At 45.9% G+C, this 57,671-nt stretch carries 48 protein-coding genes and 1 pseudogene (1 of these 49 running past the window's edge); 31 read left to right on the top strand and 18 right to left on the bottom strand.

The genetic code is table 11. The annotated features are described in order from the left end of the window. Positions 1-1,571: the 3' portion of a DNA repair protein RecN gene (gene recN / locus BMZ72_RS20825; protein WP_089811658.1), read on the top strand. Its footprint begins 79 nt before the window's first position; only the last 1,571 of its 1,650 coding nucleotides appear in the window; its start codon lies beyond the left edge, outside the window; its stop codon occupies positions 1,569-1,571. A gap of 81 nt (positions 1,572-1,652) precedes the next feature. Then, positions 1,653-2,465: an enoyl-ACP reductase FabI gene (locus BMZ72_RS20820; RefSeq protein ID WP_089811657.1), complete on the top strand. Its 813-nt coding sequence runs from the start codon at positions 1,653-1,655 to the stop codon at positions 2,463-2,465. 555 nt (positions 2,466-3,020) lie between these two features. On the opposite strand, the gene BMZ72_RS20815 is transcribed toward BMZ72_RS20820, so the two are convergent. Beyond that, the gene (locus tag BMZ72_RS20815) at positions 3,021-3,242 is read right to left on the bottom strand and encodes a DUF2795 domain-containing protein (protein WP_012794455.1); all 222 of its coding nucleotides are present in this window, start codon (positions 3,240-3,242) and stop codon (positions 3,021-3,023) included. Positions 3,243-3,342: 100 nt separating this feature from the next. On the opposite strand from BMZ72_RS20815, the gene BMZ72_RS20810 reads away from it, so the two are divergent. Beyond that, a complete protein-coding gene (locus tag BMZ72_RS20810; RefSeq protein ID WP_089811656.1) occupies positions 3,343-4,035 on the top strand; it encodes an ABC transporter ATP-binding protein in 693 nt (230 codons plus the stop codon). Here the strand turns inward: BMZ72_RS20810 and BMZ72_RS20805 are convergent. From BMZ72_RS20805 to gatC, 3 genes are all read right to left on the bottom strand, one after another. After that, positions 4,032-4,595: a cob(I)yrinic acid a,c-diamide adenosyltransferase gene (locus BMZ72_RS20805; protein WP_089811655.1), complete on the bottom strand. Its 564-nt coding sequence runs from the start codon at positions 4,593-4,595 to the stop codon at positions 4,032-4,034. The genes BMZ72_RS20810 and BMZ72_RS20805 overlap by 4 nt on opposite strands. A gap of 131 nt (positions 4,596-4,726) precedes the next feature. Further along, a complete protein-coding gene (locus BMZ72_RS20800) occupies positions 4,727-5,449 on the bottom strand; it encodes an ABC transporter ATP-binding protein (RefSeq protein ID WP_089811654.1) in 723 nt (240 codons plus the stop codon). 25 nt (positions 5,450-5,474) lie between these two features. Next, positions 5,475-5,765 (bottom strand): Asp-tRNA(Asn)/Glu-tRNA(Gln) amidotransferase subunit GatC, encoded by a 291-nt coding sequence (gatC, locus tag BMZ72_RS20795; protein ID WP_089811653.1) that lies wholly within the window; start codon positions 5,763-5,765, stop codon positions 5,475-5,477. A gap of 108 nt (positions 5,766-5,873) precedes the next feature. Here gatC and trpS point away from each other — a divergent pair, with 108 nt between their 5' ends. The 12 genes from trpS to BMZ72_RS20740 all read left to right on the top strand — a co-directional run bounded on the left by trpS (position 5,874) and on the right by BMZ72_RS20740 (position 24,090). Further along, positions 5,874-6,878, top strand: a complete 1,005-nt coding sequence (trpS, locus tag BMZ72_RS20790; protein ID WP_089811652.1) for a tryptophan--tRNA ligase — start codon at positions 5,874-5,876, stop codon at positions 6,876-6,878. A 136-nt stretch (positions 6,879-7,014) separates the two neighbouring features. After that, positions 7,015-7,650: a deoxynucleoside kinase gene (locus BMZ72_RS20785; RefSeq protein ID WP_177222868.1), complete on the top strand. Its 636-nt coding sequence runs from the start codon at positions 7,015-7,017 to the stop codon at positions 7,648-7,650. A 150-nt stretch (positions 7,651-7,800) separates the two neighbouring features. Further along, the gene (locus tag BMZ72_RS20780) at positions 7,801-8,613 is read left to right on the top strand and encodes a hypothetical protein (RefSeq protein WP_089811650.1); all 813 of its coding nucleotides are present in this window, start codon (positions 7,801-7,803) and stop codon (positions 8,611-8,613) included. A gap of 460 nt (positions 8,614-9,073) precedes the next feature. Beyond that, positions 9,074-11,086, top strand: coding sequence for a helix-hairpin-helix domain-containing protein (locus BMZ72_RS20775; protein ID WP_089811649.1), 2,013 nt, complete (start codon positions 9,074-9,076; stop codon positions 11,084-11,086). Between the two features lie 168 nt (positions 11,087-11,254). Beyond that, positions 11,255-11,488, top strand: a complete 234-nt coding sequence (locus BMZ72_RS36375; RefSeq protein WP_143087735.1) for a hypothetical protein — start codon at positions 11,255-11,257, stop codon at positions 11,486-11,488. Positions 11,489-11,585: 97 nt separating this feature from the next. Continuing rightward, a complete protein-coding gene (locus tag BMZ72_RS20770; RefSeq protein ID WP_089811648.1) occupies positions 11,586-14,831 on the top strand; it encodes a SusC/RagA family TonB-linked outer membrane protein in 3,246 nt (1,081 codons plus the stop codon). A 19-nt stretch (positions 14,832-14,850) separates the two neighbouring features. After that, positions 14,851-16,290 (top strand): SusD/RagB family nutrient-binding outer membrane lipoprotein, encoded by a 1,440-nt coding sequence (locus BMZ72_RS20765; RefSeq protein ID WP_089811647.1) that lies wholly within the window; start codon positions 14,851-14,853, stop codon positions 16,288-16,290. A 263-nt stretch (positions 16,291-16,553) separates the two neighbouring features. Further along, positions 16,554-19,790, top strand: coding sequence for a SusC/RagA family TonB-linked outer membrane protein (locus BMZ72_RS20760; protein ID WP_089811646.1), 3,237 nt, complete (start codon positions 16,554-16,556; stop codon positions 19,788-19,790). Between the two features lie 20 nt (positions 19,791-19,810). Next, on the top strand, positions 19,811-21,151 hold the full coding sequence (locus BMZ72_RS20755; RefSeq protein ID WP_089811645.1) for a SusD/RagB family nutrient-binding outer membrane lipoprotein: 1,341 nt from the start codon (positions 19,811-19,813) through the stop codon (positions 21,149-21,151). 94 nt (positions 21,152-21,245) lie between these two features. After that, complete coding sequence (locus tag BMZ72_RS20750; protein ID WP_089811644.1) at positions 21,246-21,560, top strand: DUF3467 domain-containing protein; 315 nt, start codon at positions 21,246-21,248, stop codon at positions 21,558-21,560. Positions 21,561-21,616: 56 nt separating this feature from the next. Continuing rightward, positions 21,617-22,690 (top strand): Ldh family oxidoreductase, encoded by a 1,074-nt coding sequence (locus BMZ72_RS20745; protein WP_089811643.1) that lies wholly within the window; start codon positions 21,617-21,619, stop codon positions 22,688-22,690. Between the two features lie 77 nt (positions 22,691-22,767). Further along, entirely contained in the window at positions 22,768-24,090 is a 1,323-nt protein-coding gene (locus BMZ72_RS20740) for an aspartate kinase (protein WP_089811642.1), read from the top strand. A gap of 65 nt (positions 24,091-24,155) precedes the next feature. Here BMZ72_RS20740 and BMZ72_RS20735 read toward each other — a convergent pair whose 3' ends face one another. Both BMZ72_RS20735 and dinB read right to left on the bottom strand, forming a co-directional pair. Further along, entirely contained in the window at positions 24,156-27,104 is a 2,949-nt protein-coding gene (locus BMZ72_RS20735; RefSeq protein ID WP_089811641.1) for a DNA polymerase III subunit alpha, read from the bottom strand. Between the two features lie 10 nt (positions 27,105-27,114). Continuing rightward, positions 27,115-28,329 carry a DNA polymerase IV gene (gene dinB, locus BMZ72_RS20730; RefSeq protein WP_089811640.1) on the bottom strand — a complete coding sequence of 405 codons (1,215 nt, stop codon included), beginning with the start codon at positions 28,327-28,329 and terminating at the stop codon, positions 27,115-27,117. A 201-nt stretch (positions 28,330-28,530) separates the two neighbouring features. Here dinB and BMZ72_RS20725 point away from each other — a divergent pair, with 201 nt between their 5' ends. Beyond that, entirely contained in the window at positions 28,531-29,208 is a 678-nt protein-coding gene (locus BMZ72_RS20725; protein WP_089811639.1) for an SdpI family protein, read from the top strand. 91 nt (positions 29,209-29,299) lie between these two features. On the opposite strand, the gene BMZ72_RS20720 is transcribed toward BMZ72_RS20725, so the two are convergent. Next, positions 29,300-29,758, bottom strand: a complete 459-nt coding sequence (locus tag BMZ72_RS20720) for a hypothetical protein (protein WP_089811638.1) — start codon at positions 29,756-29,758, stop codon at positions 29,300-29,302. Between the two features lie 125 nt (positions 29,759-29,883). Between BMZ72_RS20720 and BMZ72_RS20715 the strand changes: the two genes are divergently transcribed. Then, the gene (locus BMZ72_RS20715; RefSeq protein WP_089811637.1) at positions 29,884-30,636 is read left to right on the top strand and encodes an XRE family transcriptional regulator; all 753 of its coding nucleotides are present in this window, start codon (positions 29,884-29,886) and stop codon (positions 30,634-30,636) included. Positions 30,637-30,805: 169 nt separating this feature from the next. Here the strand turns inward: BMZ72_RS20715 and BMZ72_RS20710 are convergent, their stop codons facing one another. The 3 genes from BMZ72_RS20710 to BMZ72_RS20700 are packed head-to-tail and all read right to left on the bottom strand — an operon-like array spanning position 30,806 to position 34,847. After that, complete coding sequence (locus BMZ72_RS20710) at positions 30,806-31,705, bottom strand: histone deacetylase family protein (RefSeq protein WP_089811636.1); 900 nt, start codon at positions 31,703-31,705, stop codon at positions 30,806-30,808. Further along, positions 31,705-32,352 (bottom strand): ligase-associated DNA damage response endonuclease PdeM, encoded by a 648-nt coding sequence (gene pdeM / locus BMZ72_RS20705; RefSeq protein WP_089811635.1) that lies wholly within the window; start codon positions 32,350-32,352, stop codon positions 31,705-31,707. The genes BMZ72_RS20710 and pdeM overlap by 1 nt, the downstream gene beginning before the upstream one ends. A 32-nt stretch (positions 32,353-32,384) precedes the next feature. Then, positions 32,385-34,847, bottom strand: a complete 2,463-nt coding sequence (locus BMZ72_RS20700) for a ligase-associated DNA damage response DEXH box helicase (protein ID WP_089811634.1) — start codon at positions 34,845-34,847, stop codon at positions 32,385-32,387. A gap of 291 nt (positions 34,848-35,138) precedes the next feature. Between BMZ72_RS20700 and BMZ72_RS37205 the strand changes: the two are divergent. Both BMZ72_RS37205 and BMZ72_RS20690 read left to right on the top strand, forming a co-directional pair. After that, positions 35,139-35,339, top strand: a pseudogene (locus tag BMZ72_RS37205) (type II toxin-antitoxin system HigB family toxin); the annotation flags it as partial. 22 nt (positions 35,340-35,361) lie between these two features. After that, the gene (locus BMZ72_RS20690) at positions 35,362-35,559 is read left to right on the top strand and encodes a hypothetical protein (RefSeq protein ID WP_089811633.1); all 198 of its coding nucleotides are present in this window, start codon (positions 35,362-35,364) and stop codon (positions 35,557-35,559) included. Positions 35,560-35,788: 229 nt separating this feature from the next. Here the strand turns inward: BMZ72_RS20690 and BMZ72_RS20685 are convergent, their stop codons facing one another. Both BMZ72_RS20685 and BMZ72_RS20680 read right to left on the bottom strand, forming a co-directional pair. Further along, positions 35,789-36,505 carry a hypothetical protein gene (locus BMZ72_RS20685; RefSeq protein WP_089811632.1) on the bottom strand — a complete coding sequence of 239 codons (717 nt, stop codon included), beginning with the start codon at positions 36,503-36,505 and terminating at the stop codon, positions 35,789-35,791. A gap of 130 nt (positions 36,506-36,635) precedes the next feature. Beyond that, the gene (locus BMZ72_RS20680; protein WP_089811631.1) at positions 36,636-37,682 is read right to left on the bottom strand and encodes a S66 peptidase family protein; all 1,047 of its coding nucleotides are present in this window, start codon (positions 37,680-37,682) and stop codon (positions 36,636-36,638) included. Between the two features lie 72 nt (positions 37,683-37,754). Between BMZ72_RS20680 and BMZ72_RS20675 the strand changes: the two genes are divergently transcribed. Next, positions 37,755-38,348, top strand: a complete 594-nt coding sequence (locus BMZ72_RS20675) for a hypothetical protein (protein WP_089811630.1) — start codon at positions 37,755-37,757, stop codon at positions 38,346-38,348. On the opposite strand, the gene BMZ72_RS20670 is transcribed toward BMZ72_RS20675, so the two are convergent. From BMZ72_RS20670 to guaA, 5 genes are all read right to left on the bottom strand, one after another. Beyond that, positions 38,345-38,848 carry an Lrp/AsnC family transcriptional regulator gene (locus tag BMZ72_RS20670; RefSeq protein ID WP_012794422.1) on the bottom strand — a complete coding sequence of 168 codons (504 nt, stop codon included), beginning with the start codon at positions 38,846-38,848 and terminating at the stop codon, positions 38,345-38,347. The two genes, BMZ72_RS20675 and BMZ72_RS20670, sit on opposite strands and share 4 nt — an antisense overlap. Before the next feature lie 81 nt (positions 38,849-38,929). Next, complete coding sequence (locus BMZ72_RS20665) at positions 38,930-40,522, bottom strand: ATP-dependent DNA ligase (RefSeq protein WP_089811629.1); 1,593 nt, start codon at positions 40,520-40,522, stop codon at positions 38,930-38,932. 9 nt (positions 40,523-40,531) lie between these two features. Then, positions 40,532-41,557 (bottom strand): ligase-associated DNA damage response exonuclease, encoded by a 1,026-nt coding sequence (locus BMZ72_RS20660; protein WP_089811628.1) that lies wholly within the window; start codon positions 41,555-41,557, stop codon positions 40,532-40,534. A gap of 150 nt (positions 41,558-41,707) precedes the next feature. Further along, complete coding sequence (locus BMZ72_RS20655; RefSeq protein ID WP_177222867.1) at positions 41,708-43,030, bottom strand: ABC transporter substrate-binding protein; 1,323 nt, start codon at positions 43,028-43,030, stop codon at positions 41,708-41,710. A 115-nt stretch (positions 43,031-43,145) separates the two neighbouring features. Further along, positions 43,146-44,684 (bottom strand): glutamine-hydrolyzing GMP synthase, encoded by a 1,539-nt coding sequence (gene guaA / locus BMZ72_RS20650; protein WP_089811626.1) that lies wholly within the window; start codon positions 44,682-44,684, stop codon positions 43,146-43,148. 135 nt (positions 44,685-44,819) lie between these two features. Between guaA and BMZ72_RS20645 the strand changes: the two genes are divergently transcribed. The 11 genes from BMZ72_RS20645 (at position 44,820) to BMZ72_RS20595 (ending at position 55,398) form a co-directional block, all read left to right on the top strand. After that, on the top strand, positions 44,820-45,539 hold the full coding sequence (locus tag BMZ72_RS20645; RefSeq protein WP_089811625.1) for a head GIN domain-containing protein: 720 nt from the start codon (positions 44,820-44,822) through the stop codon (positions 45,537-45,539). 120 nt (positions 45,540-45,659) lie between these two features. Beyond that, positions 45,660-46,328 carry a class I SAM-dependent methyltransferase gene (locus BMZ72_RS20640; protein WP_089811624.1) on the top strand — a complete coding sequence of 223 codons (669 nt, stop codon included), beginning with the start codon at positions 45,660-45,662 and terminating at the stop codon, positions 46,326-46,328. 309 nt (positions 46,329-46,637) lie between these two features. Continuing rightward, positions 46,638-47,558 carry a hypothetical protein gene (locus BMZ72_RS20635; protein WP_089811623.1) on the top strand — a complete coding sequence of 307 codons (921 nt, stop codon included), beginning with the start codon at positions 46,638-46,640 and terminating at the stop codon, positions 47,556-47,558. A 300-nt stretch (positions 47,559-47,858) separates the two neighbouring features. Further along, complete coding sequence (locus tag BMZ72_RS20630; RefSeq protein ID WP_089811622.1) at positions 47,859-48,995, top strand: dialkylresorcinol biosynthesis protein DarB; 1,137 nt, start codon at positions 47,859-47,861, stop codon at positions 48,993-48,995. 207 nt (positions 48,996-49,202) lie between these two features. After that, the gene (locus BMZ72_RS20625; RefSeq protein WP_089811621.1) at positions 49,203-49,601 is read left to right on the top strand and encodes a flexirubin biosynthesis protein DarG; all 399 of its coding nucleotides are present in this window, start codon (positions 49,203-49,205) and stop codon (positions 49,599-49,601) included. A 46-nt stretch (positions 49,602-49,647) separates the two neighbouring features. Then, a complete protein-coding gene (locus BMZ72_RS20620; protein WP_089811620.1) occupies positions 49,648-50,673 on the top strand; it encodes a BtrH-related acyltransferase DarH in 1,026 nt (341 codons plus the stop codon). Further along, positions 50,673-51,419 carry an ABC transporter ATP-binding protein gene (locus BMZ72_RS20615; protein ID WP_255373253.1) on the top strand — a complete coding sequence of 249 codons (747 nt, stop codon included), beginning with the start codon at positions 50,673-50,675 and terminating at the stop codon, positions 51,417-51,419. Before BMZ72_RS20620 ends, BMZ72_RS20615 begins: the two co-directional genes overlap by 1 nt. 10 nt (positions 51,420-51,429) lie before the next feature. Next, the gene (locus BMZ72_RS20610; RefSeq protein ID WP_089811619.1) at positions 51,430-52,722 is read left to right on the top strand and encodes an ABC transporter permease; all 1,293 of its coding nucleotides are present in this window, start codon (positions 51,430-51,432) and stop codon (positions 52,720-52,722) included. Positions 52,723-52,859: 137 nt separating this feature from the next. Further along, positions 52,860-53,117, top strand: coding sequence for a phosphopantetheine-binding protein (locus tag BMZ72_RS20605; protein WP_089811618.1), 258 nt, complete (start codon positions 52,860-52,862; stop codon positions 53,115-53,117). Between the two features lie 12 nt (positions 53,118-53,129). Beyond that, positions 53,130-54,344 (top strand): beta-ketoacyl-[acyl-carrier-protein] synthase family protein, encoded by a 1,215-nt coding sequence (locus BMZ72_RS20600; RefSeq protein WP_089811617.1) that lies wholly within the window; start codon positions 53,130-53,132, stop codon positions 54,342-54,344. A 16-nt stretch (positions 54,345-54,360) separates the two neighbouring features. Next, positions 54,361-55,398: a beta-ketoacyl synthase chain length factor gene (locus BMZ72_RS20595; RefSeq protein WP_177222866.1), complete on the top strand. Its 1,038-nt coding sequence runs from the start codon at positions 54,361-54,363 to the stop codon at positions 55,396-55,398. A gap of 102 nt (positions 55,399-55,500) precedes the next feature. On the opposite strand, the gene BMZ72_RS20590 is transcribed toward BMZ72_RS20595, so the two are convergent. After that, positions 55,501-57,234 carry a M14 family metallopeptidase gene (locus BMZ72_RS20590; RefSeq protein ID WP_089811615.1) on the bottom strand — a complete coding sequence of 578 codons (1,734 nt, stop codon included), beginning with the start codon at positions 57,232-57,234 and terminating at the stop codon, positions 55,501-55,503. Positions 57,235-57,671 lie beyond the last annotated feature (437 nt).

The following is a 57,671-nucleotide window of genomic DNA, read 5'->3' as shown; positions in this document are numbered from 1 at the left end:
TTACAGGGGAAACAGGCGCCGGTAAATCTATCGTACTGGGGGCATTGTCATTAATACTGGGAGAGAGGGCTGATCCGGGAATGCTACTGGATAAGGGATCAAAGTGTGTGATTGAAGGTGTTTTCAAAGTCAAGAAATCCCAGGTGGCTGCTTTTTTCCAGGAGCACGAGCTTGATATGGAAGACCAGCTGATCATCCGCAGGGAGATCAGCGCGGCCGGCAAGTCCCGTGCTTTTGTCAATGATACGCCTGTCAATCTGGGCCAACTGACGGAACTAAGCCAGTACCTGGTGGACCTGCATCAGCAGTTTGACACCCTGGAACTGGAAAAGTCCGATTTTCAGCGGGAGGTCATGGATGCCCTGGTGAATCAGCCGGCAGTCATGCAGCAATATCAGCAGCAGTACCAGCGCTATGCGCAGATACAACGCCAGCTGAAGCAGTTGCAGGACCAGCGCGACAATGCCAACAAAGAACTCGATTACAACAAATTCCTGCTGGATGAACTGAGCGACGCTTCCTTTGCACCCAATGAGATCGAAGATCTGGATGCAGAACTGAAGGTGTTGAGCCATGCAGAGGAAATCCGTAATACGCTCAGCCGGGTTTATTTCCAGCTGAATGAAGACGAACAGCCTATTTTACAACAGCTGAAGCAAATCCAGTCTTCCGTACAGGCCCTGGCATCCTATCATAAGGATGCGCCTGCGGTTGCCCAGCGATTACAGTCTGTTTATGTAGACCTCCAGGACATTTCCTCAGAAATAGGTCATATGAATGACCAGGTACAGTTTGACAACGCCCGTATAGAACAGGTGAACGAACGTGTGTCTTTAGGGTATAAGCTGTTGAAAAAACACGGTGTGCAAAACACGGCGGAATTGCTGGTCATCCAGGAAAAGCTTACCCAGAGTGTTGAAGGCGTATTGAACCTGGACGAAAAACTGGCCGGACTGGAAGCTGAATTAGCCACCCTCCAGGCCGTCCTGCAAAAACTGGCCGAAACGATTACGGCTGCACGTGTGAAAGCAGCTGAACCATTTGAAAAGAAGGTCAATGCACTGCTGGCACAGGTAGGTATGCCGAATGCCCGTCTGAAAGCAGCGATCACACAGGGAGCACTGAACCCATATGGTCAGGATACGATCGAATTCCTGTTCGACGCCAATAAGAGCGGACAGTTCGCGCCTATCAGGAAAGTGGCGTCCGGGGGTGAGTTGAGCAGGTTGATGCTGTGTATCAAGTCGCTGGTAGCACGCTCTGTCGCATTACCAACGCTGATATTCGATGAGATCGATACGGGTATTTCCGGAGAGGCGGCCAGACAGGTCAGCTTTATCATGGAAGATATGGCCCGTGGTCATCAGATCATCTGTATCACACACCAGCCACAGATCGCAGGTAAAGCCGATGCACATTATTTTGTGTTTAAAGACGCACGTGACGGTAAGATCACAACGAACGTACGCCTGCTGACAAGAGAAGAACGTATTAATAAGATCGCCCAGATGCTGAGTGGTGAGAAACCAACGGCCGCAGCACTTGAGAATGCAAGGGAGTTGGTAAAATAGCTAATCAGCTGACTGCTTTTCAATTAATCTTTTTTTTTCAACTATAACAGCTATTTTTGCCGAAATTAATTATTGAACCCAATGGCTCATAACTTATTAAAAGGAAAGAAAGGTATCATATTTGGTGCATTGGACGAGAAGTCTATGGCCTGGAGCACAGCATTACGTTGTGTGGAAGAAGGCGCCGAAGTAGTGCTTACCAATGCTCCTATAGCGTTACGCATGGGAGAGATCAACAAACTGGCTGAACAGTGTAATGCTCCTGTTATACCCGCTGATGTTACCAATATGGATGATCTGAAAAACCTTTTCACTAAATCCATGGAGCATTTTGGCGGCAAAATTGATTTCGTACTGCACTCTGTGGGTATGAGTATCAACATGCGTAAGGGCAGATCTTACACCGACCTGGATTATGACTTCTCTCATAAAACATTCGATATTTCCGCTATGTCCCTGCACCGTGTGCTGCAGACTGCATACCAGCTGGATGCATTGAATGACTGGGCTTCCGTAGTAGCATTGAGCTACATCGCTGCACAGAGAGTATTCCCTGATTACAGCGAAATGGCAGATGCTAAATCTATGCTGGAATCAGTAGCACGTAGCTTCGGTTACCACTACGGTATCAAGAAGAAAGTACGTGTAAACACCATTTCACAGTCTCCAACCAAAACTACTGCAGGTGGTGGTGTGAAAGGTTTCGATGGTTTCATGGAATATGCTGAGAAAATCAGCCCGCTGGGTAATGCAACCGCACAACAGTGCGCTGATTACTGTGTGGTAATGTTCTCTGATATGACCAGAATGGTAACTATGCAGAACCTGTTCCATGATGGTGGTTTCTCATTTACCGGTGTTTCTGCTGCGATCATCGAGCAGATGGAAAAATAATCGTCGTATAAACATATTAAGCGCCGTAAAAGAGGATGAAATAAGCCTTTTTTGCGGCGTTTTTTTATTGGTGATACTGAATCTCTATCCGAAGGATAATTCGTAAATTAGGTGATCAGCAACCTGGCCTGTTAGAAAGACAATAATTCCTTCCTGAACCATACAGATGCCGTTTAGATAATGCTTATCCTACGTTAATCCTACGTTCAGGAACGTAAGATTAACGTAGGATAAGCATTATCTAAACGGCGTCTGAAACAGTCTGAACACCATTAAAGCCAATAATAAAGCATGACCAGGCATCGGCCTGAATCAGGAAAAGATCATATATGTGGTGGGAACGGACAGGGACAAAACATCCCTTTATCAGACCAGGCTATCTTTTTTAAGTATAGGCATCTGAAATTACGCCGGTTTACCCGGCTCAGTACCCGCCGGTCAGGGTTGGTTTGCTGACCGGGGTACAAAAAAGCCGCTCCCCTTGATTAGAAGGAACGGCTAAGTTTTTTAAGCATAGGCGAATTGCTGAGGCAACAATAATGGAAAATCTTCCGTCTAATACTCATCTTCGTTGAAGAAAAAGTCGTCTTGCGACGGATAATCAGACCATATATCTTCTATGCCTTCATAAATTTCCCCTTCGTCTTCCAGTTCCTGCAAGTTCTCAATCACTTCAATCGGTGCACCGGAGCGGATGGCGTAATCTATCAATTCGTCTTTCGTAGCTGGCCATGGAGCATCCTCCAGGTATGAAGCTAATTCTAAGGTCCAGTACATGTTATCGAAATTTTTACTTTCTGAATTTTCGCAAAAGTATTATTTAATTTGAAATAAACAACTATTACTATTTTAAAGGTTATTTTACTTTTCTTTGAGTATGCTAACCGCACGCAATCTTACCAAAAATTATTCCAACTTACACGTGCTGAAAGGTGTAAGTGTTTCCGTATCGAAAGGAGAGATCGTTACGATCGTAGGATCTTCAGGCGCCGGAAAAAGTACCCTGTTGCATATACTTGGTACGCTGGATACACCGACTTCCGGAGAAGTATGGTTGAATGATACCAATCTTAGCCTTTTAAAGGGCAATGCTTTGGCTGATTTCAGGAATAGGCACATGGGCTTCATTTTCCAGTTTCATCACCTTTTACCGGAGTTTACTGCCCTGGAAAACGTATGTATACCTGGTTATATTGCCGGTACCCGGAAAGCTGCCGTGAAGGAGAGAGCCGTTTATCTGCTGGAAACACTGGGATTGTCAGGCAGACTGGAGCATAAGCCCAATCAGTTGTCAGGCGGAGAGCAGCAGCGTGTGGCCGTAGCCCGTGCACTGATCAATCAGCCGGACATTGTCATGGCGGATGAACCTACCGGTAACCTGGACTCTAAAAATGCCCGGGAACTGCACCAGCTCTTTATAGAATTAAGGGATAAATTCCAGCAGACCTTCATCATTGTGACACACAACGAAGAACTGGCGCCAATGAGCGACAGACAACTGGTCATGAAAGACGGGGGAATAGTTGGAGAGATCTCTGCAGCTGCGACCCAGAAAACAGACCTGGCCTAAACCCGGGGTTTCCAGGGGATTTCTGCCACCTGGAAGCTATGACCTACCCAACGGGCCAATACAAAGAGATAATCGCTCAGGCGGTTGATATATTGCAGCACCAGCGGTTCTATGAACTGCTGCTGTTCCTGCAACCCTACACAAAGGCGTTCCGCCCTTCTGCACACACAACGGGCCACATGACAGGTAGACACAGCTACGTGGCCACCAGGAATAATGAATGACTTCATTTCCGGTAATACTTCGTTCATTTTGTCAATGCTGTCTTCCAGCAAAGTAATATCTCCGGCATGCAGGTCAGGGATCCGCATTTTCGTATCCTTATCGGGATCGCAGGCCAGGGACGCCCCGATCGTGAACAGCCGGTCCTGTATTTCTCTTAAGAGGCTGATCGTATCAGGATAAGCCGTCAGGTAATCACTGACCAGTCCGATATATGAATTGAGCTCGTCTACGGTGCCGTAGGCATCGATGCGAAGCTCGCTTTTAGGTACTTTGGTGCCACCGATCAGGGCTGTTTTGCCCTTGTCACCCGTTTTGGTGTAGATCTTGAAAGACATGAGGAAGAGTTAGAAATTAACAGTTAAGAATTAAAAATTAAGAATTTCCCGGGTTAATTGCCCAACCATAAGCATTAATTTCTGCCTATGGGCTAACCAATTCTTAATTCTTAATTGCTAATTCTTAATTTTTATGATTTCACTGCCGCTTCTGCGAGTATTTCCGCATTCAGTCTGTCAGATTCGATCAATCCGTCACGCAGACGAACGACACGGCGGGCGTGTGCGGCGATATCTTCTTCGTGGGTGACCAGCACGACCGTATTACCGGAGGCGTGGATACTACCGAAGATATCCATGATTTCGATGGAGGTTTTGGTATCGAGGTTACCCGTAGGTTCATCGGCGAGGATCAGGGAAGGATCATTCACCAGGGCGCGGGCGATGGCCACACGCTGACACTGACCACCGGATAACTCATTGGGTCTGTGTTTGTAACGTTGTCCAAGACCGACTTTTTCCAGCATAAAGCGGGCTTTGTCTTCCCGGTCTTTTTTGTTGATACCGGCATAGATCAGCGGTACTGCCACATTTTCCAGTGCGCTGAGACGCGGCATCAGGTTAAACTGCTGGAATACAAAGCCAATTTCTTTATTACGCACCCTTGCCAGCGCATCGTCTTCCATCTGGCTCACATCGTGACCGCTCAGGACATATTTTCCACTGGTCGGACTGTCAAGACAGCCGAGCATGTTCATCAGCGTGGATTTGCCGGAACCGGAAGGTCCCATCAGCGCTACGTACTCATTTTTTAAAATGTCCAGATTGATTCCTTTCAGTACAGGCAGTTCATTTTTTCCAATGAAATAGCTCTTACGGATGTGTTCTAAATGGATGACGGAACTTGGGTGCATAGATTTATAGCGTTGAAAGTTGATTCTACTTCTTGATAACTTTCGGTACTTTGAAGTACTGATCGTTCGCAGCAGGCGCATTCTGTAAGCCTTCTTCCCGGGTTATGGAAGGAACTACCACGTCATCTCTCAGCACGTTCCTGTCTGCTGTCATGTGTAATAATGGTTTTACGTTAGTGGTATCCAGCTCGTTCAGTTTTTCTACGAAGGTGATCATACGTTGCAGATCTCCCTTAATTTCAGTCTTTTCCTGTTCGCTGAACTCAAGCCTTGCCAGGTCTGCCAGTTGTTGTACCAGCGTCTCATTCACTTCCATAAATCAAATTAAATGAAAAAATAATAATTATCGGACAGGGTCCGCGTTAAAGTTACCTTAAATAGTCGATAGTCCATAATTGGCAAATTCCTTATTTTGCACCCCATTATGGCTACATCAAAAGAAATAGTGGTAAGCGGAATTCGCTCTACCGGTTATTTACATCTAGGCAATTATTTCGGAGCTATCCGTAACTACATCAGGATGCAGGAAACTTTTAACTGTTATTTTTTTGTAGCTGACTGGCATTCTCTCACGACACATCCTGATCCTAAAGACCTGCGCTCCAACGTATTCCGGGTGCTGGCAGAAAATATTGCTTCTGGTCTTGATCCTGAAAAAGTGGCACTGTATGCACAAAGTGACATACCGGAGATCGCTGAACTGTACCTGTTGCTGAATATGCTGGCATACAAGGGAGAGCTTGAACGAGTACCGACTTTTAAAGATAAAGTACGTCAGCAACCTGAGAACGTAAACGCAGGGCTGCTGACTTATCCTGTACTCATGAGTGCAGATATCCTGATCCACCGTGCGGTAAAAGTACCGGTAGGTAAAGACCAGGAACAGCACCTGGAAATGGCTTGTCACTTCGCACAGCGTTTTAACAGCCGTTATGGCGATCTGTTTCCGGAGCCGGTAGCATTCAATTTCGGGGATAACCTCGTGAAAATACCGAGTCTCGATGGCGAAGGAAAGATGAGTAAGAGCGAGAATCAGATGGCTACCCTGTACCTGTCTGACAGTGATGAACTGATCCGCAAGAAACTGAGTAAGGCAAAAACAGACAGCGGACCATTAGAACCGGGTGCGCCTATGTCGGATAGCATTGCAAATCTGTTCCTGCTGATGGAACAGGTATCTACTCCTGAAGTGATCAAACATTTCAGGGATACGTATAACAACCAGTCTATCCGTTATGGTGATATGAAAAAGCAACTGGGTGATGATATGGTGAATTTCATTGCACCTATCAGGGAAAAAGCAATCGCATTGCAGAATGACCAGACTTATCTGAACCGTATTATGAAAGAAGGTGCAGAAAAAGCAAGGGAAAGTGCGGCACAGACTTTGCAACAAGCGAGAAAACTCATAGGTATTCACTACTATTAGTAAGGATTTGTTTCCTTTAATGGCAGCAAGTTTTTTCAATTGATAATCAAATAATTTGTAAATTTTAGATCGTCAACTGATCGCTTGTTGCCACTAACAGGCTGCAAACGAAATGATTAGTGACCCCTGATTCATCATGACAAAACAAAACAAGATCAAACATATAGCTATCGCCGGTAATATTGGCGCAGGAAAAACCACACTTACTGAACTGCTTGCACGACACTATAAATGGGCTCCCCAGTTCGAAGATGTTGAACACAATCCATATCTGAACGACTTTTACGAGGATATGCCCCGCTGGTCATTCAATCTGCAGATCTACTTCCTGCACGGCCGTCTGAGACAATTGCTGGAAATAGAAAAAGGCAATCAGATCGTGATACAGGACCGTACCATATATGAAGATGCGCACATCTTTGCGCCGAACCTGTATGAAATGGGCCTGATGACAAAGCGGGATTTTGACAACTACTTCAGTTTCTTCGAAACAGTAAAGTCAATGGTGAAACCGCCGGACCTGCTGATCTATCTGCGTGCATCCGTACCAACACTGGTAGCACAGATACAGAAAAGAGGAAGGGAATATGAAGAAAATATCCGTCTCGATTATCTGAAAAGACTGAATGAGTTTTACAATAACTGGATTGAAAAATACGCGGAAGGTCCTTTACTGATCATTGATATCGATAAAAATAAATTCCCTGAAAGCGAAGAAGATCTTGGTGAGATCATTTCAAAAATAGATTCTCAGTTACACGGATTGTTCTGATCAATCTGATCTGATTTTTTTTAGTAAAGATTTATTTTCCTAATATTGTCTCCTCACGCAAGTGAGGAGATTTTTGTTTGTTAGCATGTTGACCTTCCGTACCACGACTTTTTTTTGAAAAACCAACTAATCCACTACCATTAAATGCAAATGAAAAAGATCATTGCTACCATTGTTTGCACATTGTGCTCTGCTGTCATCTGTGCACAATTAGTCTGGCTGTCTGTCGATAAACAGCCTTTAGCCGGCGCTTACAGCCGTAATTATCACCAGTTATTAACAACATTACAGAATCAGGCAGCACTGGCGTATATCCCTGTTATAACAGCAGGCGTACGCACAGAAAGACGCTTTATGTTGTCCGCTATCCAGCAACATCATGTCATGATCGCATTGCCGGTCAGTAAGGGCGGATTTGGACTGCATCTTGCACAAAGCGGGTTCTCCCGTTTTCGCCAGCAGTCTGTTGGATTTGCCTATGGCAGGCAACTGGGAGAACGTTGTAGTGTAGGTATGCAGCTGGACTACCTCTCGAAAACAATACCAGGGTATTTTAGCGCGGGGACTATTGTAGGAGAATTAGGTTGTCTGATCCATCTTACACCGGCATTACATGTCGGAATGCATGCGTTTAATCCGACAGGGAATACCTTACGACGCCTGGATAATGAAGTAATACCCGCGATATATAGCGCAGGTATCGGATACGAAGTTTCAGCGGCATTTCTGTTGAGTGCAGCCGTGGTCAGGGAAACCGCGACAGCGCTGCTGACGAAAGTGATGTGTGAATATCGTATGCTTAAAACATTGTCGTTGCAATTGGGTATATGTACTGATCCGCAATTAAACATAGCAGCGATAGGATTTACCTTACAGCAGTTGTTTGTATTACTTGCTGCAAATTATCATCCGCAACTGGGGATAACGCCTTCGGCGGCTGTTGTATGGGCGTTGAAGAAGTAGCAGGCTTCCATCAGTTGATCATTTAGTTTGTTGCAGGTAACAGGAAGGATTGTACAGCATGGCTGTGTGCGATGCCTGTGAGTAATTGCAGTTTCGGGAAGAGACTGTTGATATAGCTATGTGCTTTAAATATTAGTCAACGTGATGCTGATGACGTGTATATGTTGTTAGCATCATGTTGAATGGTAGAAGTATTTGTGTTGTTGTCTGCATTAGTTGAAATCTTATTTACACCATTGTTGAATATACTTCGATATAACCTTGAAGGCCTTATCGTTTATTATCGCGCTGTTCATACATATTCACACTTATTCACAAATACTTCCAGAATTAACTTCCGCTGAAGAAAGTTAGTTAGAGGGTCATGCACACATACGTCAATATTTGTGTTGTTGTTAGCATTATCTGCAACTAAGCCGGATGCATATCTTATTCACAACATTGTTAAATACACCACCATATGACATTGAAAATCTTAGCGTGTATTATGCCGCTGTTCATACATATCTACACTTATTCACAAACACTCCCTGAATTAACTGCCGCTGAAGAAAGTCAGCTGGAAGATTACACAGCACATACCGATCAGGTACCGGAAGATGATATGCACTGGCAGCAATTACAGGCCTATATACGGCATAAAATAAATCTGAATACAAATAGTGTTGCTTTATTGAAATCACTGCATATACTGTCTGTAATGCAGATACAACAATTGTTGAGATACCGGCAGCAGCTGGGCGATCTGCTCAGCATCTATGAATTACAGGCGATACCTGGTTTTGATATGCAGTTGATCAGCAGATTATTGCCTTATGTACAGGTAGGCAAAGATCTGGAACCGCATTACAGTTGGAGAGATTATGTGAAAAAAGGAGAACATACATTGCTATGCAGATATGGCCGGCAGCTGGAGAAAAGCAGGGGCTATGTATCTACAGATACAACGGTCGCTCATTACCTGGGTAGTCCGGATAAATTACTGTTGCGATACCGGTATAATCTTACGCATTATATCAGCTGGGGGGCTGTAATGGAAAAGGATGCAGGTGAAGCATTTTTTAAAGGTACGCAACGCAGCGGATTTGATTTCTATAGTGTGCATTTGTTCATAAGACAGTATAAGTGGATAAAGTCACTGGCACTGGGAGATTTTACGGTGAATATGGGGCAGGGACTACTGAACTGGCAATCCCTGGCATTTGGTAAAGGCGCTACGGTGATGCAGGTAAAAAGAGAAGGAGAACTGCTGAAACCGTATGCTTCGGCAGGGGAGTCTAACTTTTTCAGAGGAGCTGGTATGACTGTAGGAAAAGGAAAATGGCAGGCGACAACATTTATATCCCATCGCTTACCGGATGGCAGTATTGCTGCGAATAGTGGTTATCATCGTACAGAGACGGAAGCCGCCAGAAAAGGCTCGCTTGCGCAATTGACTGTGGGAGCCAATGTAACCATAGAAGAGAATAACCGGAAACTGGGAATTAATTTTATACAGCATCATTTGTCTGCACCGATACAAAAAGGACATGCGCCGTATCAGTTATTTGGCTTTGAAGGGAAGCAACTTACAGGCTTTAGTACAGATTATGAGATCACCTGGAAGAATATGCATTTTTTCGGAGAAGCAGCGATGAGTAATAACGGTAAGACGGCATTGATAAATGGCTTATTACTCACTGCTACCAGTCATGTGGATCTTGTATTACTGTATCGTAATTATGACAGAGCATATCATGCGTTTTATGCAGATGCCTGGGGAGAATTTTATAAACCCGTTAACGAAAAAGGTATTTACACGGGTATCAGCATAAAGCTTAGCGGACATGTGAAACTGAATGCCTATGCAGATCATTTTACTTTTCCCTGGTTACAGTACCGGACCGCCGGACGGGGGAGAGGCCGGGATCTGCTGATGGCTATGACCTATACACCTGATAAACAGACAGAACTTTTTGTGCGATATAGCTATCTGATCAAACAGGAAAACGGTGATGCCACTGACTTCTTTTTACCTCCGCTGGTAACAGTGAAAAAGAAAAGCTGGCGTATACAATCACGTATACTGGCAATGGAAAATCTTACAATGAAAAGCAGGGTTGAATTAAGCCGTTATGTAAAAGAAGAAAGTACGCAACAAGGCTTCTTATTGTTCTATGAAATGTTGTATCAATGCGCGCAACGGCCTTTACAATTATATATACGCTATACCCGCTTCATGACAGATGGAAGCAACACAAGTTTATACACCATTACCTCCGGTATATTATATGAATATGCGTTGTCACGCTTAACCGGAGAGGGGCATCAGTTACAGGCGCGGATCAGGTGGAAAACGGCTGCCGGACTTACTTTCTGGCTCAGATATGAATTAACTATATATGGGCAATTGAGTAGTATCGGCAATGGATGGGATGAAGTGAAAGGAAACAGGAAAAGCCTATTACAATGTCAATTTCAACACTTATTCTAGCGATAAAATAGACAAATATCAATGTTAAATTTTCCTTCATATGTGACTGAAAAATATCTGTGTACATATGTAAATTTTCCTCTCTCTTAAAAAAAGGTTAAATTTTTCTTGGTGCAGAGAAAAAAAAATCTCTAAATTGTGGTCCTCAACCAAAATCTAAATCGTAATATGAAAGAGGCCGGAATCTCTTTATCCTGTGCTGCTATAGCTAGTAATGCAATTATGTCAACCTGTTTTCGACGGTATAGTAATATTTCCGTTAACGGCATGGGTGGGATCAATTCCGCTTCACAACAAACAACCATCCAGGGTCTTGCCGCCTTCATCCCGGATGGTTCTTTAAGATTCAACAACACCTTAAATTTCAACAACAAACTTATTGGTAAACAAGCTGTGGTTTAAACCCTGATAAAAGGTTTTTGCAATATGCCGCGTCTGATACCGGCAAAACAAAGGGAACCCGTTAAAAATTTTATTGTCAACTAAATCTAAATCGTATATGAAGAAAAGAGCGTTACTCTTTTTCACCATGCTCATGGTGAGTGTAACCCTGACGTATGCACAACAGCGTCAGATTACGGGGAAGGTCACCGGTGCAGACGGGTCGCCTATACCTTTCGCAACAGTACAAATTAAAGGGACATCAAGCGGAACCACATCTGACCAACAGGGTAATTTCAAATTATCTGTAACAGGCGCGAGCCCTGTACTGGTAATCAGAAGCGTTGGTTATGCAACAATTGATTACACTGTAGGTGCATCTTCTGCATTTACTGTACAATTAAAAGAGGAGGACAAAAACTTACAGGAGGTTGTAGTTACAGCCCTTGGTATTACCAGAAAAAAGAATGAGCTGGCTTATTCAGCGCAGACTGTTCAGGCAGAAGAGCTGAACAGAACACGTGATCCGAACGTTGTGAACTCCCTGTCCGGTAAAGTATCCGGTCTGGAAGTTAGAAGGAACAGCACCATGGGTGGTTCTACCAACATCGTACTGCGTGGTAACAAATCATTCCAGAACTCAAACCAGGCATTATTCGTAATAGATGGCGTACCTGTTGATAACTCTGTTGCAAACACACCTGACCAGACTACTGGTCGTGGTGGTTTTGACTACGGTAACGCTGCTTCCGATATTAACGCTGATGACGTAGCTTCTGTAAGCGTACTGAAAGGTGCCGCTGCTGCTGCGTTATATGGTTCACGTGCCGCTAACGGTGTGATCATGATCACTACCAAAAAAGGCAGATCAGGTATGAACGTAACTGTAAATACTGGTCTGACTGTAGGTACAATGGATAAGAGTACATTCCCTAAATATCAGAAACAATACGGTGCTGGTTACTATGATGTTGAAGATAACACTTACCAGTCTCCTGATGGTCATTTCTGGTATGCAGATATCGATGGCGATGGTACACGTGACCTGGCTGTACCAATGAAAGAAGATGCTTCTTTCGGTGCTAAATTCGATCCGAACCTGATGGTGTTCAACTATCAGTCACTCGATCCAAGATCACCTTACTACAAAAAAGCAAGACCCTGGGTTGCTGGTGAGCACGATCCATCCTACTTCTACAAGAATACACTGACTACCAACAATAGCGTAGCTGTTGACGGTGGTAACGATAAAGGAAATTTCAAACTGGGATACACCAAAACAGTTGAAAACGGTATGATCCCGAACGCACGTCTTGTAAAAGACATGTTGAACTTCGGCGCATCTTACAAGCTCACAGACAAATTAACTGCGAGTGCAAATGTGAATATGTCTAAAATTGATGGTAAAGGCCGTTACGGTACAGGTTATGACGAATATAACGTGAACCAGGCTTTCCGTCAGTGGTGGCAGATGAACATCGACATGAAAGATCAGAAAGACGACTACTTCAGAGATAAACTGAACAAGTCATGGAACCTGACAAGTCCTACTAATCCGATTCCAACTTATACTGATAACTTCTACTTCATGAGATACGAGAACTTCGAACAGGATGGTCGTATCCGCTACTTCGGTAACGTAACACTGAATTATCAGATCAACAGCTGGTTGTCTGTTTTAGGCAGAACAAGCATGGATACTTACAATCAGTGGCAGGAAGAGCGTAATGCTGTAGGTAGTAAAAATCCTTCTTCTTATTCAAGATATGACGGTTCTTTCATAGAGAACAACTACGATCTGATGCTGAATATTGACAAACAATTAAGCACAGATTTCAAATTAACCGGTTTAGTGGGTGGTAACATCAGACGTACACATGCGAAGTACCTCCGTGCTTCCACTAATGGTGGTCTCGTTGTACCTCACCTGTATTCACTGTCCAACTCTGTAAATCCGATGCTTGCTCCTGAAGAAGCAGATAGTCTGATGCAGGTGAATGGTCTGTTTGCAAGTGCAACGATCGGTTATAAAAACATGTTATTCCTGGATCTGGCAGGCCGTCGTGATGAATCATCTACACTGCCGGCTAACAACAATTCCTACTACTATCCAGCCGCTTCATTAGGCTTTACCTTCTCTGAAGTGGTAAAAGCTAAATGGCTGAACTATGGTAAAGCACGTATTAACTACGCTGAGGTAGGTAACAGTGCGCCCGCACAGGCATTGTACGATCCGTACGATAAGCCAAGTGGTTTTGGTAGCACACCTATTTTCTCTGTACCTGCTATCAAGAGAAATCCGGACCTGAAACCTGAGCGTACAAAATCATTCGAAACAGGTGTTGAACTCGCATTATTCGACAACATCCTGACTTTGGATCTGACTTACTATTCCTCCAAATCTGTTGACCAGATCCTGAGATTACCTATCTCAAGAGCTACCGGTTACGATCAGATGTTCATCAACGCTGGTACTATCCGTAACAGAGGTGTGGAAGTAAGCCTGGGTGTAACTCCGGTTAGAATCAAAAACTTCTCATGGACAGTGAATGCAAACTGGTCTATGAACAGAAGTAAAGTACTGGATCTGCCGGAAGGACTTGACTTTATCCAGTTAGGCGCCCTGCAGAGCAATGTGACGATCGGTCACGCTGCTGGTCAGGCATATGGTGTGATCCGTGGTAAAGACTTTATTTACGACAAAGCTACTGGTCAGCGTGTAGTTGAAGACCAGGAAGGCCAGGCTGTTTTGCCAGGTTACTATAAAACGACAGCAACAGCGAATGAAGTGATCGGTAACTACACTCCAAAATGGATTGGTGGTGTTACCAACACCGTTCGTTACAAAGGTCTGGCACTGTCTTTCCTGATCGATATCAAGAAAGGTGGTGATACTTACTCCCTTGACCAGGCTTACGGACAGTCAACCGGTATCTACGAAGAAAGCGTAAGACTGAACGATCTGGGTAAAAATATCAGAGATGACGTTTCACAGGGTGGTGGTATCATCTTCGAAGGTGTGACCAGTGATGGTAAACCTAATACACAGCGTGTACGCGTGAGTGGTACCCGTGGTCTTGGTGTGAACGGTTATCCAAACAAAGAGTTCATTTATGATGCAGGTTATGTGAAACTGCGTGAGGTGAATCTGACCTATTCCCTGCCAGGAAGCCTTGTGAACAACCTGAAAATATTTAAGGGTATCGACCTCAGCTTACTGGGACGTAACCTGTGGATCATCCACAAGAATGTTCCTTATGCTGATCCTGAAGAGAACCTGGCAGCAGGTAACATCCAGGGTTACCAGAGTGGTGTTTATCCTACATACCGCAACTTTGGTTTTAACGTGAGATTCCGCTTCTAAAAAAAACGAAACAAGCAACATGAAAAAGATATTTGTATATATGTCAGCGTTGTTAATGGCTTCGTCCTGTGCTAAACTGGACAGCCTGAACAGCGACCCGAAGAAAGCACTGGATGTACCTGGTGAGATGGTATTTACTTCTGCAGAGAAGAACCTGTTTGACCTGATGACGTCAAACAACGTGAACCTGAACGTATTCAGATTACTGGCGCAGCAGCAGTCTCAGGTAACCTACCTGGATGAAAGCCGCTATGATCTGGCTGCACGTAACGTACCACAGTTTTTCTGGCATTCGATGTACCGTGATGTACTGAAAGACCTGGATCAGGCGAGAATCCTGATCGAAGGAGTAGCTCCTTTGTCTGATGACCAGGCAGTGATTAAACAAAACAAACTGCTGATCATTGACATCGCACAGGTATACTCTTACTTCGTACTGGTAACTGCCTTTGGTGATATTCCATATACCAGCGCATTAACTACAGAAAATCTGTCTCCAGCCTACGATTTGCAGAGAACTGTATATGCAGATCTGCTGGCACGTCTGAAAAAAGATGTTGACGGTCTGAAAACTACCCATGGTAGCTTTGGTGGTCAGGATCTGGTATATGCTGGTAATGTTGCACAATGGATCAAATTTGCAAACTCCCTGCGTCTGAAAATGGGTCTGGTTGCCCTGGATGATCAGCAGTCTGCTGCTGTTGCAACAACCGCTATCAATGAATCAGCTGGTAACGTGATCGCTTCCCAGGCTGATAACTTCCGTCTGAAATATCTGCCTGCTCAGCCAAATACTAACCCAATCTGGGTTGACCTGGTACAGAGCAACCGTGCGGACTATGTACCTGCTAATACACTGGTGAACCTGATGAATTCAGTGAGTGATCCAAGACGTCCGTTCTATTTCACAGCTGTTGGCGGTCAGTATGTAGGTGGTACTTATGGTTCCGGTGCGGACTATGAAACCACTTCTCACATCAGCGCAAAAGTTACAGCAGCTGATTTCGAAGCACTGCTGATCGACTATTCAGAAGTAGAATTTGCACTGGCCGAGGCTGCTGCACGCGGAGGTCTGACTGTAACAGGTACTGCAGCTGAGCATTACAATAATGGCGTAACTGCTTCTATCACTTATTGGGGTGGTACTGTTGAACAGGCAAATACCTACCTGGCACAGGCATCAGTAGCTTATGCAACTGCTACCGGTACATGGCAGCAGAAAATAGGTACGCAGAAATATATCGCGCTGTACAACAGAGGATATGATGCATGGACAGAATGGAGAAGACTGGATTTCCCTGTTTTCAACGTCCCAACGGGCATGACCTATGCTAATATCCCTGTAAGACTGACTTACCCTGCCAGTGAGCAGAACCTGAATAAGAACAATTATGAAGCTGCCGCTAAGTCGATCGGCACCGACACATATGGAACCAAATTGTTCTGGAATACGAAATAAGCCCGTTTAGACTGCTCTGTACAAGATTTAGAATTGATAATAGCGCCTTCCTCAATCCTTAGGGGAGGGCGCTTTTTTTGTTAATACCCGAACCCTAATCAATTATGTTTGTTATAGCAGTAGAACCCGTTGTAAATCAATCAACAGAATAGCGATTGGATTTGCTTATAAGCATAAGTCGTAACAGCACATAATGGATCTTATTCTTCCGCTTGTGATTCATTAACCGCACCACCCCGGTGTACAAATAAATCGGAACCGTTATGCAAAAACATTTACTGTGTTTGTATTTTCTCTTTTGTATTATGACAGGGCTTTACGCGCAACAGCGTGAAGTTACAGGCCGCGTTACAGGAAGCGACGGCGTCCCCATCCCGTATGCTACTGTGCAGATTAAAGGTACCAGCAAGGGTACCACTGCAGACCAGAACGGGAATTTCAAGCTGCTGGTAGATGGCAATAATGCCATTCTGCAGGTCAGAAGTGTAGGATTTACCCTCAAAGAAGTTGCGGTAGGTGCCGGTGCAGCACTCGACGTTTCCCTTGCCCAGGATAACCGGAACCTGCAGGAAGTAGTTGTAACCGGTTTGGGTATCAAACGTGAGAAAAAAGCCCTTGGATATGCAGTCCAGGATGTCAAAGGCGATGACCTGATAAAAGCCAGCCAGGGTGATGCGCTCAGGGCTATGTCAGGTAAAGTAGCCGGTATGCAGGTAATAGGCTCCGGTGGTACGCCCGGCGCCGCCACCTTTGTAAAATTAAGAGGTACCAACTCACTGACTGGTAATAACCAGCCATTGTTTGTTATTGACGGTATTCCTGTGGATAATTCACAGAACTATTCCGGCGACCCCGCCGATGCGACTAACAACCTGCTCCAGGGTGCTACCAACACCAACCGTGGAGCAGATATCAATCCGGATGATATAGAAAGTATCTCCGTGCTGAAAGGTCCGGCTGCTGCAGCTATCTATGGTATAGATGCGGCAAATGGCGCTATTATTATTACTACTAAAAGAGGTAAAGCTGGTAAGATATCAGTTGATTTCAGTACCGGAATCTCTTTTGATAAAGTAAACAGACTGCCTGAGATCCAGAAACAGTTTGTGAAAGGTTCCGGTGGTGTACTGGCGGGTTTTGGTTCTACCAACAGGTATTCCTGGGGACCAAACGTAGACACCCTGTTCTGGACCGGCGTTCCTAATGAATACGACATTCATGGGGACGTAGTCGGCGCATCCAGTCCGAATGCCAAGGTGAAATTTGTGCCTTATGATAATACGGGCGATTTCTGGCGTACGGCCGCTACCTACAATAATACCCTCTCATTCACCGGAGGTACAGACGTTGCCACTTATCGAATGTCCGTCTCTCATAACTACCAGAACTCCATTGTACCGCTGCAATACAACCAGCGTACAGCAGTAGCACTGGCCGGTAATCTGAAGATCTCTGAAAAGATCAGGACATCCGCCAATATTAACTTTAACGTCTCCAATGGTAGTATGCCGCAGAATGGTAGTAACCTGTCAGGTATTATGCTGGGTCTCACCAGAACGCCTATTTCATTTGATAACTCCAACGGCGGACTGGATGCAGATGATCCCCGCACTTATCTGTTCTCTAACGGTCTGCAGCGTTCTTACCGTAATGGGATATATGATAACCCGTTCTGGACCATCAACAAAAACCCCTATACGACAGCAGTAAACCGTCTGATCGGTAGTTTACAGTTTGACTGGGACTTTATCAAAGACTTCACACTGACTTACCGTATCGGTACCGATGTGTATAGTGATAACCGTCATCAGTACTATGAAATACAGTCAGGTGCTTATAACGGTGGTCGTTTATTTGATGACAGATACACTTATAAGAGTGTCAACTCAGATGCGATCATTACCTGGGCAAGACAGCTCTCCAAAGACTTCAGAATGGATGTAAAGGTGGGTAATAACCTTTATTCCCGCAGAATGGACGAACTGTATGTACAGGGTGATGGTCTGACCTCTCCTGGTTATGACAATATCAGTAATGCTACCGTACAGAAGTCCTATAATTATGTCACCCCTTACAGAAGGATCTCCGGTTACTTTGATATCAACCTGGATCTGAAATCCATGTTATTCCTGGAAATTACCGGACGTAATGACTGGACTTCCACATTGCCACCTAAAAGCAACAGTTTCTTCTATCCATCTGCCAGCCTTGGCTTTGTCTTTACTGAGCTGGAAGGACTGAAAGATGGTAAAGTGCTGAGTTTTGGTAAGATCAGGTTATCAGCCGCACAGGTGGGTAAAGACCCCGGCGCTTTCCTGACCAAATCCTTCTCTGTACCTACTACCTATCCTGATGGATATACTACCGGTGTTTCCTTCCCATATGATGGAAAAGGTAGTTTCTCACTGAATAATGTACTGGGTAATCCGAATCTGAAACCTGAAAAGACCGTTTCTTATGAAGCAGGCTTACAGTTACAGTTCCTGGATAACAGGATCGGACTGGATGCGACCGCCTACCATTCAAAAGGTACCGATCTGCTGGTAAGATCTCCGATGGCAGGTTCTGCCGGTTACCAGTATGTGAACCTGAACGCGGCTTCTATCAGGAATAATGGTCTGGAAATGACCCTGAGCGCAAAACCACTGACCGGACATGCCTTTACCTGGGATCTGTTCGTAAACTACAGTATGAACCGTAGTAAAGTACTGGCTTTAGCGCCTGGTATCAATCAGATCACGGTGAATGGATTTACCGGTACAGTGATCGCGCATCTGCCTGGTCAGCCAGCTGGTATTATTTACGCTTATGGATGGCAGCGGGATGCACAGGGCCGTATCGTGATCAGTGATAACAGTGGTGACTTCGGTTATCCGGTGGTATCCAACGTACAGACAAGGGTAGGTAATCCGAACCCGGTATTCCTGATGGGTATTGGTAACACATTCGCCTACAAGGGATTCTCCCTGTATTTCCTGGTTGACTGGAAACATAAAGGTGATCTCTGGAATGGTACCCGTGGTTCCCTGCAGGCAATCGGAACATCTGCCTACACACTGGACAGAGGAAAAATGGAGGTATTCCCTGGCGTAATGGGACATCTGAGCGAGTCAGGAGAAGTAGTGCATAATGAAGGTGGTGCGGAAAAACCTGGCGGAGGTGCAGTAAATACGACCTCTGTACCGCTGGATGAAGCCTGGTACCTGGGTAATGGTGGTGGATTCGGTGCGCAGACAGAGACTTTCATAGATGATGGTTCTTTTGTGAAACTGCGTGAGATCACACTGTCTTATGACATCCCAGGCAGTATTTTCAAAGATTCCAGGTTTGTGAAAGGAATTAACGTGAACGCATTTGCACGTAACATCATTATATGGACTCCATACAAGGGGATAGACCCTGAAACCAGTTTAACAGGAGCTACCAATGCACAGGGTATTGATTATTTCAATATGCCGGGTACAGCCAGCTTCGGTCTGAACTTCAAGTTTAAATTCTAACCCTTTAAAAACGAATCACCATGTTACGGATAACCAAATATATACTGCCCTTACTGTTTTTACTGGTCCTCTCGCAGAGCTGCCGGAAGGATTATTTCTATAATGGCATTAACGATGACCCTTCACAGCTGAAGAACCCAACGGCGTCTTCCCTGTTGCCAGGTGTTATTCTGCAGAGTGCCTATACCTGGGGCGGGGATGCTTCCCGTTTCCCGTCTATTTTCATGCAACAGGTGACCGGCGCTGCTAATCAGTCCGCCAGCGCCAATATCTACAACATCACCCCCGATGATGTGGATAACATGTGGTATGCTGGTTTTTACGGGTCTATTATGACAAATATTGACACCCTGATCGCGGTAGCTACAGCAGCAGGTCAGCTGCATTACGCAGCAGTAGGTAAGATCCTGATGGCGAATGATCTGGGTCAGGTAACTGATTTCTGGGGAGATGTGCCTTATTCAGAAGCTTTCCAGGGATTGAACAATACCCAGCCGAAGTATGACAACCAGCAGGCTATATATACCCGTCTGCATACTTTACTGGATGAAGCGATCACTGATCTGGGAAAGGATGATGGCAGTGAATTCCAGCCGGGGTCTAACGACGATCTCCTGTTTGAGGGCGACCTGGATATGTGGCTAAAGTTTGCCCATGCGCTGAAAGCCAAATTCTACCTGCACACTGTAAAAGTGGACGCTACAGCACAGGCAAAAGCACTGGCGCAGCTGGCCAATGGATTTGAAGCCGGGGAAGGTGCTTTTGTAAAGTTTGTCGGCAGCAGTGCGACAACTACACAGGCGCCCTGGTACCAGTTCAATACCCAGCGTGCAGATATCATTTTCACCGGTTACCTGAATACCCTGATGAAGGGGGCCAATGATCCAAGGTATGCGGTGTATTATGATCCTTCTGATGAAAGTGCTTTAGGTGCTTTGTATGGTTCTGCGAATTCCCCCGTTTACTTCCTGTCATACGATGAGCAGAAGTTTATGGAGGCTGAATTACAGTTCCGTGCAAGCAATCCTACAGCTGCTGCGGCTGCCTATAATGAAGGCGTGAGGGCTAACCTGCAGAGGACGATCAATAACACCGCCTATCTGGCTACTGTATCCAAAACAGCGGCGACGATCACTTTGAAGGATATCATCACTCAGAAATATATTGCCCTGTTCCTGAGTCCTGAGACATGGACAGACTGGCGCAGGACAGGTTTTCCTCAGTTGACCGCCCCGGATGGTAACGTATTGGGCGGTGCACTGCCACGCTCCCTGTATTATCCGAGCAGTGAGGTGCGCTACAATACCAATACGCCGGCCAATACCAGGCTGACCCGCCGCATATGGTGGGATGCGCAATAACAGTATATAGAACGCTTCAGTGAACGATGTTTTAAAAAGAGACCTTTATATTAAGGTCTCTTTTTTACATTTGTACCGCAAAAGCGAAAACAATATGGAAAATCAGCAGGAAGAACAGGCGCAGCTCAATATTGAACTGAGCGAGGAAATAGCAGAAGGTATTTATGCCAATCTGGCCATTATTACCCATTCTAACGCAGAATTTGTGGTGGATTTTGTGAATGTAATGCCCGGTCTGCCTAAAGCCAAAGTAAAGTCCCGTATCATACTGACTCCTCAGCATGCCAAACGTTTCATGAGAGCGATGGTCGATAATATCAAGAAGTATGAAGCAGCACATGGTACTATTCAGGACCAGGAACCTGTTTCTGTTCCGATGAATTTCGGCGGACCTACAGCGCAGGCGTAATCCACATTATTGAACAGGCTGTACGGTAAGCATACAGGAAACAGGATAATCGAATCATGAGCCAGATAGTCTCTTATCCCCACTTACGGGAATTTACCAGATCGGTTTTTATTAAAATGGGTTGCCCTCCGCAGGACGCTGAAACGGCCAGCGAGGTATTGTTATCAGCTGACCTGAGGGGTATTGATTCTCATGGCGTAGCCCGCCTGAGCGGATATGTACGCTTATGGGAAGCCGGCAGGATAAATGCAACTCCCAATGTGCGTGTGGTACACGAAACACCCAGCACAGCTGTAGTGGATGGCGACGCCGGTCTCGGACTGGTGGTAGCACCCTTTGCCATGAAAGTAGCCATTGAAAAGGCGGCTGCCGTGGGTAGCGGCTGGGTGAGTGTAAAGAACTCCAATCACTTCGGTATTGCGGGTCAGCATGCAATGATGGCCCTCGAAAAGGATATGATCGGAATGGCTATGACCAATGCCAGTCCGCTGGTAGCCCCTACATTCTCCACGGAGCGTATGCTGGGCACCAACCCGATAGCGGTAGCGATTCCGGCGAAAGAGCAACCGGCATTTGTGGCTGATTTTGCTACAACAACGGCTGCCAATGGCAAACTGGAGATCCTCCAGCGCAAAAGCCAGGAAGCGCCCACAGGCTGGATCCAGGATAAAGAGGGGAATTCCAGTACCAATCCGCACGAGCTTAAATCCGGTGGTGCATTGCTGCCACTGGGTGGCGACCGTGATCATGGCAGCCATAAAGGGTACTGTCTGGGAGCGATCGTAGATATCTTCTCCGCGGTATTGTCAGGCGCCAATTATGGCCCCTGGGCGCCTCCATTCGTAAGCTTCCTGCCCCTGGCGCCGGATCCGGTAGGAGAAGGGCTGGGGCATTTCCTGGGAGCAATGAGGGTAGACGCATTCCGTCCGGCAGATGAATTCAAGGAGCACATGGACAAATGGATCACCCGTTTCCGCCAGGCAACGCCTGTTGCCGGTGAGCAGGTGCTGATACCAGGAGATCCTGAGCGGGAAATGGAGAAAGAGCGAAGAGTATCAGGTATTCCGTTACTGGACCCGGTAGTGAAAGATCTGCAGGAAGTAGCGGGAAAATTTAAATTGGATTTTTAAAGTCGACATAAAGGCACGAACTTGCGGCTTTTTACGCTCAATCTTGTACCAGTCAAACATATAACAATTCAACAGTAATGAAGATCTTAAAATTTGGTGGCACTTCCGTAGGTAAACCGGAACGTATGCATGCCGTGGCCAGTCTGGTAACTGCCGATACCGCGCCCAAGATCGTGGTATTATCCGCGTTATCCGGTACTACCAACGCTTTGGTAGAAATCGGACAATCCCTTTCTGAGGGTAAGAGGGAACAGGCAAAGGGCCAGATAGATAAGCTGGAAGCACATTACAGGACTTTTTGTGAAGCCCTGGTCAAGCAGGACGAGACCCGTGCAAAGGCGACCGCTGTTGTTGACGAGCATTTCGAATTCCTGAACATCATTCTTAAGATATCTTTCAACGAAGCGCTGAATAAGGATATACTGGCGCAGGGTGAATTACTGTCAACCCGTCTGTTCAGCGTATACCTGGAAGAAGCCGGCGTGCAATCCGTACTGCTGTCAGCACTGGATTTTATGAGCATCGATGAATATGAGGAGCCTGAAATTCCGAAGATCAAGATCAAGCTGGGCAACCTGCTGGAAAAACATAAAAGTGAGACCGTATTCATTACCCAGGGTTATATCTGCCGCAACGCAAGAGGCGAGATAGACAACCTGAAACGTGGTGGTAGCGACTATTCAGCATCCCTGATCGGCGCGGCTATCCAGGCAGCTGAAGTACAGATCTGGACAGATATCGACGGTATGCACAACAATGATCCGAGAGTGGTGAAAAAGACCTTCCCGATCGAGCAGCTGTCTTTCGACGAAGCAGCGGAACTGGCTTACTTCGGCGCGAAGATCCTCCATCCTGCATCTATATGGCCTGCACAGCATTTCAACATTCCGGTGAAACTGCTGAACACTATGCAGCCGGAAGCGAAAGGCACTATCATCACCGAACTGCCAAGTGGCGACGGTGTGAAGGCAATCGCTGCTAAAGACGGTATCATCGCTATCAAGATCAAATCCAGCCGTATGCTGCTGGCTTACGGTTTCCTCCGTAAGATCTTCGAAGTATTTGAGAAATACCGCGTACCTATTGACATGATCACTACTTCTGAAGTAGCGGTTTCCCTGACAATAGAAAATACTCCTCAGCTGGACCAGCTGCTGAAAGAATTGCAGCCATTCGGTTCTGTTGAACTGGATCACCACCAGACCATCGTATCTATCGTTGGTAATGAAGTAGCGGCTACTCCTTCCATCCTGAAGAAGATCTTCGATTCACTGAACGAAGTACCTTTACGGATGATCTCTTACGGTGGCAGCCGTCACAACATCTCCATCCTGATCGGTGGACAACACAAAGAGAAAACATTACAGTTGCTGAACAAAGGTTTATTCAACCTGGGTTAAGCACAGTAATAAAGGATAAAAAAAGGGTCTGCCTGATGGCGGACCCTTTTCTTTTATAACAATGTTTATTGGTCTTCAAAGTAACCGATCTTTCGCATATAGCTGATCTCTATAGAGAATACGCCATATTCTTCTGTGACCTTCCCCTGTAGCATGTAAAATCCGCCCTTTTGGAAGGGGTATTTGCGCAGGATATCCGGGAAGTGGACCGTATCAATAAAGTCGCCGTTTATGTCCATAAAGGTCCCGAAACTCATAGGAATGCCTTTGCTGGTATGGATACCTTTGGTACAGACGAGATAACCCAGCGCATTGATCGTTTGGCCGGTGTAATGCCTGAAATTATTTGCAGTAATATACCTGCTCTGATCATGTTGCAGAATGGTGAAAGGAGAGCACAGGGGAAACCCCAGCAGCGCAATCTCTTCAAATGCATTTTCATGTGCGGTGTAGGCCAGCATGGGTAGTTGACAGTCTGGCAATTCCTCGCGGAACAAGGGTTGTATATGTTCTGCATGTGGCGACTTCGCTTTCAGTAAAAGGCTGCTTTTCCACAATAACTCTTTCTTTGTGTAAGTGTCGAAGTTAAAGGCGCCTATTCTGATGAGGATATCCAGTTGCTCCGGAGGAGGCGCTATACGTGTAGTGAAGTCTTCCAGACTGGCATAAGCGCCGTATTGCTGTCGTTCTTCCAGTAGCCGTTCCATCCATTTTACCTCCAGTCCTTCTACATGGATAAAACCCGTGTATACGATATCATTGTTGATGCGCGTCAGGTAATCACTGTGATTGATACAGGGTGGTTTGATGGTAACACCAGTTTTCTGTAGTTCCCGGAAATACAGTTCTCTGTTATAAAAGCCGCCAAAGTTGTTAATAACCGCAACCATGAACTCTGCGGGATAATATGTTTTCAGGAACAGGCTCTGATAACTTTCTACCGCAAAACTTGCAGAGTGTGCCTTTGAAAAGGAGAAACCGGAAAAGCTGGCGATCTGTCGCCAGAGCTCAGCTGTCACGGCTTCTGGTCTGCCGAGTTTTTTACAATTGCCGAAGAACTGCTGTTCTATTTTCTGAAAATCTCCCTGTCCACGGTATTTACCGGCCATTGCCCTGCGTAAGATGTCTGCATCTGCCAGGTCCATATTTGCATATCTGCTGACGATCTTAATCACATCTTCCTGATAGACCATGATACCGAAGGTTTCACTCAGCACTTCTTTCACGATCTCATGGAGGTACACGACCTGGTGCTGGTTACGGTAGTTATGCACATATTGCCGCATCATACCTGATTGTGCTACGCCGGGACGTATCACGGAACTGGCGGCGACCAGCGTCAGGTAATCGTGGCATTCAAGTTTCAGGAGTAACTGCCGCATGGCAGGTGATTCAATATAGAAGCATCCAATGGTATTGACTGTCTGCAATGCATGTTTTACCCGTTCATCGCGCATGAATGCTTTTACATTGTGGATATCTATCTCATCGCCTTTGTTTTCTTTGATAATGTTGATCGCATCACGGATATGTCCGAGACCACGCTGACTGAGAATATCAAATTTGAACAATCCGATGGCTTCTGCCTGGTGCATATCCAGTTGTGCGGTACTGAATCCTTTAGGCGGCAGATAGGTGCTGCAATGCTGATGAATGGGTGCTTCACTGATGAGGATACCGCCTGCGTGAATGCTGAGGTGGTTCGGAAATGCCTTGTTATCATTAGACATCAGCTGACTATACCGCAGGATCTTCTGCTGTACATTATCGCCGGAGAGATCAGGATTGAAAGGTGTATCCAGGATCTTATCTATCTCATGTTTTGGCAGACCGTATACCTTACCCAGTTCACGAATGGTGGCATTCTGCTGGAAAGTGGTGACGGTACCTAAAAGCGCGGTATGTGCGGTACCATATTTTTTGAATACATATTCAATGATCTCATCCCTGTCTTTCCAGGAGAAATCGATATCAAAATCTGGTGGGGAACTACGGTAAGGATTGAGGAACCTTTCAAAATAGAGGTTCAATTCTATGGGATCGACGTCTGTTATTTTCAGACAATATGCGATAATGGAATTAGCGCCACTGCCACGGCCTACATAGAAGAATCCACGTTCCTGTGCGTAACGGATGATATCCCAGGTAATGAGAAAATAGCCATTGAAATGCTGCCCCTGTACTACGTCCAGCTCTTTTTCTATCCGCTCTTTTGCTTCCGTATTATCCGGTCCGTAACGTTCTAGCATGCCTTCATACGCGAGTTTACGGAGGAGCGTATGATCTTCCTCTTCACTTGTGGTAAAGTATTTTTTATTGCGTGGTGACTTAAAATCAAAGCTGATCTGACAGGCGTCCATGATACGCACGGTGTTGCTGATGATATGCGGATATTGTTCAAAGCTGTCGAACAGATCGCCAGGTGAGATGAACATTTCATCCGCCTGTGCCGCAGTATGATCCTGCAACTGACTGATCAGGATATTCTGATCGACAGCGCGTAGGATGCGATGGAGCTGATAGTAATCCGCATCCTGGTAAGTGACAGGGTGCAGGATGACGAGTTTATCCTGGAAGGACAGGGTATCCACCCGGAATAGTTTGTTGATATCCCGCTTGCGGATGCCAACGAGTTCATGTTCATAGAGATCCTTTAGCGGAACGGTATTCCAGGTATAAATAGCGAATACACCGGGGAATGCAGGTGCACGGTCGGGGAAGGGCAGGTCTTTATGCAGATGATCTGATAAGAATCTGTTGATATAAAACCAGCCATCCATATCACGGGCCAGCAGGATGTATTTAAGATCGTGATTGTTCCTGCATTCCAGTCCGATAATAGGTTTGATCCCATTATCCTGACATTCCTTTACAAAGTTCCAGGTATCCGAAGTGATATTGATATTGGTGAGCGCCAGGGAGGTGATGCCCATCTGCCTGGCTGTTTTCACCAGCTCTTTTGTGTCGATGGTACCATAGCGGAGGCTGAAGAAAGTTTTGCAGTTCAGATACATAAGCGTTGGTTTATCTCACTTTGGGATACGGCATAATATCCGGCTGTTTTACATCCGCTTTTTTCGACTGGGGAACTGCATTGGTACCCCGCATCAGGTATTGCCATCCGAAGCGGTTTTTGATATTGTCTATGGCCTGGTAAAGGGAGATCATTTCCTGTGTGTCATCGAACAGACTGATCTGATGGTTGCCGTGTACCAGGTGACTGAAGCGTACGCCTATCAGGCGGATGAGCAGTCTTCTGTCATATAGTTTGGTAAACAGTTCTTTGACCTTTTCCAGGAGCACATGGTCGCTGCTGGAGTAGGGGATGGTCATCTGTTTGGTAACGGTTTCAAAATCGGAGTAGCGGATCTTGACGGTGACACAGCCGGTGAGTTTATCCTGCTGTCTGAGTTCGAAGGCTATTTTCTCCGTCATACGCACGAGTTCCGCATGTATGAACTGCATATCGATGGTGTCGGTATGGAAAGTATTTTCGGTGGAGATAGACTTTTGTTCATGGTAGGGTACAACGGGCGATTCATCGATACCATTGGCTTTATTCCATAGGGAGATACCATTTTTTCCCAACCAGGCTTCCAGCAGGGAAAGCGGTATTTCGCTCAGCGTTTTTACGGTTTCTACTCCGCGGCGGCGCAGCTGGCTGGCTGTTTCCTTACCCACCATGGGGAGTTTTTCCACCGGCATAGGTGCAAGGAAAGATTTCTCATTTCCAAAGAGTATTTCCAGCTGACCATTGGGCTTAGCCTCGTTGGTAGCTACTTTAGAGATCATTTTGTTGGAGGCGAGTCCGAAAGAAACGGGTAGTTGCGTTTCCCGCATAATATGCTGGCGTAATTCGGCGGTCCATTTCATAGAACCGAAGAATTTGTCCATCCCGGTGAGGTCGAGATAGAACTCGTCGATAGATGATTTCTCGTACAGTGGAGCTTTATCAGCTATGAGTCCGGTTACTTCGCGGGAGATCTGGCTATATTTTTCAACGTCGCCTCTTCTGACGATAGCGTGGGGACATAATTTAAGCGCAACCTTCATCGGCATGGCAGAATGGATGCCATAGCGGCGGGCTTCGTAACTGCAGGCAGCTACAACGCCCCGGTCGCTCATACCGCCGACGAGCAGTGGTTTTCCCTTCAGGCTGTTATCGTCCCTGCACTCCACTGATACGAAGAAGCTGTCCATGTCGAAATGAGCGATGGATCTGTGTTGCAAAGAAATCATACAAGTAAATAATGGTCATGAAATGATGATCCCTGTGAATCCTCATGTCAGACAAATTTACTAATAATTTTAGTTGATGCTAATTTTATTAGCAGGATTAACAATTAATAACAAATTGGTGGGAATAATGGTTATTAATGATATGAGTGCGACAAGCGGGTACGCTATTTGTCACGATACATTCAAACAAAACACTTTCTCATGAAAAAGCCTGATATTGGCCAGGAACTGCTGTTATTGTTATTATTAGTGCTGCCGATGGTTTATCTGGGAATCATCTGGCCTTCCCTACCGAGTGTTATGCCGACTAACTTCAGTGTCAATGGAGTGGCAGACCGTGTTGGCAGCAAGAGTGACTTTCTTTTACTGATGACCTTTTTATTCCTTACGAATCTATTGTTATACTTTTTGTTCAGATACATTCCGCACGTGGAAGACGAGGCGGAGCTGCATCATCAGGAAATGACGCTGTTTCAGCGAAAGTACTATCAGATCCGGTTTATGATCCACATCTATCTGGCGATCTTTACGGCTGCCATCATCTTTATGGCCAGTCAGGGACATCCGTTTGTGATAGAGCGCTGGGTATTTACGGGTACAGGATTGCTGATCGGTGTAATTGGACTTTTCCTGCGCAAGGTGGAGCCTAACTACTTTGTCGGGGTAAGAACCCCCTGGACCTTAAAAAGTGAGGAAATCTGGCGGGAAACGCATGCTTTCGCAGGTACGCTCTGGTTATGTACAGGTGCGGCGACCATTGTAGCCGGATTCTTCCTGCCGGTGGTGACAGGTACCTTCCTGTTGATCTTTATAGGGGGGATACTGGCAGCGTTGCCTTACATTTATTCTTATCGTCTTTTCTATACGGATAAGGGATAGCAGCAGAAAGTGGTCTACAAATAAAAAGCAGAAGCCGCCTCCATATTATTGGAGGCGGCTTCTGCTTTTTATATTTTGTGCTACTTTCAGATTAGAACCATCCTCTGCCGGCACCCATTGCTGTCCATGGCCATGGAACGCGTGCAGCCAGGATTACCAGCGCCAGCAGGAAGAATATCAGGGACAGTTTATGTCTCTGTGCATCAGAAGATGCCTTCTTTACTTTAGAACGGCCGATGTGTACCAGTGCGATAGCGATGATAGCAGCGAAGGCATGTTCTACGGCGAAGTAACGATATGGCGCCTGGCGCATTACTTCTCCACCCATTGATTGAAATGCTTTCATTGCCATTGGGCTGATGAAATACAGTACGATCCCTACCAGTAACTGAATATCCAGAGAGATCATAAAGAAAAGGCCCGCTTTTTTGTCAGCGCTGGTGTAAGCTGAATTGCTACTAACGCCTTTTATCGCGCGGATAATTGCCCAAATACCGGTCAGCACAATTGCCCATCTTAACAGCGAGTGAATAGTTACCAAGGTGTCCATAATAAATATTGAGTTGGATTTTACGATTTTATGGGGCAAAAATAAGTTAAGCTGACCGGAATATATTTGGTAATTATAAAAATTATATGCTAATTTTGTTAGTAATGTACTAAATTATTTAGATTATGTCCATAGTATGCCGCAATCTGAAGTTCCTGCGCAAGCAGAAGGGCTGGACGCAGCAGGAGTTTGCTGATAAATTAGGTATCAAACGCTCCCTGCTCGGTGCTTACGAAGAAGAACGCGCAGAACCCCGCACAGAAGTATTGGAACTGGTTAGTGACATGTTCCGTATATCCATTGATGATTTGTTACGTCGCGATGTAGGCTCTCAGAAGGAAAGCTTTCTGGAAAAACGCCGACAGCAGAAAATGGGCAGCGACCGTCAGGTGATTGAGTTCGTACCCGTAAAAGCAGCAGCTGGTTATCTCGCCGGTTATAATGATGATGAATTCATCGAAGAATTGAACACTTTTACTTTACCTATGATGGGGGCCGGTAATTACAGGGCTTTTGAAATAGCTGGAGATTCTATGCTGCCGACGCCTTCCGGTTCAGTGATCGTATGTCACAAAGTAGATGGCTGGGAAGAGATCCGCAATAATGAAGCGTATATCGTTGTGACTAACCGTGAGGGTATTGTGTATAAACGTATCCTGAAGACCAACCGTAGTAAAAGTAAGATCACACTCGTTTCTGATAATCCGCAGTATGAACCTTATGCAGTAGGTATGGAAGATGTGCTGGAACTCTGGCAGTCAGATGCTGTTATCAGCAAAAGTGGTCAGCAGAGCCGTCTTAGTGTGAATCATCTGGCGGATATGGTGAGCCATCTGCAGGATCAGGTGAGTATGCTGAAGAAGCGTATTAAAGACTAATGATCGTTTTGCGTTTTCAACGGCAATGTTCGTAGTAACCCCACAGCTTGTGAAATGATTCGTTAAAAATATTAACGGCGAATGGTTATCTGGATACAGATGAATCATTCGTCGTTTTGTTTTATACAGCTATAGCTATCAGTAAAAGTAATATTCAGGTAGCAACGAATTACCCCCAGATCTCTGCCGCAGCGCTGAAAGTATTACAATGTGCATTTACAATATCCCTGATCTGTGTGGAATATCCACCGCCCATAGCTACCGCACAGGGGATACCATGTTGCTTTAAAGTGCGAAATACCATTTCATCGCGCTTACGACAACCTTCATGTGTTACCTGCAATTTCCCATAACGGTCTGTTTGCAGGATATCCACACCGGACAGATAAAATACAATATCAGGTTTTACTTTATTGATCAGCACAGGAAGACATTCACTCAGTGTACGCAGATAATCAACATCATGCATACCATCTGGTAAGGGTACATCCCAGTCGGATACTTCTTTATGAAACGGATAATTATGTGCGCCATGCATACTGAAAGTATAGACCTCCGGTCTTCCTTCAAATAAAGCAGCAGTACCATTTCCCTGATGTACATCCAGATCAATGATCAATACCTTTTTTACCATTTGCTGATGCAGCAGATAATTAGCGGCTATGGCAAAGTCATTCAGCAGACAAAAGCCTTCTCCGCGATCTGCAAAAGCGTGATGCGTACCTCCTGCCACATTCAGGGCAACGCCGTATTTCATTGCATGCAACGCACAGTCGATCGTACCCTGGCTGATAACAATCTCGCGTAAGGTTAATGCCGGTGATTGTGGCAGACCAATACGTCTTTGTTCTTTGTCAGATAATGTCTGGTGTTGCAGCTGATGCCAGTAATGTGCGGTATGTGTCAGCAGGATCGTCGCTTCTTCTGCCGGAGCAGGTATATGCAGTTGCTGTTCGCTGATAATACCTTCCCGCAACAATTGTGCAGGGATCAGTTCATACTTGACCATCGGAAAGCGGTGACCTTCCGGGAGTGGATGTGCAAATATGGGATCGTAGGCAACCAGCATTAATTGACTTTTAAGACGCTGTTTTCAGCAATAACAAATACTGCCTCATCAAGTGCAGGTTCTAAGGTAGCGAGGCCCGTAAAACGGCCAAAAGCAGGCAATATGCTGCAATGTTTTCCGAAGTAAAAGCAGGGGAGGCGCAGACGTTGTCTGCCAGCGCCGGCTACTACTACGCCCGGATGCAGGTGGCCGGAAAAGGTGTACCCGGGTGTGTCGCCTTCTTCGCAGGGCTCGTGTACGAAATGTATATCACGGATGCAGAGCGTATCAAACACTTCAAGATTCAGTGTCGCATATACGGCGTCAGGTAAGATATCATGATTACCCTTTACCAGTTTGAAAGATATATTGGCAAACTGCTGCCGCCAGAGTCTGAAATAGGCTACGTCATTGTTCTCACGGCTGTGGAACATATCACCTACTATGATGATCTGTGAAGGATTATAAGCCGTGATCAGTAATTGCAGCCGGTATAGGTCATTCTGCCCGATATTGGCAGGTACAGCAATCCCTGCTTTCCTGAAATGTGTGCCTTTGCCCAGGTGCAGATCTGATACTATCAACGCCTGTTCTTCCTGCCAGAAAATAGCCCTGTGTGGCGATAAATGCCAGGTCTGGTCCTGGTATCTGTAAATCACATCCTCCATATCTTCGGTAAAACTACATTATCCCTGTTAAACTAAAACTGCGGACGCATTTTTTTGATCCTGTCCTCCAGTTTTTCGCTGGTCAGGTTTTCTCTTAAACTATCTACTTTTATCGGGAAACAGAAAGGGGTGAGACTTTCCGGTTCTGTAATGACGATATTACTGTTATAAATACGGTCCAGACTTTCCCGTAAACGGGCTTCTTCCATCTGGTAGAAAAATGCCTCGTTGAACGCCTGTCGTAACAAGAGGTTCTGCGGATCATAATCCTTGAATACATTGAACAGTAATGACGCAGAAGACTGCAGGTGCCGGCTGGCTTTATGCTTACCGGGATACCCCTGGAATATCAGTCCCGCGATCACGGCAATATCCCTGAATTTCCTGCGTGCCATTTCAGTGGAGTTCACACTTGCCTGCAGATCAATGGTCAGATTCTCCAGGGAAAAAAGATCATGTACATCTCCTTCACTGACAGGAATAGGCTGATCTGACAACAGTTCAAAGCCATAGTCATTCATGGCCATGGAAAAGGTGATCGGCTGCCGTTTACTGATACGATAGGCCAGCAGCGCTGCCATTACCTCGTGTACCAGTCGTCCTTCAAAAGGATAGACGAACATGTGGTAACCATCACGGGTATTGATCATTTCGATTAGCAGTTCATTGTCTTTCGGTATGTGTGAAAGCCGTTCCTGCAGGTCGAACAAGGGCTGTAATATTTTGATCTCCGGCATGTCTGATTTGCCGGATAATGCTTCGTTATAAGTGCGGCGCAGCATTTTTCCCAGATTGGCAGAAAGGGGTAAACGTCCCCCCATCCAGCTGGGTACAATGGCGCGTTTGGCGTTGGATTTACGTACCAGTACCGTCATGTCTTTGATCATGACAAATTCCAGTGTACGTCCACCAAGACTGAACGCGTCTCCTGGTTGCAGCCGGGCAACAAACCATTCTTCTATCATACCAATGAAACCGCCACTCATGAATTTTACTTTCAGCATGGCGTCGCTTACAATGGTACCGATATGCAGTCTGTGCCGCATCGCCAGCATACGGCTGCGACAGATAAAAAAGTTATCTTCTCTTTCCAGCTTTTTGAATTCATCATAGCTGTAAAGTGCGTCTCCACCCGTGCTTAGAAAGGCCAGCATCCAGGCCCATTCGTCTTCTGTAATATCACGGAAACAAAAGGTGTTGGTCACTTCCTCCCATATTTCATTTGCATGAAATCCATCGGAAATGCCTAACGTCATCAGGTATTGCAACAGTACGTCGTAAGCAAGTACGATCGGTATACGGCTTTCTACCAGTTGCTCTTCCATGGCAGCCTTCAGTGCAGCTGCTTCCACCAGTTCAAGACTGTGGGTAGGCAGAAACCATATTTTACTGGTTGCACCCGGCTGGTGACCGCTTCGGCCTGCGCGTTGCAGGAAGCGGGCTACTCCTTTCGGACTGCCGACCTGGATAACGGTATCTACCGGACGGAAGTCCACACCCAGATCAAGACTGGACGTGCAAACCACCGCTTTCAGTACGCCGGTATGCAGGGCTTCTTCCACCCACACGCGCAGTTCCATATCGATAGAGCCATGGTGGATCGCAATGGCGCCTGCCAGTTCAGGACATTGTCTTAATATTTCCTGGTACCAGATCTCCGTTTGGGAACGGACGTTGGTGAAGATGAGTGTTGTTTTGCTGTTCATGATCACCGGCAGCGCTTTATACAGCAACTTAGTACCTAAGTGACCCGCCCAGGGGAATTTTTCAATTTCATCTGGTAAGATGCTCTGTAATTCGATCTTCTTATCCAGTTTGGCGCGTACAATGACGGCCTCCGGATCAGGCTGACCGAGCAGTACGTCCAGCGCTTCATCCAGATTGCCGATCGTGGCAGATATACCCCATACTTTTAATGGCGGACGGCCTGCTTTTTTTGCCAGTCCACGAAGCCTGCTAAGACCCAGTTCCACCATAACGCCGCGTTTGCTGCCCAACAGTTCATGCCATTCATCAGCCACGACTGTCGTCAGGTGTGCGAATACTTTGGGATATTCTTTTTGTCCCATTAACAGGTGCAAACTCTCCGGTGTGATGAGCAGGATTTCCGGCATCATCTTTTTCTGCTGCTGACGGGTAGAGATAGGCGTATCACCACTACGGATGCCTACCTGCCAGGGCATATTGAGTTCCTGCAATACTTCCTCCATGGCACGGGCAATATCTTTCGCCAGTGCCCGTAGCGGAGTGATCCACAGCATTTGCAGGCCGTTCTTTGTTTTTTGCTGATAATCCTCCGGATGTTTGTTGATCCAGTCGATCACAACGCCCAGGAAGAGGGAGAAGGTTTTACCGTAACCGGTAGGGGCGTTGACAAGGCCTGATTTGCCCTGCATGTAATGTTTCCAGGCTTCTTCCTGGAATGTAAAGGGCTTTCTGTCTCTTGCAGCCAGCCATTCTATGATCACCTGCCATCCGCGCGCTTTGTTTTTCATCAGTTGATGAAATTAGTAAAAAAGGGAGAAATAACAGAGTTTTCAAATTGAGTAAATAGTTCTTTTTTGAGAACTTATTTTTGTTTGGGATAATAATGTTTTATATATATGTAATGCCGTATAACCGGGAGATAGACAAGGATTAACTAGGGACAATCAATTTTTTAAATCAAAATTGTAATTGACAATGACTGTTATTGCATTGAAAGCGATCAGGGTATTCGGCGCATATTATTCTTTAGCAATACTGCCTTTAAATGAATGGTATAAGAAAACAAAAGAGGCAGATTAGGGAGTTTTAGTGAATTGAAACAAACTTTTAATTCATATGATGTTATAGGTGATGACAGATATGTATTCAACATAGATGGAAATAATTATCGTCTCATAGCAATGATTCATTTCAAAAATAGAATCCTCTATATAAGAGACATACTGACACACGCGCAGTATTACGAACATAGAAAGAAAGAGACATTACAGAATTTGTAACTTTTTTATTCAACATACGCATATGGAAATAGAAACCAAACAGCAGTACTATGAGGCTATGACTGCGATAGAGTCATACTTGCAGAAGGGTTTTTCTAATCTTTCAGCAGAAGAGGATAAACATTTAAATGAGTTGTCCAAAGCGGCAGAGATATGGGAAATGAAAGAATATCCTATGCCAATCAAGCCTGATTTTAAGCAATTCTGCTTCGTATCATGACAATACATCACTTTAATCAAACGCAGCTTGCAATTGAACTGGAAATATCTAAGTCTCAGTTTTCGGAAATTCTGAGTGGCCGGAAAGCTCCTAATCTTAGTTTGGTTAAGAGCGTTCATGACAAGTTTCATATTGATGGAAATATTTTATTAAATAGCTTATAACAATTGGACCAACATAGTATTCAACCTTAGAGTTCTCTTATCTACATTTATTTTAGCCAACATTATTATTTCTTTATAAATCTCACTCTGCCGGTTTGAACCACCAGTGTATCTGCTGTGTGTATCGTATTCAGCACATCCGGATTAAACATATCCTGTACATTCCACTGCCCGATCTGACAACCATTGCGGTCAACAGCTGTCGTAAACACATAGGAAATAAGCGGCAGCGACAGATCATTTCCGGCTCTTTCTAATGTGAATTGTTGTGCGGTCTTACAGAGGGTGCAAAAGCCGCTGCTACAAGCTATCGTGTAGCAATAAGGTGTAGGCGCATATTTCCTTACAAGCAGCGGTACATTATTACATCCCAGTTCGCCGCCTGTAAAATATTGAAAAGCACTGGAATCTTTTTCTCTGAATAGCACAATATCATCATTTACGCTGACCAGTGTACCTTTTTTGGTAGCCTGGTAGTCCCGGCTACCGGAGTAACGTACCGTAACACTGTCGTCACTTACATAATCAATGCTAATACCATAGTCTAACTGACCGGTGCTTCCCGTCAGATTAAAAAGTGGTAATGACATATTCTGTCGATCAATGAATGCTTTAATAAAAGCAGGATCAGTGATCTTCGTATTCTTACTGTATAATACCACGGTACTTAATTCCAGTTTGTTTGAACTTTCATAAGTGCCGGAGACGATCAGTTCAGATTTATCTTTTTTGCAGGCATTTAATATCAGGGCACAGCAGATAAGTGTTAGCAATTTTTTCATGGGTATTATTGTTTGTAAAATTGGGAATAATTGTGCTGAACGATCAGGGTATCATTTTCTTTCAGCACGGTTTGTATATCAGGTCTGAATGCATCAGATAAACAGCAAAAGGTGGCAGCGTTACAGTATTTTATCCTCTTAACTCATCCAGTCGCACTTCATCCCTGCTGATCTGCAGCTGATGCATAATCCCACACTTCAGGGCATAGTTATCTTTCTGATGTCCTACCGGAAATCCAAAGCAAACCGGATAGGTGGAATCCTTTACTTTCTCCATCACGATATCATACACGGTACGTCCGAATTCTTCTCCCGGATCGTCTGGTTTGATACGATTGAAACCTCCGATGATCAGTCCTGCGAGATTGTCAAGTTTATGAGCACGCTGCAGACTGTTAAACATACGGTCAAGACTGTAGAGGTATTCGCCTACCTCTTCGAGGAACAGTATTTTCCCGATGGTATCCGGTTCTGAGTTAGTTGCCAGTACGCTCTGGATCATGGACAGATTACCACCGATAAGTATCCCTTTGGCAGAGCCTGTTCTGTTGCGGGAGTCAGAGAATGTTGTGTAATGGAGTTGCTGGCCACTCAGTGCATCTCTGATGGAAGAGATGGTTTGTTGTACGATCGGTTCGGCTGTGTTATAGTCATCCGGGAAGCTGTTGCACATCTTCGAATGTAGTGTAGCGATACCATACAAGCGGTTAATATGACAATGTAAAACGGTGATATCACTAAAGCCGATCACCCATTTAGGTTGTTGTATGAAGTGGGAAAAGTCAAGCTGATCTACGATACGCGCACTGCCATAACCACCCCGTGCACACATGATGGCTTTTATGGAAGGATCGTCGAGCATCGCCTGCATATCCTGCTGACGTTCTTTGTCGGTGCCGCCAAAACTGAAGTCTGCTTTGTTCACGGTATTACCTATACGTATTTTAAAACCCCAGCTTTCCATAATGCGTATGGCCGGTTTAATTTCTTCCAGTGTAATATGTCCGGCGGGGCAGGTAATACCGATCAGGTCACCCGGTTTAAGATAGGGAGGGATCAGCAGTCTTTCTTCATGTAGTGGGAGCGCTGCAGCGGCCTGTTGTAAACGTGCCAGCGCGGGAAGGGTAGTAAGGCCCGCAGTGGTGGCCAGCGCTGACAGAAAGTGTTTGCGGTTCATAACAGAAAAGTAAGCATTATTTGAATAAGGAAGTGGCCTGTTTTTTGTCTTTCTTTGTGTAAAAGAAGAACTATGAAACACCTTTACTTTCTTGCGGTGGCATGTATGCTCATGACGGCGCCGGCTTTTGCGCAGAATGCCTGGAAGATTCAGCCTGGTGAATATATCGGAAATACAAAACTGGGTGAAAAAGTAGAAGATATGTCCAAAGAGCTTGGCAATGCAGATGGTGGGGACGCTGCTATGGGGAAGGCCTGGGCCTTCTGGTACAGCCGCAAAAAAGATGACAGTATCGACTCCTCCAGATTCCTGGCAGTTTATTCCGTAAGACAGGAAGCAGATGGTAAAGAAGCAATGGTCGTAAAACAGGTACGTGTGAATACCGGTTCCTTTACAACCTCAAAAGGATTAAAAGTTGGCAGCTCTTATATCGAGATAAAAAAACTGTTCCCTGCTATAAAAGTAGTGGCACAGTATGAAGACAGGGTAAAAGGAAAGAAGATCACCGTATACGATGTGCGTAACTCCGGTATCGCTTTTGAAATGACGACAGAGAAAGGCAGAAAGGAAATCTGTTCTGCCATTACGGTACATCCAAAGGGAGAAAATGTAAATGCTTATATCCTTTTCCCAGGGTATGAAGGTCTCAGACAATTACAAAACTAATAGACCACTCTGTGTGTCGCCTTGATAACTGACATCACAAACACACTCTCCATGTGACGGATATTATCCAGCTCGCCTAGCTTGTTGACATTGAACTCATGGTAGGCGAGCATGTCTTTTACCTGTACTTTGAGCATGAAATCAAACTGACCGGAGATATTCAGACACTCCATTACTTCAGGGAAAGACGTGATCTCTTTGATGAATTTTGACCCCGCCTTTTTACCATGCTCTTTAAGGGAAATATAACATAAAACGGTCAGAGCTTTATCGATCTTGCTGGGGTCAACGATAGCAGCGTATTGCCTGATAACACCAGCCTGTTCCATTTTACGAATACGTTCATAGACAGGGGTAGCACTCAGGTTCAGCTTTGCTGCCAGGTCACGGATAGTCATTTTTGCATCTTCTTCCAGCAATTGCAGAATTGCTATATCCTTTTCATCCAGCGCAATGTTGTCGGTGGCACTATCTTTTTTGTTATTGCCCAGGTTGTTCATGTCAGTATAGAATAATGTTCCAATTAGAATGCAATAATAAGTACAATATACTAATTTGATTCATTAATCCCTGCCTTTTTATTATTGTTTATGCATTTGCAGTAGTTGCTGTAAATCAGTGAGTGTGTTGATCTCTGTGACTGGTTTATCCTTCCGCCAGCGTAATATCCGGGGAAAACGCAGGGCCACGCCTGATTTATGCCGGTTGGAGGCCGCAATACCCTCAAATCCGATCTCAAACACCAGTTCCGGTTTCACTGTCCTTACCGGACCAAACTTTTCAATGGAATTCCGCTTTACCCAGTTGTCTACTTCATTGATCTCCTTGTCCGTCAGACCGGAATAAGCCTTTGTAAATGACACCAATTGTTCTCCATCCCGGACGGCGAACGTGTAATCTGTGTATAAATTCGATCGCCGGCCGTGGCCTTTCTGGGCATATATCATGACTGCATCTATGGTCAGCGGGTCTATTTTCCATTTCCACCAGTCGCCTCTCTTACGTCCCACCTGATAAGCAGAATCCAGCTTTTTCAGCATCAGTCCCTCACTGCCTTTTTCCCTGGCCTGTAAGCGGAATGCTGCCAGTTCCCCCCAGTCATGGAAGGTAATGGCTGGGGAGAGACGCAGGGTGGGATGATTGATCTTTTCGACCAGTTGTTCCAGGAGCTGCCGGCGTTCCTGAAGGGCAGTGGTCCTGATATCCTGTCCTTCCCATTCCAGCAGGTCATAACTCAGGAAAGCGACGGGGGCTTCCTGTAATTGTTTACGGGTCACATTCTTTCTGCCGATACGGGTCTGTAAGGTTTGAAAAGGTAGGGGAAAGCCATCCGCAAAGGTCAGGATCTCTCCGTCCAGTACCGTGCCTTCGGGCAGCAGATCCAGGAGGGGCTGGTATTCCGGAAACTTTTCCGTGATCAGTTCTTCCCCACGTGACCATACAAACAGCTGTCCGTTTCGTTTGATGATCTGTCCGCGGATACCATCCCATTTCCATTCCGCCTGCCATTGCTCCGGCACACCCAGTTCGGCAGGGCCTGTTTCGAGGGCATAGGCGAGGTAAAACGGAAAAGGTTTGGAAGCGTCTGCTTCGGTAATATTTTCGCTTAATAATGCCTCGATAGTGGTTTTCTGAGGATCCCAGTTGCCGCTGATCATATGTGAGATGGTCGCCGCCGGAATATCGTAGGTTGCTGCCAGGGCATTGACCATCATCTTCTGCGATACACCGATACGGAAACCGCCTGTGATTAGCTTATTGAATACAAAACGTTCGCTGGTATCCAGTTCTTCCCAGGCTTTGAGGATGAAGGTCTGTTTGGTTGTTTCATCGGCTTTTTCCAGCTGTATCAATTGATCGATCCAGTAATGCAGGGGATGCACAGAAATGCTTTTCCCCGGAGGAAGCAGCAGTGCAATGGTTTCTGCCAGGTCACCCACGGTATGATAACACTCTTCATACAACCAGGATGGTAAACCGGTCATCTGTAAACACCAGGTACTGAGTTGTGTCGCATTGACAGTACGTTTAGGCCGGCGACCCGTAAAGAGCGCCAGTACCCATAGTCTGTCGGCGGCATCGGCGGTCGCCATATACTTGCTGAGTGCATCCAGTTTCTCATTGGTTTTGGTGCTGTTACTCAGTATTCTGATGAGTGTGGCAAATTCTTTCATAACCTGGCTTTATTGCTCATTGGGAGTGGTTTCCGGTATATTCAGTTCTTCATCTGTATCGCCATATTCTGTCTTTACTTCCTGGGCGGGAATGCCATTTTCTGTCAGATAGCGGGCGAAGGCGCTGCTGAAACCATGTGTGGTATACACCTTCTCAGCTCCTGTGGCTCTCACTGCCTGTAACAGTCCTGTCCAGTCGGCATGATCAGAAAGGGCAAACCCGGCATCTGCATTCCGGCGGCGCATATTGCCGCGTACCTGCATCCAGCCGCTGCATACGCCCAATGCATACGGGTTGAACCGCCGCATCCAGGAGGTATCAGCTGCAGACGGAGGGCCGATAATGAGGTTATTTTTATAGGCAGATGCGGGCGTTTCCGGGGTGATACGATGTATCTCCGGCAGGTCCCAGCCTTTTTCCCGTAATAGTTGGTGGGGAATATAGATGGCGCCATGCGCCCAGATCTGTTCTGTCACATCCCGCAGGTGGTATAACAGGCGTTGCGCTTTCCCAAGACTGTACCCCAGTATGACGCTGTTTTTGCCCGCTGCCTGGTTATCCTGTACCCATTGCCGGATGTTGCTGAAAATAACGGCCTGTGGTTGCCAGTTATATATGGGCAAACCAAACGTACATTCTGTAATAAACGTATTGCAGGGCACCGGTTCAAATTGTCCGGAAATACCATCATTTTCCACTTTATAATCCCCGCTGAAAACCCATACTTCATTACCCTGCTGGACCCGTACCTGCGCTGAGCCGATGATATGTCCTGCGGGATGCAGGGAAATACTGACGCCATTGTACCGTATCACTTCGCCATAGGCGACTCCCTGTACGCTGATATCCTGACCAAGTCGGAGTTGCAGCAGGTAAACGCTGTCGTGCTGACAGAGATAATGTTTGCTGCCATACCGGGCGTGATCGGAGTGTGCGTGGGTAATAACGGCCCTTTCCACGGGTTGCCAGGGGTCGATGTAGAAGTCGCCTGCCGGACAATAAATGCCTTTGTCGGTGAATTGGAGTACCTGCATATGGAGGATGATACAATTTTCATGCAAATGACCGGAAAGTTAGTCATTCGGGAGCAGGTACCCGAAAGGAAGTACGGATGGATGGTGGGTAAAAGAAAAGAGTGTGCCGGGAGACACACTCTTTTCTTTTATACGATATGTAAACAATGCTTACTGGAAATTCATCCTTACGTCTGCACTGTCATTTTTCTGAATGATATTGATGTTCTTGTTCTCAAAGTAATCAGGCATGGTAGAACCTTCTTTCAGGTATACCGGCTGATAATTTAAGTTATTGAACACTTTTTTAGAAGGATCGTTGATGCTTCCGTTGAAGTAAACACCTTTATCGGACAGCTGCTTCACAAAGTACCAGGTCAGTTCAAATCCTTTGAAGGCCATATCAGAAGGGCGGGATTTGTAAACGCGTTTGAAGTAATCTGTGATATAGCGGCTATAAGCATCCGTTTTATCATTGAAATACGGAGAGGTGTAATAGATCTGCATATCCTTCAGTTCAGGTTCTTTGAACTTCATCACGTCCCAGGTAGGCATACCATATACCTGAATGGGGTAGGTGGCTGTCTGTACACTCAGTTTACGCAGGATTGCTTTTGCATTGGTTTCATCCAGTGAAGCGACTACGCAAAGGTTCGGGCGATCGGTGAGCAGGAACTGAGACAGTTCGCCGTCAGTCATTGCATCACTCCATATCACTTCCCGGATACGTGATTTTTTACCGTTCTGCATTTTGTCATAGTCTGCTTTGAAGTCGGCTGCAAGGCGTTTTTCAAAAGGACTATTCTTATGGAACAGCAGGATATTCTTATTGGAAAATGCTTCCTGGAGATAACGGTGCAGGGCTTCTCCGTGCGTTCTGAGCATGCTGTTGGTGATCAGCAGGAACGGGTTTTCGGAGATACCGCCGTCATTCGGATAGGTGGCAGATACCAGGTTGATTTGTTTGTCTTTTGCGATGTTACTGAGTTCCTGGATCTCAGGTGCACTTACAGCAGCGATGATCAGGTCAGTGTTATCGAATGCCTTGTTTTTCTTCAGGCCATTGATATCATTTGTCTTTGATTTGCTGTCATAAACGAACACGTTGAGTTTCACCCCCTGCTGTTGCAGGCTATCCAGCGCAAGCTGTGCACCTTCGTAAAAATCAAGGCCTGACAGCACATAGCGTGGCAGTGTACGACCGGGAATTTCGGTACCATTGGTGAATACAGAATCAAGATAGAGAGGGGCGAAGAGTGCAACGTTATACACATCCTTTTTTACTTCACGGGCAAAGGCAGGTACGTTAAAAGGGGCTGCTTTTTCTTCCTTCTTTTTCTCTTCTTTTTTCTTCTCTTCCTCTTTAGGTTTTGTGACAGTTGTTGGCGGCGCAGTAGGGCTGCTGGTGCTGCTCTTGAATAGTGAACAGGCAGACAGCAGGACGGTCAGTGCACAGGCAGTGACTGTCAGACTGCATATTTTGGATTTACTCATAGCGATCATTAATTACAAAAATCGTTCCTGTATACAGCATAAGAAACGCTTAATGCTGTGGCTTAGATGTATAAGTGCCTCAGCATTAAGCGTTTCTATATACGGTGTAAAGGCTTTATTCCCATTCGATGGTAGCCGGTGGTTTTGAACTGATATCGTACACCACACGGTTAATCCCTTTCACTTTATTGATAATATCGTTGGACATTTTTGCCAGGAACTCATATGGCAGATGTGCCCAGTCGGCAGTCATACCATCTACAGAAGTCACGGCACGGAGTGCAACGGTGAATTCATAAGTTCTTTCATCTCCCATCACACCTACGCTCTGTACTGGTAACAGGATGGTACCTGCCTGCCATACTTTATCGTAGAGTTCAGCTTCACGCAGTCCGTCGATATATACCGCGTCTGCTTCCTGGAGCATTGCTACTTTCTCCGGAGTGATCTCACCCAGGATACGGATAGCCAGACCCGGACCAGGGAAAGGATGACGGCCCAGGAATATTTCGCTGATACCGATCTCGCGACCTACGCGTCTTACTTCATCTTTGAAGAGGAAGCGCAGTGGCTCAACCAGTCCCATATTCATTTTCTCTGGTAAACCGCCCACGTTGTGGTGGGATTTGATGGTTACGGAAGGACCATTCACAGAAACAGATTCGATCACATCAGGATAGATAGTACCCTGACCCAGGAAGGAGATGTCTGTCAGGAGGGTTGCTTCCTGCTGGAATACCTCGATGAAGAGACGACCGATGATCTTACGTTTCTTTTCAGGATCGCTTACGCCTTTCAGTTCTCCGAAGAAGAGATCTTTTGCGTTCACGCCCTTTACGTTCAGGCCCATATGTTTATAGGAATCCAGTACGCTTTCGAATTCGTTTTTACGGAGCAGGCCGTTATCCACGAATATGCAATACAGGTTGCTACCGATGGCTTTGTGGATCAGTTCTGCCGCTACTGTGGAGTCAACACCACCACTCAGCGCCATTACTACTTTCTTATCGCCTACCTGTGCTTTGATCTTTTCGATCGTTTCCTGTACAAAGGCTGCTGGCGTCCAGTCCTGTGCACATCCGCAGATGTGTACCAGGAAGTTGCGCAGCAACTGTTTACCTTCCAAAGAATGCGTTACTTCCGGGTGGAACTGCAGACCGAGGATCGGGTGTTTGGCAACTGTTTCAGATTTGAAAGCAGCAACCGGGATATTGTCGGTATGAGCGATGATCTCGAAACCTTCAGGCATTCTGACGATGGTATCTGAGTGGCTCATCCATACCTGGCTACGGGAAGAGATATCATACAGGAGCTTTTCTTCCTTGTTTCCGTGGTCCATAAAGGCACGACCGTATTCGCGGATGGAGCTTTTCGCCACCTCACCGCCAAATACTTTGGCTGTCAGCTGCGCGCCATAGCACACACCCAATACTGGTACTTTTGCCGCCATGGCAGCTATGTCAACCGTCGGAGCACCGGCATCGTTTACGGAAAACGGACTACCGGAAAGAATAATTCCCTTCACCGTGTCATCCCACTGGATAGGTGCGAGACAAGGCTTGATTTCACAATAAATGTTCAACTCCCTGATACTGCGGGCAATCAGCTGCGTGTACTGGGAACCAAAGTCTAGTATAAGTATCTTTTCTGTCATGGTGGTGCAAAGATAACGGCCAAATATGAAATCCCAAGTTGGAAAATGCGAATAGTCTGTAAGGGTTTGTTCTTATATTCGCGGGACACATGTTTTTTAATCGCCATTTTAAAACTCAACTAAATATCAACCAGCATGAAAAAAGTCCTCTATGTTTCAGGATTAGCCCTTGTATTGTTTGCTCTTCAGAGCTGCGGAGGTCGTCGCCTCAAAGGCAGCGGTAACGTCTCTACGGAAACCCGTTCAATCAATGGATCTTATGGTAAAGTTGCCCTGAAAGGGTCTATGGATGTGGAATTTACCCAGGGCCCGGCCCAGGCGGCCATTATTGAAGCGGACGACAATATCTTGCCCTATATAGAGCTGAACGTTCATGATGATGAGCTGGTGGTAGATCTGAAAGACGATGTCTCTATTAAGTCGCATCATGGTATCAAGATAAAAATAACAGCGCCTGATGTATATCAGTTGTCCCTGGCAGGCAGCGGTAATATCGTGGTGACCAATACCCTGGAAAATACTGAGCCTGTGCGCTTTAAGCTTACAGGTGCGGGGAATGTGGTGGCAGCGGTGAATAGTCCGAAGGTGATCGCTTCTTCTGCCGGTTCCGGTGATATTAAACTGACCGGTGAAACAAAAGATCTGGAGGTAAGTATGGCAGGAAGCGGTAATTTTGAAGGTAGTGAGCTGCATACGGAAAATACCAAAGTGACCATCGCCGGTAGCGGTAACGCAGATGTTCACGCCAGCGTGAAACTGAATGCGAAGATCGTTGGATCGGGAGATGTGGGCTATAAGGGAAGTCCTGAGGTGACCTCCAGTATTGCCGGCTCAGGGTCCGTACACAAGGATTAACAGCGATAAATTTTAATAAGGAAGCCAGACAGGGTAGCGTAAAACGTGATAGCCTGTCTGGCTTTTGTTTTTTACGAAGGACGAAATGTTAATAACTCATCATTTATTAATAGCGAAACAATGGAAAAACCAGCAATGAATGCAGCAGATGTAGCACGTCAGCTGCGCGAGCCGGCAGGTGAAGACGGCGTTAAGGTAGGATTGGCTATGAATAAGTCCAATGCCGCATTATATAATATGGTACTCGACTTCTTAGGACTGAAACCGGGAGATAAGGTACTGGAGATTGGTTTCGGGAATGGTTATTTTATCCCGGCTTTATTTGAAAAAGAAGCAGCTATCCGTTATACGGGACTGGATATGTCGAACCTGATGGTGGAAGAAGCCACCCGGGCAAATGATGCACGTATTGTAGACGGTACGGTGGAACTGCACCTGGGCAAAGCAGAAGCCATGCCTTTTGCAGATGACTCATTTACAAAGGTATTCGCGGCGAATGTGTTGTACTTCTGGGACGACCCTTCACTGGCTTTAAGGTCTATCTACCGGGTACTGGAAACAGGCGGAGAGCTGATACTGGCGATCCGTTCGGCGGAGTCGATGAGGCAGCTGCCGTTCAGCGGGCATGGGTTTACTTTATATAGTGTAGCCGATGCGGAAGCCCTGTTACAGAAAAATGGTTTTGCGGTCGCTGAGGTAATAACGGCAACGGAAGATGCCAAAACCCCACAGGGTGGCGGGGCTACTGTTCAGCTGGAGAATATTTGTTTACGGGGAATTAAAATTTAAGTACTCTTTAACATTTATGTTATGGCTCAGATAGCATCTTTCAGCATCTTTGTAACTGTAATACAACTTATTAAGTCCTTTGGCCACGGTACTGCTGTAAACAAATGCAGAGGATATGGCAGTACCTGGCTAGGGCACAAGACTAATTAAATACTTCTTTATATTTACGGCCCGCCGGAAAGTGTCAACACCTTCCGGCGGGCGTTTTTATTAGGGATTACAGCTATTCATATAACAAAAAAATATCTTTTACCTACAGTTGTTTTTCGTAAGTTTACGGCTTCAATTGTTGAACCTCCTATTCCTTTTATGATTGAACGACCTAAGATCCTGGTTGTATATTATACGCAAACAGGACAATTAAAGCGAATTGTCGATACGGTATTAGGCCCTTTACAGGATAAAGCAACCATCGTATACGAGGAATTGAAACCAGTGAAACCATTTGAGTTCCCGTGGAAGAAGCAGGTTTTTTATGATACAATGCCTGAAACGGTATTAGGTAAACCTGCTGCTATCGCTCCGCTGAAAGTGAACCCGGATGAGCATTTTGACCTTGTTATCCTGGCTTATCAACCCTGGTTCCTTTCTCCATCACAGCCTACGGCAGCATTTTTGCAGAGTGAATCAGCGGCACGTTTGCTGAAAGGTAAACCTGTGATCACGCTGATGGGATGTCGTAATATGTGGCTGAACGCACAGGAAAGCGTAAAGCAATATCTGCATAAGGCAGGCGCACACCTGGTAGGCAATATTGTATTGGTGGATAAATCACCTAACCTCGTAGCCCTGATCACAGTATTGAGATGGCAGTTCAAAGGAAAGAAAGAAGCAACCTCCCTGTTACCACCCGCAGGTGTACAGGAAGTGGATATTGTTGAATCCGTACGTTTTGCAGGTCCGATCGCTAAAGTGCTGGAAGACAGACAGTGGGACGCATTGCAGCCCCGGTTGCTGGAATTAGGAGCAGTGGATCTGCTGCCTAACCTGATCCTGCTGGAAGACAGAGGTATCAGGGCATTCCGCTACTGGTCAAAGTTCATCAGTGCGAAAGGTGGTCCGGGCGCCCCGGAACGTCAGGGCAGGGTATCTATGTACAGAGGATTACTGCTGATCGGCATATTCGTATTATCACCTATCGCCAAGATAACATCCATGTTCAAGCTCGCGTTAAATAAGGGTAAGCTCCAGGAAGATGTGAAGTACTATAAAGGTATACATCTGCGCTAAGTCTTCGGGATTGGTCATGTAATCAACTTATCGTACAATTATTGAAAGGGGACAACATGTAAACGACTGTTTTACGGTAATTTCCGTAGAGTATTCTATATTTACGGGCGTTTGTGTGTGAAAAAGTCGTGAAAAGGGGCAAACCGGACATTAGAGTAATTGACATAACCAGATGGGATACGCCTATCAGCTGAAAGACCGAGGAGCCTGCAACGGAAATATAAAAGGTTAACAATCAACAGCCAGTCTTTAAATTGGAGGATGGGCATCTACTTATAATAAAACAGGAATCTATTTCAAATGAAGGAAGTTTATATTACAAGGCTTGCTAAGTTTTTGCCAAATGAGCCAGTAGAGAATGATGAAATGGAAAGCATTTTGGGTTTGGTGGACGGAAAGCCTTCCCGTGCCCGTTTGAGAATTCTGGGAAATAATAAAATCAAGACCCGTTATTATTCACTGGATAAAGAAGGTAAATCTACTCACTCAAATGCTGAAATGACAGCTACGGCTGTAAACAGTCTGTTTGATGATAAATTCCCCCTGAGCCAATTGCAACTGCTGGCCTGCGGAACGACTTCCCCTGATCAGCTGCTGCCGAACCACGCCGCTATGGTGCATGGTTTGCTGAAATGCCAGCCGGTTGAACTGATCGCTGCTACAGGTGCATGTGCTGCGGGTATGCAGGCATTTAAATATGCCTGGATGTCCATCAAATGTGGTAACACCAGCAACGCTGTCAGCTCTGGTTCTGAGAAATTCTCCAGCTGGATGCTGGCAGAGAAATTCGAGCCTGAAGCAGAAAACCTGAAGCAACTGGAAAGCAATCCGATCATCGCTTTCGAAAAAGATTTCCTTCGCTGGATGCTGTCCGACGGCGCCAGTGCAGCCCTGTTCCAGGATAAACCAAACGAAGAGGGTCTGTCCCTGCGTGTGGACTGGGTAGAGATAGCATCTTATGCACACGAACTGGAAACCTGTATGTATGCAGGTTCCATCAAAAATGAAGACGGCAGCACTACAGGCTGGATCGATATGACACCGGACGAATGGGCACAGCACAGCGTATTCTCCTTCAAACAGGATACCCGTCTGCTGGGCGCAAACATTGTTCCTTCCGGTGCAAAAATGTGGAAAGAACTGGTAGAGCGTTATAACATTGACCTCGATAAACTGGACTACTTCCTGCCTCACCTGTCTTCCGAATTCTTCCGCTTTAAGATCGATGAAGAGATCACCCGTCTGGGCGTACCTATCCCGCAGGAAAAATGGTTTACCAACCTAACCAAAGTGGGTAACGTAGGTACTGCATCTCCTTATCTGATGCTGGAAGAACTGCTGAACAATGATATGCTGAAGAAAGGCCAGACAATTGTAATGATGGTGCCGGAGAGTGCAAGGTTCTCGTATGCTTATGCACACATTACGGTAGTATAATCAGACGATACTAAAAATTAGGGAATCAGGCATTAAGAATTAGGGATCGGCAATGGTATCAACCTGTTACCTTCATTTGATTTGACTATTACAGTGGTAAGACCATTTATAATAAGTGATTCAATTATAGCATTCATCACTAATTCATCATTCCTGATTCCTGATTGAAAAAGGAGCGAATGCTCCTTTTTGCATAAATACAGACACATGAAAAAAGAAGATGTTCCCCAGGATGGCAACAACATGCATGAAGGCAGTTTCAGGCAGTTGTTCTACGCGACTGACAACGCAGGCCAGTACGTACCGGTAACCAGTGTAGGCTGGGAACCTGAAAACGTCGCTATGCAACAGGCGTGGGAAGAGATCAATGAACGTGTGCAACAGGCCCGTGCCCGTGTGCTGGCCGGCGAGATCAGTCCGGTGGCATACTACATGGAAAAAACCATCATGGACCTGCCTTTACTGGCCAGCTATGTGGGTAAGTTTCAATGGCAGGTAAAACGCCATATGAAACCAGCTGTATTTAACAAACTGAGTGAGGGTATGCTGCGGAAGTATGCAGCAGCATTCAAGATCACCCTACAGGAATTGCAAAACATTAAATAAGCAGTGCCGGCCCCGCCGGACCAACCACTATAAATTATTACCCAAAATGGATGAGGTACTGGAAGTTATGAGTGATACGCAGTTTCATCACGCGCAGACAGCTCACTGTGAGAGTGGGGTCATTTCCAATATATTCCGTCACTACGGATTAGAGATCAGCGAGCCGATGGCCTTTGGTATAGGCGCCGGTATCTTCTTTGGTCACCTGCCTTTTGTAAAGGTGAACGGTGTGCCGGGTACTACCTATCGTGTGGTGCCAGGTGCTATCTTTAAAAGAGTGAGCAAACGCCTGGGTGTGAAAATAGAATCACAGACCTTTTCTAATCCGCAGAAGGGAATGGAAGCACTGGATCGCGTACTGGAACAGGGCAGACCCGTAGGGCTGTTATCCAGCGTATACTACCTCCCGTATTTCCCGCCAGCCTATCGTTTCCATTTCAACGCCCATAACCTGGTCGCTTATGGAAAGGATGGGGATAACTATCTTATCAGCGATCCTATTATGGAGCAGGTAACGGAGATCGATCCAAAAAGCCTGGCAGAAGCCCGCTTCGCGAAAGGATTTCCCGCTCCTAAAGGAAAGATGTATTACCCTGTTGAAGTACCTAAAGAGGTTTCTTTCGCACAGCCTATCCGTGATGGGATCAAACAGGCATGCAGTGATATGCTGAATATTCCGCTGCCGATGTTTGGTGTAAAAGGTATGCGTTTCCTTGCGAAACGACTGAAGCATTATCCGGAGAAAGTAGGCGACAGAAAAGCCGTTTTATACCTGGGGAATATTATCCGTATGCAGGAAGAAATAGGCACCGGTGGTGCTGGTTTCCGTTTCATGTACGCGGCCTTCTTACAGGAAGCAGCCGGTATTCTCAGAAGAGATGAATTATCTGAACTGTCAGCGGAGCTGACCCGTATCGGGGATACATGGCGCACCTTTGCATTCAATGCAGGCAGGGTATGTAAAAGCAGAAGCGCTAACAACGTATCGTATGGCGAACTGAGTGAAATGCTCATGCAATGTGCTGCTGAGGAAGAAGTATTATTCCGGAAATTGTCGAAAGTGAAATTATAATGACCAGCATGCTGGTGCAGGAGCTGCACAAAACATATAAAGGAGCGCTGGAACCATCTCTGAAAGGCCTTTCATTCAGCTTCCCCGAAGGAAGTATCGTAGGGTTGCTTGGACCTAACGGAGCGGGGAAGACGACTACAATATCCATCCTGTGCGGATTGGTAAAAGCAGATGCTGGTCAGGTACAGATATTTGATCAGCAACAGAACGCTGCCAACCGCGAAGCAATCAAAAAGCTGATAGGCGTCGTGCCACAGCAGATCGCATTATTTCCACACCTTACAGCGATTGAAAATCTCGAGTATTTCGGTAACCTGTACGGACTGAAAGGCAAGCCCCTGCGCAGCCTTATAGATCAGTACCTGCAGGCGTTCGGACTGGAAAAAGCGGGTCATAAACAGGTGCGTCATTATTCCGGAGGAATGAAACGACGTACCAATATCATCGCAGCTATCTTACACCAGCCCCGGTTGCTGATACTGGATGAACCAACCGCCGGCGTGGATGTACAATCGCGCACCATGATCCTGCAGTTCCTCCGTGAATACAATCAGCAGGGTGTAAGTATTGTGTATACTTCGCATCTGCTCGATGAAGCACAGACGATCTGTAGCGAAGTGGTGATCATCGATGAAGGACACGCAGTGGTACAGGGCGGTACAGCAGAACTGATTGCAAGGCATGACGATTGCCGTAACCTGGAAGACGTGTTCCTGCACTATACAGGACATGCATTAAGAGACTAATTAGAACCGGATGTTACGATTACTGGCTACTATACGGAAAGAATGGTTGTTACTGTTACGCGACAGAACAGGGCTGACCCTGCTCTTTGCTATGCCGGTCGTACTGATCACGGTAATGGCATTGATCGAGGATGCGCCTTTCCGTGATTACCAGGAGCTGAAATTTGATATCCTTACAGTGGATAATGATGGAGGACGTCTTGGAAAATATATTAAAGAAGGACTGGGACAAACAAGCCAGTTCAACGTGATAGATTCTGTGGAGGGGGCACCGGTGACGGAGCAGCAAGCCAGGTCATTGGTGAATGAAGGTAATTACCAGATCTGTATTATCATTCCGAAAGGCGCTACCGGCGCGATTGTCAGCAATGCCAACAAGATCGTGAATGATATTTCCCGCAGGATGGGCATGCCGGAGAATGTATTACCGGTGAGCAACAGAAAAGATTCACTGCATGTAACTGTATACTTTGATCCTGCTTCTAAAAAAGCGTTTAAAAGTGCGATCCATCAGGCGCTGGATAATTTCCTGACGCAGGTGGAAACAGATATGTTGCTGGAGAGAATCAAGAAACAACTGAAGAGAAAGGATGCAGGAGAGGAGAACGATTCGATGAACATACAGCTGAAGGCTGTAGGATTAAAAGAACAACTGACAGGACCGTCGCAGGAACTCGATGTGATCTCTAACTCTGTACAGCATAATGTGCCTGCCTGGAGCATCTTTGCGATGTTCTTCATCGTGATTCCGATAGCAGGTAATATGATCAGGGAAAGAGAGGATGGGAGTATGCTGCGGATGAAACTGATCCCTGGTTCCTATCTCGCTATTCTGGCAGGAAAGATGCTGTTCTTTGTGGGTGTTTGTGTGGTGCAGTTCTATCTGATGATGCAGGTAGGTATTTATCTGCTGCCATTACTGGGATTGCCGCAGCTGACACTGGGACAAAGCTTTCTGGCTGCATTTATTGTAGCTATTGGCATCGGACTGGCAGCTACCTCATATGGTATCCTGGTGGGTACAGTGTTTAAGACACCGAATCAGGCACTGAATTTCGGCGCTATTTCTATTGTGATCCTTTCTGCTATCGGCGGGATCTGGATCCCGCTGGAGATCATGCCTCCGCATATGCAAATGATAGGGCATTTATCACCGTTAAGCTGGGGACTGGATGCGATCAACGATATTTATCTGAGGAATGTGGGGGTGAGTCACATATGGGGCGATGTGGGTAAGCTGGTTGTGTTTGCGATTGTACTGTTATGTATAGCAGCGGGCATTGAGAAGAGAAGACTCAGCTAGTGGAACGATGTGTGAGTAAGCCACACATTGACTATTGACGGTAAAACTGTATTTTTACGGCTACCCTGGCAAAAAAATTGCTCAAGGAGGCCCGGGCTTCCTGAAAATAAGATGGAAGTATAAACCTGCAACAAACTATGGAAGAGTTAAAACAAAAATTGAAAGTTCAGATTATCGAGGCGTTGAACCTGCAGGATACCCGTCCTGAAGACATTGATGATAATGCGCCGCTGTTTGGCGATGGTCTGGGACTTGACAGCATTGATTCCCTGGAACTGATGGTATTACTGGAAAGATATTATCATATCAAAGTTGAAGATCCACGTGAAGGAAGAAAGATCTTACAGTCTGTACAATCCATGGCAGAATTCATCCAATCCAAACAACCTGCGTAAGCAGTACCTGGTATGGCGGAACGTGTGTTTATAACAGGAGTAGGGATGATCACCGCCATAGGTGATGATGTTGCCGGCAACCTTCGTAGTCTGCGTGCGCAACAGAGCGGTCTGGATTACACCAGGCAGCTGACTACTATTTACAAAGATGTATTACCTGTAGCTGAGGTAAAGCATACTACGCAGGAACTCAGTGAAATGGCTGGTGTAGCCGGAAAAGAAGGCTATACCCGTACGGCATTACTGGGGTTGATCGCGATGCAGGAAGCTTTGCGGCATGCAGGTATTACCGATATGCAGGATGAACCGGCCGGTTTTATCAATGCGTCTACTGTCGGTGGTATGTGTGATACCGAGAATGTGTATTTCGATATTGCCGATCCCGCTAAAACAGGAGATTTCATCAGATTTATCGATACCCTTGATTGTGCTGATTGTACCCAGCGTATCGCTGATACTGTCGGCATAGAAGGTCAAATAGCCACGATCAGTACCGCCTGTTCTTCATCTGCGAATGCATTGATGTATGGCGCCAGACTGATCAAAGCTGGGGTAGCGCGCCGCGTGATCTGCGGTGGTACCGAAGCGCTGACCCGTTTTACCCTTAATGGTTTCAATTCACTCAAGAATATTGATAAGCGCCCCTGTATGCCTTTTGATCAGGACCGTAACGGACTGAATCTGGGTGAAGGAGCCGCCTATCTTGTATTAGAAAGCGAATCGCTGGTAAAAGAGCGCAACGCAACGATCCTGGCCGCATTAGATGGTTATGCCAACACCAATGAAGCCTTCCATCCTACTGCTCCTTCTCCCGAAGGGGATGGCGCCTATGCAGCCATGAAAAGTGCGATGGAAATGGGCGGATGTGTGCCTGCGGATATTCAGTATGTCAATGTACATGGCACTGCTACCCTCAGTAATGATGTGGCAGAGGGCATGGCTTTACAGCGTTTATTCGGAGAGCAAACGCCTAAGTTCAGCAGTACGAAACCTTTTACCGGTCATACACTGGCAGCAGCGGGTGGGATAGAAGCGATCTATTCCGTACTCGCTATCCAGCATCAGTTAATATTTCCTAATCTCCATTTCAAAGATAAAATGGAGGAATTATACATCACACCGGAGACCAGTCTGCTGGAGGATTATCCGGTGCGTCATGTGTTATCCAACTCATTCGGTTTTGGTGGCAATAATGCCTCCCTGCTGATCAGCAAATATGAAGGGTAAGTGTTACATACAAGGAATGGCTGCAATTTCTCCCCAGCATACGTTTGAAGGAGATTTGCTGTCGCAGCCGATGGCCGTAACCCAGGGGAATATGCTTTCCTGTGTGGAGCCGGATTACCGTGCATTTATTGCGCCTAATAGTCTGCGTCGTATGACGCGCGTGCTGAAAATGGGCCTGGCCGCTTCCCTGAAATGTTTACAGGAAAGCGGTGTCGCTGTTCCCGGCGCTATTGTTACCGGTACAGGTAAGGGAAGTCTGCAGGATACAGAACGTTTTATCAAGGAAATACGCGACTTTGAAGAACGTGCGCTCAATCCGACGCCTTTCATTCAGTCGACTTATAATGCCGTAAACGGACTGATCGCATTACAACAGAAATGCACACAGTACAACAATACATTTGTACATCGCGGTTTCTCTTTTGAGCATGCGTTGCTGGACAGTATGCTGTTGTTATCAGAAGGTAAGCCGGATGTACTGGCAGGTGCATTTGATGAGATCACGACGGAGCACTTTTTCATTAAGAGCAGAATAGGACACTGGAAGCAGGAAACGATTGCCAGTGATACATTATATGAACATGTTTCTCCCGGTACGATTTCCGGTGAAGGAGCAGCATTCTTCTTACTGACGCCAACAGCGACAGCACAGAGTTATGCACAGTTAGGCGGTTTGCAGATGTTATACAAACCTTCGCCGGAAAAGCTGCATACAGCATTGGGACAATTCCTGGCGCAGCATGGTGTACAGCCGGAAGATATTGATCTGGTACTGAGTGGTGCAAATGCTGACAGCAATCATCTGCATTATTATGATGTATTGAACAGTTATGCTTTAAATACGCAGTTACCATTCAAACATCTCTGTGGAGATTATGAAACGGCGGGCGCCTTTGCATTATGGCTGGGTGCTGCTATACTGAAACAACAGCAGGTGCCGGCACAATGGTTTCCGATGCTGAAAGAACAGCCGCGAAAATTGCAGCATATTCTTATCTATAATCACTTCTTTGGAGAGCAGCATAGCTTTATGTTACTGCATAAAGTCAGTTAAGCATTCTTTCAATTGTTATTATAACGGCAAGAGGCGTCTACCTTCAGGTGACGCCTCTTGCCGTTTATGATCCGCAGCTATTTTCGCTGCATAGTACAATGCTTAATGTTTGATGAGCCTGAACACCGGATATCTCATATACCCTGGTTCTGCATACGGGGAATGCTCATATACATATCTCAGCTGTGCTTCTCCGCTTTTAGCGAAACTGCTGTCAGCCGCTCTTTTCTGTTTCATCTCCTCCTGTAATGCAGGATTAGATTGCAGATAGGTGGCTGCGATATCTTCAAACACATAAGGAGAATAGCCTTCTTTACGCGCCAGGATAGGATCGAAGAAATTCCATGCAAAGAAGGAATCTCCACCCGTTGGCTCCAGTGTCTCCATGAGATAACGGTTGGCTACCTGATTCATCGGAATGTAATAATCTCCTTTACGGAAGTGGATGCTATCCTTTGTAATGGTCAGTTTTACGCCGCTATGCAGGTAATGACCTTCATAGGGACGTTGTGCTGTTTTATAATCGGCGATATGATAAGTCTCTACCAGAATAGTGGTGTCCTGTGACAAACGTCGCATTTGTACGGCGTTATTTTTCAGAAGGTCCAGTACGTTCCACCAGCCCTGCGGGATAATGTAGGCTTCCGGTTTCTGTATGAAGTTACCCGCTACTACGTTGTCGAAGAACTTCACCTGTTTCTCAAAAGGTTTACTACGATCGTAAAATAGACGTGGTTCTCCGGAGATATCACTGGGTTTGTGAATAGCCACATATCCCTTGAAATTGATCATGCTGTAGTGAGTGGTATCCACGTTCCACTCCAGCGGAAAACGATCCTGTGTTTTTTCCTGTTCCTTTGTTTTTGCACGCAGGGTTTTGATCTCTTCACTGTGCTGGCTGACGAAACTGATGAAAGATTCCATCAGGGCATAGGTGGCCTGTACCCTTTGCGGATAAGGTTTCAGCATATGTGTTTCGGGCACAAAACCGAAGGTATGGAAAAGGGTGGTGTAGCCACTGGAATAACGCGGACCATCCGCATAGGTGATCCAGCCGTTTTCCGGCGTTTCACCAAAGTGATTGACATAGGGCACCAGGTCGTATCCTTTTTCTTTCATGAGCCGGTAGATGCCGGGTTCAAATTCCTGGTGCAGGAAGTTGCCCATAACGCCGCCCATTTTGTTATGCTCTGTGGATAAGAGCGTCATAATATGCTGGTAGTCGGCTCCGTTGCTGACATGGTTGTCGATAAAGACGTCCGGATCTGTCAGCTGATAGATCTGCTGGAAGGAGCGGGCGTTGCGGGAGTCGGCTTTTATAAAGTCGCGGTTCAGGTCATAGTTGCGGGCATTGCCACGGGAACCAAAGGCCGCGGGACCATTCTGATCGACCCGGTAATCGGTGCTGCGGTTCAGGGCGCCGCCGATATTATACACTGGAATAACGGCCAGGACGATGTTGTCCGGCAGTTTCTTTTTACCAAGCGCCAGGTCGCGTAATAATAGCATGGATGCGTCAATACCGTCTGGTTCGCCGGAGTGAATACCGTTGTTAACCAGTATGATACGTTTGTTTTTCTGGCGAAGGCTGGTAAAATTGAAATCACCCGAAGGAGAGTAGATGACCAGGTGTAATGGCAGACCGGCATCTGTATTTCCCATTTCCTTCATCAGGATCTGTGGAAAACGTTTATCGAGCTGTTGATAGTAGGCGATACATTCTGCATAGGTTGCCGTTTCCTGCCCCTGTGTTTTTTCAAAACGGGTGGTCAGGTTCTGTGCGGCAACAGAGTAACAGCAACAGATGATGACGGCGATATGGAAGAGTTTTTTCATCTAAATAAGATACGTATTGTGATTTTGGTTAATTAATAATATTCAGTGAATGATTAACTGAATTTCGGCCAGACAGTAAAGTTATTTCATAGTTGCGAGGAAAGAAAGAGTAGAAAAACGTATTTTTTGACTCGTAAAATAAGGGTTTGATATTGGTTTAATATTCTTTATCCTACGTTAATCTTACGTTCCGGAACGTAGGATTAACGTAGGATAAAGAATATTGAAACGGCATCTGTATGATCCTGAAATAGGTTTACACCTTAAAAAGTGTAAAACATGCAAAATTCAAACAATGAGGGACGTAAAGGGCGTCTAGGAATGCAATTTCAATATGAGCAGTCATTCATGAATAAAGTCGTAGCCGAATATATGGCTGGGGACCAAAGCATGAGCCAGGTGGCTGCTCGTTATAAGATTACAAAATCACAAGTAGC

It is taken from the genome of Chitinophaga sp. YR627 (assembly GCF_900114995.1).
Taxonomy (GTDB): Bacteria; Bacteroidota; Bacteroidia; order Chitinophagales; family Chitinophagaceae; genus Chitinophaga.
Note: the sequence above shows the minus strand (reverse complement) of the source record. Positions and strands in the feature narration are given on the sequence as shown.

Excerpts from the sequence above, each read along its gene's own strand:
- BMZ72_RS20820 (WP_089811657.1), top strand. The coding sequence starts at position 1,653 with ATGGCTCATAACTTATTAAAAGGAAAGAAAGGTATCATATTTGGTGCA.
- BMZ72_RS20815 (WP_012794455.1), bottom strand. The coding sequence starts at position 3,242 with ATGTACTGGACCTTAGAATTAGCTTCATACCTGGAGGATGCTCCATGG.
- BMZ72_RS20810 (WP_089811656.1), top strand. The coding sequence starts at position 3,343 with ATGCTAACCGCACGCAATCTTACCAAAAATTATTCCAACTTACACGTG.
- BMZ72_RS20805 (WP_089811655.1), bottom strand. The coding sequence starts at position 4,595 with ATGTCTTTCAAGATCTACACCAAAACGGGTGACAAGGGCAAAACAGCC.
- BMZ72_RS20800 (WP_089811654.1), bottom strand. The coding sequence starts at position 5,449 with ATGCACCCAAGTTCCGTCATCCATTTAGAACACATCCGTAAGAGCTAT.
- gatC (WP_089811653.1), bottom strand. The coding sequence starts at position 5,765 with ATGGAAGTGAATGAGACGCTGGTACAACAACTGGCAGACCTGGCAAGG.
- trpS (WP_089811652.1), top strand. The coding sequence starts at position 5,874 with ATGGCTACATCAAAAGAAATAGTGGTAAGCGGAATTCGCTCTACCGGT.
- BMZ72_RS20785 (WP_177222868.1), top strand. The coding sequence starts at position 7,015 with ATGACAAAACAAAACAAGATCAAACATATAGCTATCGCCGGTAATATT.
- BMZ72_RS20780 (WP_089811650.1), top strand. The coding sequence starts at position 7,801 with ATGAAAAAGATCATTGCTACCATTGTTTGCACATTGTGCTCTGCTGTC.
- BMZ72_RS20775 (WP_089811649.1), top strand. The coding sequence starts at position 9,074 with ATGACATTGAAAATCTTAGCGTGTATTATGCCGCTGTTCATACATATC.
- BMZ72_RS36375 (WP_143087735.1), top strand. The coding sequence starts at position 11,255 with ATGAAAGAGGCCGGAATCTCTTTATCCTGTGCTGCTATAGCTAGTAAT.
- BMZ72_RS20770 (WP_089811648.1), top strand. The coding sequence starts at position 11,586 with ATGAAGAAAAGAGCGTTACTCTTTTTCACCATGCTCATGGTGAGTGTA.
- BMZ72_RS20765 (WP_089811647.1), top strand. The coding sequence starts at position 14,851 with ATGAAAAAGATATTTGTATATATGTCAGCGTTGTTAATGGCTTCGTCC.
- BMZ72_RS20760 (WP_089811646.1), top strand. The coding sequence starts at position 16,554 with ATGCAAAAACATTTACTGTGTTTGTATTTTCTCTTTTGTATTATGACA.
- BMZ72_RS20755 (WP_089811645.1), top strand. The coding sequence starts at position 19,811 with ATGTTACGGATAACCAAATATATACTGCCCTTACTGTTTTTACTGGTC.
- BMZ72_RS20750 (WP_089811644.1), top strand. The coding sequence starts at position 21,246 with ATGGAAAATCAGCAGGAAGAACAGGCGCAGCTCAATATTGAACTGAGC.
- BMZ72_RS20745 (WP_089811643.1), top strand. The coding sequence starts at position 21,617 with ATGAGCCAGATAGTCTCTTATCCCCACTTACGGGAATTTACCAGATCG.
- BMZ72_RS20740 (WP_089811642.1), top strand. The coding sequence starts at position 22,768 with ATGAAGATCTTAAAATTTGGTGGCACTTCCGTAGGTAAACCGGAACGT.
- BMZ72_RS20735 (WP_089811641.1), bottom strand. The coding sequence starts at position 27,104 with ATGTATCTGAACTGCAAAACTTTCTTCAGCCTCCGCTATGGTACCATC.
- dinB (WP_089811640.1), bottom strand. The coding sequence starts at position 28,329 with ATGATTTCTTTGCAACACAGATCCATCGCTCATTTCGACATGGACAGC.
- BMZ72_RS20725 (WP_089811639.1), top strand. The coding sequence starts at position 28,531 with ATGAAAAAGCCTGATATTGGCCAGGAACTGCTGTTATTGTTATTATTA.
- BMZ72_RS20720 (WP_089811638.1), bottom strand. The coding sequence starts at position 29,758 with ATGGACACCTTGGTAACTATTCACTCGCTGTTAAGATGGGCAATTGTG.
- BMZ72_RS20715 (WP_089811637.1), top strand. The coding sequence starts at position 29,884 with ATGTCCATAGTATGCCGCAATCTGAAGTTCCTGCGCAAGCAGAAGGGC.
- BMZ72_RS20710 (WP_089811636.1), bottom strand. The coding sequence starts at position 31,705 with ATGCTGGTTGCCTACGATCCCATATTTGCACATCCACTCCCGGAAGGT.
- pdeM (WP_089811635.1), bottom strand. The coding sequence starts at position 32,352 with ATGGAGGATGTGATTTACAGATACCAGGACCAGACCTGGCATTTATCG.
- BMZ72_RS20700 (WP_089811634.1), bottom strand. The coding sequence starts at position 34,847 with ATGAAAAACAAAGCGCGCGGATGGCAGGTGATCATAGAATGGCTGGCT.
- BMZ72_RS20690 (WP_089811633.1), top strand. The coding sequence starts at position 35,362 with ATGGAAATAGAAACCAAACAGCAGTACTATGAGGCTATGACTGCGATA.
- BMZ72_RS20685 (WP_089811632.1), bottom strand. The coding sequence starts at position 36,505 with ATGAAAAAATTGCTAACACTTATCTGCTGTGCCCTGATATTAAATGCC.
- BMZ72_RS20680 (WP_089811631.1), bottom strand. The coding sequence starts at position 37,682 with ATGAACCGCAAACACTTTCTGTCAGCGCTGGCCACCACTGCGGGCCTT.
- BMZ72_RS20675 (WP_089811630.1), top strand. The coding sequence starts at position 37,755 with ATGAAACACCTTTACTTTCTTGCGGTGGCATGTATGCTCATGACGGCG.
- BMZ72_RS20670 (WP_012794422.1), bottom strand. The coding sequence starts at position 38,848 with ATGAACAACCTGGGCAATAACAAAAAAGATAGTGCCACCGACAACATT.
- BMZ72_RS20665 (WP_089811629.1), bottom strand. The coding sequence starts at position 40,522 with ATGAAAGAATTTGCCACACTCATCAGAATACTGAGTAACAGCACCAAA.
- BMZ72_RS20660 (WP_089811628.1), bottom strand. The coding sequence starts at position 41,557 with ATGCAGGTACTCCAATTCACCGACAAAGGCATTTATTGTCCGGCAGGC.
- BMZ72_RS20655 (WP_177222867.1), bottom strand. The coding sequence starts at position 43,030 with ATGAGTAAATCCAAAATATGCAGTCTGACAGTCACTGCCTGTGCACTG.
- guaA (WP_089811626.1), bottom strand. The coding sequence starts at position 44,684 with ATGACAGAAAAGATACTTATACTAGACTTTGGTTCCCAGTACACGCAG.
- BMZ72_RS20645 (WP_089811625.1), top strand. The coding sequence starts at position 44,820 with ATGAAAAAAGTCCTCTATGTTTCAGGATTAGCCCTTGTATTGTTTGCT.
- BMZ72_RS20640 (WP_089811624.1), top strand. The coding sequence starts at position 45,660 with ATGGAAAAACCAGCAATGAATGCAGCAGATGTAGCACGTCAGCTGCGC.
- BMZ72_RS20635 (WP_089811623.1), top strand. The coding sequence starts at position 46,638 with ATGATTGAACGACCTAAGATCCTGGTTGTATATTATACGCAAACAGGA.
- BMZ72_RS20630 (WP_089811622.1), top strand. The coding sequence starts at position 47,859 with ATGAAGGAAGTTTATATTACAAGGCTTGCTAAGTTTTTGCCAAATGAG.
- BMZ72_RS20625 (WP_089811621.1), top strand. The coding sequence starts at position 49,203 with ATGAAAAAAGAAGATGTTCCCCAGGATGGCAACAACATGCATGAAGGC.
- BMZ72_RS20620 (WP_089811620.1), top strand. The coding sequence starts at position 49,648 with ATGGATGAGGTACTGGAAGTTATGAGTGATACGCAGTTTCATCACGCG.
- BMZ72_RS20615 (WP_255373253.1), top strand. The coding sequence starts at position 50,673 with ATGACCAGCATGCTGGTGCAGGAGCTGCACAAAACATATAAAGGAGCG.
- BMZ72_RS20610 (WP_089811619.1), top strand. The coding sequence starts at position 51,430 with ATGTTACGATTACTGGCTACTATACGGAAAGAATGGTTGTTACTGTTA.
- BMZ72_RS20605 (WP_089811618.1), top strand. The coding sequence starts at position 52,860 with ATGGAAGAGTTAAAACAAAAATTGAAAGTTCAGATTATCGAGGCGTTG.
- BMZ72_RS20600 (WP_089811617.1), top strand. The coding sequence starts at position 53,130 with ATGGCGGAACGTGTGTTTATAACAGGAGTAGGGATGATCACCGCCATA.
- BMZ72_RS20595 (WP_177222866.1), top strand. The coding sequence starts at position 54,361 with ATGGCTGCAATTTCTCCCCAGCATACGTTTGAAGGAGATTTGCTGTCG.
- BMZ72_RS20590 (WP_089811615.1), bottom strand. The coding sequence starts at position 57,234 with ATGAAAAAACTCTTCCATATCGCCGTCATCATCTGTTGCTGTTACTCT.